This is a genomic window from Paenibacillus agaridevorans, assembly GCF_003112455.1.
In the GTDB taxonomy this organism is placed as follows: domain Bacteria; phylum Bacillota; class Bacilli; order Paenibacillales; family Paenibacillaceae; genus Pristimantibacillus; species Pristimantibacillus agaridevorans.
Genome location: NZ_BDQX01000230.1, coordinates 56,115 through 113,785 on the forward strand (window position 1 = coordinate 56,115; position 57,671 = coordinate 113,785).

43 protein-coding genes and 1 pseudogene (1 of these 44 only partly in view) are annotated in these 57,671 nt (G+C 48.2%); 4 read left to right on the plus strand and 40 right to left on the minus strand.

The features are described 5' to 3' along the window. The 8 genes from PAT3040_RS20285 to PAT3040_RS20320 all read right to left on the minus strand — a co-directional run. A partial coding sequence (locus PAT3040_RS20285) for a deoxyguanosinetriphosphate triphosphohydrolase family protein (protein ID WP_108994155.1) occupies nucleotides 1-1,220 on the minus strand: 1,220 nt, incomplete at its 3' end. 122 nt (nucleotides 1,221-1,342) lie between these two features. Beyond that, nucleotides 1,343-2,359, minus strand: coding sequence for a Gfo/Idh/MocA family protein (locus PAT3040_RS20290; protein ID WP_108994156.1), 1,017 nt, complete (start codon nucleotides 2,357-2,359; stop codon nucleotides 1,343-1,345). Beyond that, nucleotides 2,352-3,386 carry a Gfo/Idh/MocA family protein gene (locus PAT3040_RS20295; protein WP_108994157.1) on the minus strand — a complete coding sequence of 345 codons (1,035 nt, stop codon included), beginning with the start codon at nucleotides 3,384-3,386 and terminating at the stop codon, nucleotides 2,352-2,354. The genes PAT3040_RS20290 and PAT3040_RS20295 overlap by 8 nt, the downstream gene beginning before the upstream one ends. Nucleotides 3,387-3,484: 98 nt before the next feature. Continuing rightward, on the minus strand, nucleotides 3,485-4,852 hold the full coding sequence (locus tag PAT3040_RS20300; protein WP_108994158.1) for an ABC transporter substrate-binding protein: 1,368 nt from the start codon (nucleotides 4,850-4,852) through the stop codon (nucleotides 3,485-3,487). 110 nt (nucleotides 4,853-4,962) lie between these two features. Next, nucleotides 4,963-6,579 carry a response regulator gene (locus PAT3040_RS20305; protein ID WP_181376745.1) on the minus strand — a complete coding sequence of 539 codons (1,617 nt, stop codon included), beginning with the start codon at nucleotides 6,577-6,579 and terminating at the stop codon, nucleotides 4,963-4,965. Beyond that, entirely contained in the window at nucleotides 6,563-8,200 is a 1,638-nt protein-coding gene (locus PAT3040_RS20310; protein ID WP_181376746.1) for a sensor histidine kinase, read from the minus strand. The genes PAT3040_RS20305 and PAT3040_RS20310 overlap by 17 nt, the downstream gene beginning before the upstream one ends. 246 nt (nucleotides 8,201-8,446) lie before the next feature. Next, nucleotides 8,447-9,274, minus strand: coding sequence for a carbohydrate ABC transporter permease (locus PAT3040_RS20315; RefSeq protein ID WP_108994161.1), 828 nt, complete (start codon nucleotides 9,272-9,274; stop codon nucleotides 8,447-8,449). A 33-nt stretch (nucleotides 9,275-9,307) separates the two neighbouring features. Then, nucleotides 9,308-10,210: a carbohydrate ABC transporter permease gene (locus PAT3040_RS20320; protein ID WP_373863960.1), complete on the minus strand. Its 903-nt coding sequence runs from the start codon at nucleotides 10,208-10,210 to the stop codon at nucleotides 9,308-9,310. Between the two features lie 608 nt (nucleotides 10,211-10,818). Between PAT3040_RS20320 and PAT3040_RS40340 the strand changes: the two are divergent. Further along, nucleotides 10,819-10,920: pseudogene (locus PAT3040_RS40340) on the plus strand (transposase); the annotation flags it as partial. Nucleotides 10,921-11,074: 154 nt separating this feature from the next. Here PAT3040_RS40340 and PAT3040_RS37245 read toward each other — a convergent pair. Further along, entirely contained in the window at nucleotides 11,075-11,224 is a 150-nt protein-coding gene (locus tag PAT3040_RS37245; protein ID WP_181376747.1) for a hypothetical protein, read from the minus strand. A 207-nt stretch (nucleotides 11,225-11,431) separates the two neighbouring features. Here PAT3040_RS37245 and PAT3040_RS37250 point away from each other — a divergent pair, with 207 nt between their 5' ends. Further along, the gene (locus PAT3040_RS37250) at nucleotides 11,432-11,686 is read left to right on the plus strand and encodes a hypothetical protein (RefSeq protein ID WP_181376748.1); all 255 of its coding nucleotides are present in this window, start codon (nucleotides 11,432-11,434) and stop codon (nucleotides 11,684-11,686) included. A 490-nt stretch (nucleotides 11,687-12,176) separates the two neighbouring features. Continuing rightward, nucleotides 12,177-12,335: an asparagine synthase gene (locus PAT3040_RS20335; protein ID WP_087572097.1), complete on the plus strand. Its 159-nt coding sequence runs from the start codon at nucleotides 12,177-12,179 to the stop codon at nucleotides 12,333-12,335. A gap of 137 nt (nucleotides 12,336-12,472) precedes the next feature. Here the strand turns inward: PAT3040_RS20335 and PAT3040_RS20340 are convergent, their stop codons facing one another. The 15 genes from PAT3040_RS20340 to tatA all read right to left on the minus strand — a co-directional run bounded on the left by PAT3040_RS20340 (nucleotide 12,473) and on the right by tatA (nucleotide 31,418). Continuing rightward, on the minus strand, nucleotides 12,473-13,339 hold the full coding sequence (locus PAT3040_RS20340) for a Gfo/Idh/MocA family oxidoreductase (RefSeq protein WP_108994162.1): 867 nt from the start codon (nucleotides 13,337-13,339) through the stop codon (nucleotides 12,473-12,475). 20 nt (nucleotides 13,340-13,359) lie between these two features. After that, nucleotides 13,360-14,190 carry a carbohydrate ABC transporter permease gene (locus PAT3040_RS20345; protein ID WP_108994163.1) on the minus strand — a complete coding sequence of 277 codons (831 nt, stop codon included), beginning with the start codon at nucleotides 14,188-14,190 and terminating at the stop codon, nucleotides 13,360-13,362. Nucleotides 14,191-14,203: 13 nt separating this feature from the next. Beyond that, on the minus strand, nucleotides 14,204-15,112 hold the full coding sequence (locus tag PAT3040_RS20350) for a carbohydrate ABC transporter permease (RefSeq protein WP_087572099.1): 909 nt from the start codon (nucleotides 15,110-15,112) through the stop codon (nucleotides 14,204-14,206). 75 nt (nucleotides 15,113-15,187) lie between these two features. Next, the gene (locus PAT3040_RS20355) at nucleotides 15,188-16,657 is read right to left on the minus strand and encodes an extracellular solute-binding protein (protein ID WP_108994164.1); all 1,470 of its coding nucleotides are present in this window, start codon (nucleotides 16,655-16,657) and stop codon (nucleotides 15,188-15,190) included. 93 nt (nucleotides 16,658-16,750) lie between these two features. After that, a complete protein-coding gene (locus PAT3040_RS20360) occupies nucleotides 16,751-19,114 on the minus strand; it encodes an alpha-L-rhamnosidase-related protein (RefSeq protein ID WP_108994165.1) in 2,364 nt (787 codons plus the stop codon). Between the two features lie 67 nt (nucleotides 19,115-19,181). Then, nucleotides 19,182-20,189, minus strand: a complete 1,008-nt coding sequence (locus PAT3040_RS20365) for a zinc-dependent alcohol dehydrogenase (RefSeq protein WP_181376749.1) — start codon at nucleotides 20,187-20,189, stop codon at nucleotides 19,182-19,184. A gap of 320 nt (nucleotides 20,190-20,509) precedes the next feature. After that, the gene (locus tag PAT3040_RS20370; RefSeq protein ID WP_087572103.1) at nucleotides 20,510-21,388 is read right to left on the minus strand and encodes a carbohydrate ABC transporter permease; all 879 of its coding nucleotides are present in this window, start codon (nucleotides 21,386-21,388) and stop codon (nucleotides 20,510-20,512) included. Between the two features lie 16 nt (nucleotides 21,389-21,404). Beyond that, nucleotides 21,405-22,304: an ABC transporter permease gene (locus PAT3040_RS20375; RefSeq protein WP_108994191.1), complete on the minus strand. Its 900-nt coding sequence runs from the start codon at nucleotides 22,302-22,304 to the stop codon at nucleotides 21,405-21,407. A gap of 85 nt (nucleotides 22,305-22,389) precedes the next feature. Further along, complete coding sequence (locus tag PAT3040_RS20380) at nucleotides 22,390-24,093, minus strand: extracellular solute-binding protein (protein ID WP_179215933.1); 1,704 nt, start codon at nucleotides 24,091-24,093, stop codon at nucleotides 22,390-22,392. 180 nt (nucleotides 24,094-24,273) lie between these two features. Beyond that, nucleotides 24,274-25,440: a Gfo/Idh/MocA family protein gene (locus PAT3040_RS20385; RefSeq protein ID WP_258235080.1), complete on the minus strand. Its 1,167-nt coding sequence runs from the start codon at nucleotides 25,438-25,440 to the stop codon at nucleotides 24,274-24,276. Nucleotides 25,441-25,510: 70 nt separating this feature from the next. Then, entirely contained in the window at nucleotides 25,511-26,530 is a 1,020-nt protein-coding gene (locus tag PAT3040_RS20390) for an SGNH/GDSL hydrolase family protein (protein WP_181376750.1), read from the minus strand. 127 nt (nucleotides 26,531-26,657) lie between these two features. Continuing rightward, nucleotides 26,658-28,325: a response regulator transcription factor gene (locus PAT3040_RS20395; RefSeq protein ID WP_108994168.1), complete on the minus strand. Its 1,668-nt coding sequence runs from the start codon at nucleotides 28,323-28,325 to the stop codon at nucleotides 26,658-26,660. Next, the gene (locus tag PAT3040_RS20400; protein ID WP_181376751.1) at nucleotides 28,322-29,986 is read right to left on the minus strand and encodes a sensor histidine kinase; all 1,665 of its coding nucleotides are present in this window, start codon (nucleotides 29,984-29,986) and stop codon (nucleotides 28,322-28,324) included. Before PAT3040_RS20400 ends, PAT3040_RS20395 begins: the two co-directional genes overlap by 4 nt. Further along, complete coding sequence (locus PAT3040_RS20405) at nucleotides 29,973-31,139, minus strand: alpha/beta hydrolase family protein (protein WP_108994170.1); 1,167 nt, start codon at nucleotides 31,137-31,139, stop codon at nucleotides 29,973-29,975. Before PAT3040_RS20405 ends, PAT3040_RS20400 begins: the two co-directional genes overlap by 14 nt. A 54-nt stretch (nucleotides 31,140-31,193) precedes the next feature. Then, on the minus strand, nucleotides 31,194-31,418 hold the full coding sequence (gene tatA / locus PAT3040_RS20410; protein WP_108994171.1) for a twin-arginine translocase TatA/TatE family subunit: 225 nt from the start codon (nucleotides 31,416-31,418) through the stop codon (nucleotides 31,194-31,196). 124 nt (nucleotides 31,419-31,542) lie between these two features. Between tatA and PAT3040_RS20415 the strand changes: the two genes are divergently transcribed. Continuing rightward, on the plus strand, nucleotides 31,543-32,418 hold the full coding sequence (locus PAT3040_RS20415; RefSeq protein WP_108994172.1) for an AraC family transcriptional regulator: 876 nt from the start codon (nucleotides 31,543-31,545) through the stop codon (nucleotides 32,416-32,418). A gap of 74 nt (nucleotides 32,419-32,492) precedes the next feature. Here PAT3040_RS20415 and PAT3040_RS20420 read toward each other — a convergent pair whose 3' ends face one another. The 16 genes from PAT3040_RS20420 to PAT3040_RS20495 form a co-directional block, all read right to left on the minus strand. Beyond that, nucleotides 32,493-33,869, minus strand: coding sequence for an ABC transporter substrate-binding protein (locus PAT3040_RS20420; RefSeq protein ID WP_108994173.1), 1,377 nt, complete (start codon nucleotides 33,867-33,869; stop codon nucleotides 32,493-32,495). A gap of 26 nt (nucleotides 33,870-33,895) precedes the next feature. Further along, nucleotides 33,896-35,830, minus strand: a complete 1,935-nt coding sequence (locus PAT3040_RS20425; protein WP_108994174.1) for a hypothetical protein — start codon at nucleotides 35,828-35,830, stop codon at nucleotides 33,896-33,898. Nucleotides 35,831-36,197: 367 nt separating this feature from the next. Beyond that, nucleotides 36,198-37,181: a carbohydrate ABC transporter permease gene (locus PAT3040_RS20430; protein WP_108994175.1), complete on the minus strand. Its 984-nt coding sequence runs from the start codon at nucleotides 37,179-37,181 to the stop codon at nucleotides 36,198-36,200. Then, nucleotides 37,178-38,062, minus strand: coding sequence for a carbohydrate ABC transporter permease (locus PAT3040_RS20435; RefSeq protein ID WP_087572114.1), 885 nt, complete (start codon nucleotides 38,060-38,062; stop codon nucleotides 37,178-37,180). The genes PAT3040_RS20430 and PAT3040_RS20435 overlap by 4 nt, the downstream gene beginning before the upstream one ends. Continuing rightward, a complete protein-coding gene (locus PAT3040_RS20440; protein ID WP_108994176.1) occupies nucleotides 38,055-40,322 on the minus strand; it encodes a DUF5696 domain-containing protein in 2,268 nt (755 codons plus the stop codon). Before PAT3040_RS20440 ends, PAT3040_RS20435 begins: the two co-directional genes overlap by 8 nt. Further along, nucleotides 40,315-42,369: a YIP1 family protein gene (locus PAT3040_RS20445; protein ID WP_108994177.1), complete on the minus strand. Its 2,055-nt coding sequence runs from the start codon at nucleotides 42,367-42,369 to the stop codon at nucleotides 40,315-40,317. The genes PAT3040_RS20440 and PAT3040_RS20445 overlap by 8 nt, the downstream gene beginning before the upstream one ends. Then, complete coding sequence (locus PAT3040_RS20450; protein WP_108994178.1) at nucleotides 42,370-43,311, minus strand: carbohydrate ABC transporter permease; 942 nt, start codon at nucleotides 43,309-43,311, stop codon at nucleotides 42,370-42,372. It abuts the gene before it with no gap. Nucleotides 43,312-43,314: 3 nt separating this feature from the next. Next, nucleotides 43,315-44,298, minus strand: a complete 984-nt coding sequence (locus PAT3040_RS20455; protein ID WP_087572118.1) for a carbohydrate ABC transporter permease — start codon at nucleotides 44,296-44,298, stop codon at nucleotides 43,315-43,317. Beyond that, the gene (locus tag PAT3040_RS20460) at nucleotides 44,288-47,260 is read right to left on the minus strand and encodes an extracellular solute-binding protein (RefSeq protein WP_181376752.1); all 2,973 of its coding nucleotides are present in this window, start codon (nucleotides 47,258-47,260) and stop codon (nucleotides 44,288-44,290) included. The genes PAT3040_RS20455 and PAT3040_RS20460 overlap by 11 nt, the downstream gene beginning before the upstream one ends. Before the next feature lie 14 nt (nucleotides 47,261-47,274). Then, on the minus strand, nucleotides 47,275-48,423 hold the full coding sequence (locus PAT3040_RS20465) for an ABC transporter ATP-binding protein (protein WP_108994180.1): 1,149 nt from the start codon (nucleotides 48,421-48,423) through the stop codon (nucleotides 47,275-47,277). Between the two features lie 478 nt (nucleotides 48,424-48,901). After that, nucleotides 48,902-50,266 carry a sialate O-acetylesterase gene (locus PAT3040_RS20470; protein ID WP_108994181.1) on the minus strand — a complete coding sequence of 455 codons (1,365 nt, stop codon included), beginning with the start codon at nucleotides 50,264-50,266 and terminating at the stop codon, nucleotides 48,902-48,904. Nucleotides 50,267-50,939: 673 nt separating this feature from the next. Then, nucleotides 50,940-51,251 (minus strand): rhodanese-like domain-containing protein, encoded by a 312-nt coding sequence (locus tag PAT3040_RS20475; protein WP_108994182.1) that lies wholly within the window; start codon nucleotides 51,249-51,251, stop codon nucleotides 50,940-50,942. An 87-nt stretch (nucleotides 51,252-51,338) separates the two neighbouring features. Then, on the minus strand, nucleotides 51,339-54,428 hold the full coding sequence (locus tag PAT3040_RS20480) for a VWA domain-containing protein (RefSeq protein WP_108994183.1): 3,090 nt from the start codon (nucleotides 54,426-54,428) through the stop codon (nucleotides 51,339-51,341). Beyond that, nucleotides 54,412-56,415, minus strand: a complete 2,004-nt coding sequence (locus PAT3040_RS20485) for a vWA domain-containing protein (RefSeq protein WP_108994184.1) — start codon at nucleotides 56,413-56,415, stop codon at nucleotides 54,412-54,414. Before PAT3040_RS20485 ends, PAT3040_RS20480 begins: the two co-directional genes overlap by 17 nt. Nucleotides 56,416-56,461: 46 nt before the next feature. Then, complete coding sequence (locus tag PAT3040_RS20490; RefSeq protein ID WP_108994185.1) at nucleotides 56,462-57,538, minus strand: DUF58 domain-containing protein; 1,077 nt, start codon at nucleotides 57,536-57,538, stop codon at nucleotides 56,462-56,464. Then, on the minus strand, nucleotides 57,535-57,671 hold the 3' end of the coding sequence (locus tag PAT3040_RS20495) for an AAA family ATPase (RefSeq protein WP_108994186.1). It continues 853 nt past the right edge of the window; 137 of the gene's 990 nt are visible here — the last part of the coding sequence; its start codon lies off the right edge, out of view — the gene reads right to left on this strand; the stop codon is at nucleotides 57,535-57,537. Before PAT3040_RS20495 ends, PAT3040_RS20490 begins: the two co-directional genes overlap by 4 nt.

The following is a 57,671-nucleotide window of genomic DNA, read 5'->3' on the forward strand; positions in this document are numbered from 1 at the left end:
AGCCGTTCCCAGGGCCATGCGCCATTTTGCGTGTCGTAGCTCTCCACCCAATCCGGCGGCAGGATGAGACGCCCGGTCTCGTAATCTTCCAGGCTGTCCCATAGACGCTTCAACATATTTTCGCTCCGCTTCTGCAGCCGTTGCACGCGGAAATCCTTGATCAGCGTCACCCATGCGAGCTTCTTCAATATTTCCATCGTCCGCAGCAGCTCCAAATCCTCCGCTCCGTCTCTCACGAATGTAATTCGTTTCCACCCCGTTCTGGGATCGTCGATGATACCGACGCTGTTGGCGAACCTGCTGACCCACCGCGCCTTCATCTCGCGGCGCGTTCGCGAAGCCTCGCGACCGTACTGGACGTACACTTCCTTCCACTGCCGGTAGTAGTCGTCAAGGACCGTCTTCACCATGCCCCTCAGATCCGCCTTTTCCCAATGAACAGCCTCCATCGTTGCGGGATCATCGATGATCTCCTGCACAACCCGCTTCACAAGCCGATCGTCCTCAAAAAAGTCGTCGGACAACAGGATTTTGCCTGCGCGTATGCCGTCTTCGATGTCGTGGGTAGAATAGGCGATATCGTCGCAAAGATCCATAAGCTGGGCTTCCAGCGTGCTGCAGCCCTCCGGCATCCCCCATAATCCGCGCAAATAGTCGATTCCCGCCCACTCCATGGGATAGACTCCCTTCATCCGCCCAGGATCGTCCAGATTAAAGGGGTATTTGTTGGTCGCAAGAAGTACCGCGGCAGATAAGTCTAGACCGCGCTCGCTTCCAGCCCGTTTTTCCAGAAACATGAGAATACGGAAGTTCTGCGCGTTGCCTTCATACGGAATGCCGTATCCGGCCCGCAGAATATGATTCAGCACCTCTTCTCCTTTGTGGCCGAACGGCGGGTGGCCGAGATCGTGCGCGAGCGCCGCGCATTCCACCACTTCGGGAACCAGCAGCAAGCCCGGATGCTCGTTCTTCGCCAGGAACGAATACGTTTTGCCTAGCCGGCGCGCCACTTCTCTGGCGATCTGCGATACTTCCAGCGAGTGGGTCAACCGGGTGCGATAATAATCTCCGGAGCCCGCCCCGAACACCTGCGATTTGCCTTGCAGCCTCCGAAATGCCGGCGACTGGATCAGTCTGGCGTAGTCCTTCTCGTATTCGTCGCGATCCTCGCTCGATAGCGTATTGCCTATGTCATGCAGCCTGAGCTTGCGAATATTCATCTGTCATCACCTTTTCCGCATTGTCTAAGATGATAATGGCATAACTTGCCCCTGTTTGGCAAAAAAACATCGCATAAAAAACAGCCGAGTGCTAAAACACCCGGCCTTTTAACCAGAATCCTTCACCAGTCTGCGGTCATGCTCAAATCAATTTCTTTACCTATTCGAGAAGATTCATACGTACCCAATATCATTTGCAGCGCATGAATGCCGTCCTCGCCCGTTACGATAGGCTCCCGGCCTTCACGCACAGCATACGCCATATCGCGGATTTGAATACGGTGGCCGTCAGGAAGAACGGCAAATGGCTCGAATGCCGGCAGTTCCACAGCTTCGCCGTCTATCAAAAGCTGCTTAATTTGATCATCTTCATAGACGAGAGTCCCTCTTTCTCCATGAAGCTCAATTCGTTGTCCAAGCTCCGGATTAGAGGTTGTCGTCATGACCATGACGCCCAGTCCGCCTCCTTCAAAGGTAAGTGCCGAAACGGCTGTGTCTTCTACTTCAATGCTTCTTTGCAGAGCACAGGCTTTTCCATAGATGGTTCTTACGGGTCCTGCAAACCATTGCAGAAGGTCCACGATATGAATGCCTTGATTCATCATCGCTCCGCCGCCATCAACCGCCCATGTCCCTCTCCAGCCGGCGCTGTCGTAATATTGCTGAGAACGATATATTTTTACGTAAGCATCGCATAAGGTGAGTTTGCCCAGCTTGCCTTCTCCCAGCAGCTGCTTCACATATTGCGCAGCTGGCGCCATTCGTCTAGGAAAAACCGTTGCCAGCTTTACGTTCTCCTCTTTGCATACCCGAATCATATGCAGCAGATCGTCCAACTTGATTGCCAGCGGCTTCTCGCAAATAATATGCTTGCCTGCACGAGCGGCAAGCATCGTGTGCTCAGGATGCATCCCGCTTGGCGTGCATATATTTACAACCTCAATATCCGGATCGGCAAGCATTTCCTCATAGCTCGCATAGTATTTGGCGCCAAACTTGTCCGCGAATGCCCGGCCCTTCTCCTCATCTGCATCACATACGGCGGACAGTACCGTTTCTTCAAGCTGGTTAATGCCTTGCGCATGAATATCGGCGATAACTCCACAGCCCACAATCGCGAATCGAACCTGCTTAAACATGCGGCTCACTCTCCTTGGATGATGGAATTAACTTATAGAGTACGGCAGCATCAGCGTCCAATACAGCTCTGCTTGCTTTGATCAGCTCCTCATGCGTAAGCAGAGAAGCTTCTCCTTTTATAAAACTAAGAAAATCTGCCGTAATGGTGGCATGAGGCTGGATGAGATCCACCTTGCTCCATTCCTCTTCCTCGCTAGCGTACAGCATGATTGGAGTGCTCGACCCCAATAAAGGATCGCCGCTAAGCCGCAGCTCGGCAAAGCCCTTTGTTCCTGTAACGAAGATACGCCCGTCGCCCCAGGTCCAGCTCTTTGACGGCGTATGCCAATCGGCGTAAAGCTGCGTCAGTAAACCATCATCAAGCTCTACTTGAACATTAACCGTATTATAGAAGGTTGGATGCTCTGGAAGAACGCTTTTGCCTACCAGACCTGCAGAGCTCTTGATCTCTTTCCCCGTAAACCAGCGCAGAAGGTCATAGTCATGAATTAATAGGTCGATCAAAATCCCGCCGCACTGCTCCTTGTTAAAAAACCATGCAGGACGCGAAGAAGCGTTAAGCTTATGCGGCTTTCTCATGCCAATATGAACAAGCTCCCCCAGCTTTCCTTGGTTGATATATTGCTTTAGCGTATAAATAGCTGGATGGAACCTTTCGGTTAAAAGCATTCCCACTTTAATCCGGTTTCGCTCAATAATCACTTCCAAACGCGCCAGTCCATCTTGATTTACGACAGCCGGTTTATCGACCATAATCGATTTACCGTATTGCTCGCACAGCTCAATCACATCTATTTTTTCATGATTCATGCTTGCGCAGCCTACGATTTCAATAGTTTCCCCCAGCAAGGAGAGCTTGTTCTCCACGAGTGGGATTTCGTACTTCTCCGCGATCACTGCAGCTAATGTTCGATCATGCTCCTCAAAAATACCGGCACAGCTGTAGCCCAACTGATACATTTGCTCGATGAATATTTCAATATGATTATGCTGACAGCCGATAATTGCAAACTTTTTTTCTCCCATATCTCTTCTCCTCTGTCTCTAGCGTGTGTGAAACACAGAAGGCCGCTTCATCAGCGGTCTTCTGTGCTAATCGATAAGTTCAATTTGCTCTATTTCCTCTATCCGTTGTTTCTAGCAAAAATTTTGTCAGCCTCTACGCGGAATTCCTTAACCGCTTCTTCGATCGTGGCTTTGCCAAATTGATGCTTCTGAATAACTTTCTCGAATAATGCCGTTACTTCGCCAGCTCCCTTTGGACCCGCATCATACCAGGCTGGATTGCTTTGCGATACATGCTCCAGCATCGCAATCATCTTTTTGTCGCGATCCGTAAATTTCGGAGCTAAATACTCACGTACTTTTTTGTTCTCAGGCAGCCCGCGCTCTGTTTCCAATATATCAGCCGCCTCTTCGCTGTTGACTAGAAAATCAATTAACAAAGCGGCTGCTTCTTGCTTCTTGGATTTAGCGGAGGCGCTAAAGAACATCGCTGTTTGCAGTACGCTGCCTGTTTGCTCTGCACGCGGATAAGAAATCATATCCACATTGTCTGTCATGACGGATTGATAAGCTGGGAAAGCGGCAATCCAAGTAGGTCCCATCATCGCTACTGTTCCTTTTAACAACGCATCCTTATTCGGATCCGCATTGCTTAGCGGCAAGGCTGAAGCGGTAATATTAGCGGGAGGAGCTATACCTTCTTTGCGTGCTGTCTCCCACATGCTCATCCATGCTTTAAGATTTTCATCGTTATAGCCTAGTCGATTATCTTCCGAGTACATCTTGTCCCCTTTGGAGAACAAATAGTACATAAAGGCCTCAAGCGAAGACGAGGAGTCGAACATTCCGTATACATTGTCCCCTAACGCCGCCTTCAGCTCACGTGATATGGCAAACAGCTCATCCCAAGTCGAATCCTTTTCAGGCTTGCCGATTTTAGCTTGGTCGAACATTTCGTTATTAACGAGCAAGACGGATGCATTATCGGCAACAGGGATGCCTGTCAGCTTTCCGCCTATTGTACCTTGATTGCTTAACACATCTGCATTTAAATCGTCAATCTTCAGCGCGCTGCCAACAAAAGGATTGAGATCTGCCAATACTTCACGTTCGGAATATTCTTTAATATACAAAATACTCATTTGCATCACGTCAGGCGCGTTGCCTGCCGATACCTGCGTAGAAAGCTTCTCCCAATACCCATCCCAAGAGGAATATTCGGGGATCACTTTAATGTTCTGATATTTCTGTTCAAACTTTGCAATCGCTTGCAAAGTTCTGTCATGTCTGCCTTGCGATCCCCACCAAGCAAAGCGCAATTCAATTTTTTCTTCTTGTGCTCCTTGCTCCTTATTGCCATTTCCCCCTTTTGTTGCGCCTCCGCCATTGCCGTTGTCTTGACCGCATGCCGCTAATAGCGACATTAGTAAAGCAGATATTGATGCGATCAATAAAGGCTTTTTAAACCACTTGTTGCTGCCCCTCATGTCATTCACTCCTCGTATGCGTTTATCCTTGCTGTCTTTAATTATAGGAACCCGTATCGTAAACAAAATAATATAAATCTATAAAAAGTATCGTTAATATATGAATACGGTCAACAATAATCGGACGGATTGCATCCCATATGTTTTTTAAACTGCTGGCTGAAATAGGCATTATTTTTGTAGCCTACCATAGCCGTAATTTCATATAGCTTATACTTTCCGCTCATCATAAGCTCCTTAGCCCGCTCCATTCGAACATGCGTCACGTAGCTGTTGTAATTTTCACCCGTTACATCTTTGAAAATTTGACTTAAATAATTTCGAGTCAAGCTCACTTTATCGGCAATGATGTCTAACGTAACATCCTCATTCAAATGTTCTTTCACATACTTTTTAATATAATCTACCGTTTTCTTATGCTTGTGATTCACTCGATTCGCCATCGCATCGCACACGAGGGCCATCGTTTCCTTCAGCCAGGACTCCAAGTCCTGTGCATGATTGATACGCTCTAGATCCTGATACCAACGTACATTCGAATAAATATCCTCTACATTAATACCTTGCTGGTACAAGCTGATCGCAAGCATACCCATCAAATCAATAACAACGCTTCGCATATAATGCACATTCATTGCTTTATGTTCATTCAAGGTAACAAGCATACGAGAAATTTGGGCGTCAAGCTCATCGAAGCGTCCCTCCAATACGACTTCCATTAGTGACTGATAATGTTCAATCGGCTTAGATGGAAGCGATTCGGACGGCTTGTTCAAGCTTTGCTCATCAGCTACGAGCCAATTCTCCTCTACAGACGCTCTCTCAATCAGGGCATTGATCGCCTGGCGGTAGGATCGCCAAACCATAGAAACCTCATTTTCAATTGTGCCCAGCGAAACCCATACATCCAGCTTTAAATAATTTTTAATTGGCTCAATAAACTGTTTAATGACATATTTCATTCTATTTTTAGACGTCTCTTCTCTTAGATGATGAGGCTGGGCGAAGACGAGAACAAATTTATTTTTCTGAACATCCGCCAAATAAATGTTCGCTTGCTTGGAAATTAATTCTTCCAATATGTTTGTTACCGCATAGGTATACGTTAATAAATCTTTGCTTTCAAAATGAGCTTTGCCGATCGGAACCACGTACTCGAGTACAGCAACAGTAAAAATCTGATTGGTAAAGTTCAGCCCTAACTGCTTCGTTGCCTTTTCAAAAAACTCTTTTTCACAAAAATGAGGCTCAAGCATTCCCTTAAGCAGTCTCTTCTTTGTTTCAGGCAAATGGTATTTTACAAGATCCTTAAGTTCCCGTTCTTCCTCCTCATGCTGATTGCTTTGCTTTATCTTTTGGATGGTTTCCAGCAGTACGGCTTCAATTTCCGGAACGGTCGCCGGTTTGGACAAATAGTCGGAAACCTTCAGCTTTAAAGCAGACTTAGCATAATTAAAATCATCATAACCGCTTAAAATAATGACCTCTGCCTTGGAGCCTGCTTGTCGCGCTGACTGCAGCATAGCGATTCCATCCATTCTGGGCATGTAAATATCCGTCAGTATTAAGTCGGGCTGATGCTCCTCAATCATCGCAAGCCCTTCCATACCGTCAATCGCGAGACCTGCAATCTCTACATTCAACTTTTGCCAATCAATCGTTCTGGTTAACCCCTGCAGAGTCATTTGATCATCATCGATAATGACTGCTTTAATCTTTGCGCTCATGACCATCATGCCCCTCTCTTAACTTTTCCCAATCCAATGGAACAGACGAAAGCTTCGGAACTGAAATTGTAACCGTTGTGCCTTTATCAAGAACGCTTTCTATATTTACGCCATAGGCAGAACCAAAGTAAAGATCCATTCTATCCGAAACATTGCTCACGCCATGATGCTGCTGTTCCCTTACCTTCGCCGTATCTTCCATACCATGACCATTATCTTCAACAATAAAAACGATGGAATCGGTCAACTCCAAAGCACGAATGGCTATAAACCCTTTTCTTCTGGAATGAAAGCCATGAATAATCGAATTTTCGACAAAAGGCTGCAAAGTTAATTTAGGTAAATAATAATCATTTATTGTTTCCGGAATATGAAGAAGGATATGAATTTGATCCTGATATCTAATTTTTTGCAGCTCAACGTAGCAGGTAATATGCTCAACCTCTTTTCTAATCGGTATAAAGGATTCGCCGCTCGAAAGCGCGATCCTGAGCATTTTTCCAAGCAATGAAAGCATACGGCTAATCTCGCCCGCTCCTGCTTCAATGGCATGCCAATTCATCACATCCAGCGTGTTATAAATAAAGTGAGGGTTCATTTGCTCCTGCAGCACCTTTATATCCGCTTCTCTTTTTTGCTGATTTTTTCGATTCAGCTGCTCGATAAGCTCCTCAATATTGATAGCCATATTATTAAAATGATTATTTAAATAGCCGAATTCGTTATCATATTCATTGTCGATTCGCGTATTCAGTCTTCCCGTTTTCAAATGTTTCATCGCATTTACAAGCCCTTTAATCGGATAAACAAATTGTCTCGCCAAAAAATAAGCAAACGTTGTGGCCAAAAGAACACAAATTATCGCTACAATGACAATTGTATTTTTAATTTTTTGACTGCCGGCCGTGATGCTCGTCCATGAAATCAAATCCAGCGACACCCATTGCGTGCGCTGCTGCTTGCTCCAAACCAACAGCTGTTTTTCATCAAAATGGTGAATGGCATATTGCTTTTGAAAGTTCCCCTGATTCATCATGTCAGGAAGCGCTTCGGAAATAGCGGAATAGGGCAAAGCGTCGTTTTTCACTTGACTGGAATCGAGAATTAGCCTTGAATTCGTATCCAGCAAAAATCTTCCGGCATCGGCTGCATGACTTGACATGAGCTTATGCATGTATGCAATATTCACGTTAAAAACGAGCACCCCCAGCTCCTTGCCCTCAGGCGAGAGCACCTTGCGGCTAAAGCTGACTACATCGTCCTTGCGCTGCACAAAGCTGCCATTAATAAGTTTATTGGTACCCAGCCAAATATAATCAGCATGCTGGATCATGTCATACATAGGGGATTGCTCCAAAATCGAGTAGGCAAAAATGCCGTTAACCCCTGAATAATAGTTGTTCGTACTCCCTTTGGCATACAGCTGAACAGAATGAATACCTTCCTTAATATAGCTCTGTCTGCTTAGCAGATCGATCACTTGCTCATTTTTCTCAATTCTGGAGAATGAGTTTTCCTCCTCCTGCAAATACTCTACAATCAAGGGATGACTGGCCGCAACTAAGGAATCGTATTCTACAGCCTGCAGTTGAATATCGATTTGCTTGTTAATTTCATCCAACAATAAAATGCGCGAAGAGATCGTCTTTTCGACGACCTCTTGATTCGTAATCATATAGCTGGTTATTCCGAGCGTTAAGATGAGAATAGCAGAAATAATAATAAAGGAAGTAAAGAGATTGGCCTGAAGGGAAAACACTTTAATCGGATTTTTCATTTCCTTCACCGTCGTCTCATGGTAGTAGTCTCGTGGTTCCAGGTTAATAGATTAATTGATTTTTAGTCAATTGTACACGAGAATAATTTTCTACTTGATCCCCGTTGTAGCAATCCCTTCCACAAAGTATTTTTGCGAGAACATAAATATTATAAAACAAGGTAAAATAGACAGAACACTCATCGCATACATCGGACCCCAAGTAACAGCAGAAGAGTTATCCAAAAATAGGCGAAGCGCAAGCGGTACCGTATATTTCGCCGTATCTGTCAGATAGAGCATCTGTGCTAGAAAATCATCCCATGTCCAAATGAAACAAAACAGTGCAGAAGTAATAATAGCCGGCATACAGAGCGGGAGCACGATTCGAAACGCAATGCCGAGCTGTGAACAGCCGTCGATTTTCGCAGATTCATCCAAATCATTTGGGATGCCGCGCACAAATTGGTTAATAAGAAACACATAGAATGGTCCTACCGCCAAAAAGTGAGGAACAATAATCGGCAGCGCCGTGCCAATCCAGTCGAAATTTTTAAACAAAATATATTGCGGCACCAAAGTAACCTGTGTTGGAAGCATAAGCGTAATCATGAGAATCGCAAACCAGAAATTTCTAAGCGGAAATTTAATTCGCGCAAAACCGTATGCAACGAGCGCGCTTGACAGTACCGTGCCAACAACAGATAGACCGGCAATAAAAAACGAATTCAGAAAAAACTGTCCGAAAGTAAATCCCGGTATAGCGGTCCAGCCGTCCAAAAAGTTATTCCATTCGAAATGTGAGGGAAATAAACTCGTGCTGTTCATTTCCGTATTGGATTTCACTGAGCTGCCGAACAGCCATAGGATTGGGTAAATCATTAAAATACTGCCTGCAATCAGGACGATATATTTCGTCCACAGCTTTGTATGAGCCATCACATAGCTCCTCCTTCTTGCCGCTTATTCGTATTAGTTTTCATAGTGCACCCACTTTTTCGATGTGCCAAAAATAATGACAGTCGAAATACCGATAATGACGAGCAAAATCCATGCAAGCGCGCTGGCATAACCCATATCGAAAAATACAAACGCTTTTTGATACAAATACAAGGCATATACTAAAGTCGAATCAATGGGTCCGCCCTTTGTAATAACAAATGCCTGCGTAAACATTTGAAAGCTATTGATCGTTTGCATAACCGTATTGAACAAAATAATCGGTGTCAGCATCGGCAGCGTCATTTTGAAAAAGATACGAGTCTTAGAGGCACCGTCAACCGCAGCTGCTTCGTATAAATCCTTCGGAATTTGTTTTAAACCCGCTAAAAAAATAACCATGGATGAACCGAATTGCCAGACCGACAAAACAATAAGTGTAGATAAAGAAGTGTTAGGCATATTAATGAAATCCGTGGTAGGTATTCCAAATGTGCCAAGCAGCTTGTTGACCAATCCGTCGTATCCGAACAAATTACGCCAAATCGCTGCTATAGCCACACTGCCGCCTATTAAGGATGGCAAATAATAGACAGCGCGGAATATCGACATCCCTTTGATCGATTTGTATAAAAGCATCGCCACGCCCAACGCAAACGCCAGCTTCAGCGGAACCGATACAAATACATAAAGAAAGGTTACCTTTAATGCTTGTGTAAAAGTTTGGTCATTCATAAAGATTTCTTTGTAGTTCCCAAGGCCGGAGAACTGAGGACTCTCAAGCAAATGATAATTCGTTAACGAAAAATATAGCGATTGTCCCATTGGAATAAGCGTCAACAGAAACAACCCGATTAGCCAAGGCGATATGAATGCGTATCCCCATAGTCCGTCGACCAACTTATTGCGCTTTGATATTTTCATGGCATTCATCATAATTAACTCTCCCTCTTTGTTGCGTCTTTATCTGTGATGCTCTTATTGTATCCAGGGGAGCTTGGGACAAAAATAATACAAATCTATAATATGTAATGCATTTATACAATGAACAGTAGTCCGAAGAATGGGCGCGCCTGCGCACTCGCTGATCGAAAGTTTGCGAAAACGTTATATTAAAAAGTAAAGGGGCTGTCCCAAAAGATATAAAAACAATAGCGAGACAGTAATGCACACAGTTAGACACGGAAATGGTCGATCAGGATACCAATCCTTGACCGACCACTGCAACAAATACATCCCATAGGCGTTATTAGCGACTATGGGGCTCGTAACAGCAACAAATACACCCCATAGGCGTTATTAACGACTATGGAGCTCGTAACAGCGACAAATATATCCCATAGGCGTTATTAGCGACTATGGGGCTTGTATCAGCAATAAATACATCCCATAGGCGTTGTTAACGACTATGAAGCTCGTAACAGCAACAAATACATCCCATAGGCGTTGTTAACGACTATGGAGCTCGTAGCAGCAATAAATACATCCCATAGGCGTTACTAACGACTATGGAGCTCGTAACAGCAACAATAACGACGTTTCGGCTGCCTAAGGTAAGACTTGAGGTCGGGTGGCTTTCGCTCGCCCACAATTTGCTCAAGAATGCGGCAATAGACCAAAAGTCAGAAATGGCGGTGCAGGGATGAACTCCCTAACACCGCCATTTCTTTATTTTTTGCCTATTTTTCATGAAGCGAGCTGTTTCCTCAAGTAAGCGAACTTACTTTTGGTACAGCCCCCTCTGTTCAAAACAGCTCTAGATTATCCAAATTGTTGGACGGATCTCCGTCGGCGTCGCCTTTATTCCTTCATCTTCCTTTGCCAGACATATGGCTCGTCATACGACCATGAATCCCGATTTATAAATGCCGCCACCAGTGCGATTAACGTCCCGGTGATGCTAAACAAACCGATCAGCCAAATGGATAATATCGCGTAACCCGATGCCATCCTATTTCCTCCTCGCGCCTTTTTATTACCATATGCGCTGCAGAGAAGGAATAGTAGAAGCACTTCCGCCCATCACAAAGGTATATTAACAATCTATTCAGATAGGCCAATATGGTATGGGCGAAGCGTCTTCCCATCTTCCTATCATTCACTTACTATATAACTATACGATTGGAATGCAGAATTTTTGTTTGAAGGAGTGGGGACATGGAAATATTATTCGTCGTCATTATCGTATTCCTCATCGTCATCATGATTGCTGGATTGGGATCCAAAAGAAAGTCATATCATCGCGGCTCACCTTCGGATGGCGGCCATTCGGGGTTTGCTTATAACGATGACTCCCATCGTCGCCCCCACGAAGACAACCAGACGGGTGGACATCACCATGATCATGGTGGAGGACATGGAAACGGAGATAGCGGAAGCAGCGACGGCGGAAGTGGTAGTGGAGGCGACTAAAGGACGCCTCCCTCCCACGCTTTTGCTACAACCTTTCCCGCGAACGACTTGATTCCCCGCTATGGGGTCATGAATGCGGCGTTTGTCCTCGCGCAGCCCAACCATAAACAAGTAGAAAGCGATGAAAATGCCTGCAATCGGTTTGACGTGAAAAGCACGGTTCATTCGTCGTCGCCTAAATGGCATATACCGGGGACCGGACGGCGCCGAATTGCTCGGGGTCCATCTGGAAGGCCCGTTTCACATCCGGGTCGCGGCGGAGCCCAGGACAAACGGCATCTCCGTTCCGCGACCAAAGATGCTCCGAAGCGCCATATCGAAGCGTCACCCCCCCATTATTTATATTGTAAAGAGCCGGCCCAGATTCCGCACTATGGCTGTCTTTTCTTTTCTAGGTCGAAACGATACAATACTTGCATTTATTGAATAAGCTTGAAGCGTTAAGGGAAAATAAGGAGGTCTTGCCCATTAAACCAGAGGAGTGTTGGATATGCGAGAAGGAATGATTCCGGCCCTGCTAGGAACTGTCGTAACGGCTTCCGGAGCCGCTCTAGTGAAGAGGAACCATAAGCTGATCGGAACCGGCATTCTGGGATTTGGACTTGCTCATATCGTGCTCGGAGCCATCGATTTGGTCGAACACCGATAGGTGCGGCAAGACGACGGAGGATGCGTATGATCGCATCCTCCGTTTTTCCAGATCTTTGTTTTTGTTGTTTTTTGAATACCGGTCCGCGTAGTAGCCGCTTAAAATAACCTGTCCTCTCTTTCCCGTTCAGCCGAACATTAGTCCGGCCACCTGACCTGGCAGAAGGCGCCAGTCTCGGCGGACTCCTTAGCCTTCAGACACAATAAGGTGCTGTTCAAGCCATCCTCCAGCGTGGACAAGGACGTTTGAGTCTTCCCCTGCATGATCGTGATGAAATTTTCAAGCAACGTAGCGTCTCCCCCTCCATGGCCGACTGCCGTTGCCGCGTGATCGATCTCGTACGATTCGACTCTAGGCGTATGATGCATATATACCTGAATTCGATTCGTGGCCCAATCGAATTCGACCGTCCCTTTGTAACCGAGAAAACGTGCGCCTCTTGCGGCCGCTTTTTTTCTGACGAAAAAATTTTGCGAATAGGATACGTGCATGCTGGATTCATAAGCGATTAATGCACTGCCCGAATCCTCGTTGCCGGTATCCTCAGCGAAGCAACAGTAAGGTCCAAGCGGTTCCTCGAAAGCAAGTCTCCGAAGATTGTCCGGACTTTCCGGACATGTGCTCGTCTCTTCGCAGTCCTTGCATTGCATCCCCGCTCGCTTGTTCCCCTTGAAAATTTGCTTCGACGTCATCGCGCATACGGTTATGGGCTTCAACCCCAGAATATGATTGATATAATCGAAATCGTGCGTCGCTTTCTGTACGAATAATCCTTGCGTTCCGACGAAAATGCCATCGAATTCCCCTCCGTTCAGCATGTCATCCGCATTCTCGAAAAATGAAATCCCTGACATGTCGACCCCGTCGGCTTTCATTCGCTCGCGTATTTCTTGATGGCGAACGTCCGCTATCGCTGAAATTCCGCAATCGCTGTCCATCTCCTGCATCATACCCAGTAGTCTTTTGACTTGATGACCGTACCCGACTCCCCCTACTTTACTCATATTTTTTCCTCCTGATCCATTTAGCCCTTGACTCCGCCCATTGTTGCTCCTTCAATAATTTTTCTTTGAAACAACACGTATACGATAACGGTAGGTATGATCGTGATGACAAGACCCGCGAGCAGCGTTACCCAATCCGCCTTGAATTCCATCATAGCGTTGGCATTATACATGTTCACGCTGATCGGATACTTGTCTGGATCGCTGATGAGAATAAAGGGACCCAGGAAATCATTATATAAGCCCACAAACTTGAAGATGCCGATCGTGACGATGCCCGGCATCGACAGAGGCAAGATGATTTTGCGGAATACCTGAAATAACGTGGCCCCGTCGATAAACGCGCTTTCATCCAGTTCCTTAGGCAAAGAGCGCATAAAGCTGCCGAGCAAGAGCAGTTCGAAGGCCCCGACAGGAAGACCGGCCAATAGCACCAATCCGTTCAGACTGTTGGTCAAATCCAGGGCGCGCATCAACGTATATTGGGATACAAGAATGTTGATGCCCGGCAAGAACAATGAAATCATGATGACGCTCCACAACAAGGATCTCAGCTTCCATTGGATTCGCGTGAAGGCGTAGGCGTTCACTGTGGAAACAAACAGACTAATAAGCAGACTCAGCCCCACATAATAAAGTGTGTTAATCACCGATTTGCCGATGCCGAGCTGCGTCCAAGCCTTCTCGTAATTGCCCCATTTCAGGTGCGATGGGAAGGCCCATATATCGGCAAAAAACTCTTGATTCGTTTTAAGAGATTGATACAAAATCCAGAATAAAGGAAGCAGGACGGTAAGCGCCCAAACGAACAACACCATTCGCCATAGCCATGAAGTGACCCTGATTCTCATAGAACCCCTCCTTTCAGTACTCGACGCTGTCTTTGGCGAAAAATTTGTCCACGACCAGCTTCAGACCGACGAGCAGGACGAAAATCATCATGCCGATCGTGGAAGCGTAGCCGTAAAAATGCTGACCGAGGTTTAAGCCGCCGAAAGCAAGGTTGAACATATATAGGGAGATGACTTCCGTCGAACCGCCGGGACCTCCCTTGGTCATGATGAGCATATATTCGAAGCCTTTGATCACGGACAGAATCAGGAAGATCGTCCCGACCCGAATGACGCCGGACAACAAAGGAAGCGTAATCTTCGTAAACCGTTGCATATGCGTGATTCCGTCCAGAGTGGCGGACTCGTACAGGGATTTAGGAATACCTTGCATGGCATTCATGAATATAACGACGTAAAACCCGACGTAACACCATACGTATAACGGAATCATGGAGAGCAGCGCCGTACTTTTACTGCCTAGCCAGTTATGTTCTCCTCCTAGGCCGAACACCTGAAGCAATCCGTTCAGCAAACCGAAAGTTCCGTCGTAGATGAACGACCAAATGAGCGCGATGACGACTAGAGACAGCACGTTCGGGAAAAAATAGAGGACTTTATAAAACGAATTTTCCCCGAAGGTACGGTTGACGAGAAGATCGGCTAGTACCAACGAAATCGCAAGAGTAATGGGAATGACCGTAACGAGCAAAATCAGATTGTGCTGCAAAGCCCGCGAGATGAACGGGTCCTGGAACAGCCGGATATAATTGTCCCATCCAATGAATGTTTTGACGCCTATGCCGTCCCAATCCAAGAAAGAATAGAAGATGGAGAGGGCATTCGGATAGAGTGTGAATAACACATAGGCTGCAAACGCCGGGGCCACGACAATGAAAAGAAATATCGCTTTTTGAAAACGTGCGCTTTTCAAGAAATGCATAGTGGTCTTCTCTCCTCGCATATCACGGTCGAAAGTCAGTTCGGAAGACTTCCTTTCGACCGCTTATTAATCCGCCTACTCTTTGTTTTGGGCTTCCTTGTCGTTCGTAATGGCGTTCTGCAGCAGCTTCTCCGCGTCTTGTAAGAACGGCTCGGGTTGTTCCTGCCCCGTCAACACAAGAGCCATATTGTCTACGATAACCTTTAGCGATGCCGCATAATCGGGATGCGTGAGCTCGATCTTGCGATTTTTCAGTTCGAGCACGACCTGATTCTCCTTCATATACGTGGCGATCGATTTCTGCAGCGGCTTCATATTGTCCGCCCGCGTCGGAACGTCTAAGTAATCCTTGCGCAGCGGAAGCGCGCCACCCTTCTCGACCAACTCTTGCTGGACTTCGTTCGACATGAGCGAGAGAAGGAACTGCTTCGCCCATTTTTTGTTCAATTCCGGCTTGGCCGCCCAAATTTCGAAAGAGTAACTCAATCCGTTATTCATATAAATCGGCCCGTCCGGATTATTCGTGAACGGTACCGCCATGTATCCCCATTGAAAGTCGTCCGGAGCGGATTCCTTCATCTCATTCTCGATCCAATCGCCCGAAGGTACCATGGCCGCTTTATGTTGAAGAACGAGCATTTGCGACTGCGTGTGATTCATGCCCACGCTTTTTTTGCTGATATACCCCTTCTTGCCCATGTCGTAGAGTCGTTTGTACACTTCGATATTTTCCGGAGAAGTATTCTGCGGACCATTGAAATACTCAAAATCATTGCGGAATTGATTGTTTTCGTTTTCTTCCGCAATTTCGAATATTTTTGTATCGAAAGCAAACTGCGCGTAATTGTACAAGCCGGCATACACGATCGGATCAATGCCTTTGCTCTTGATCGCTTCGCAAAGTTGGATAAACTCGTCATACGTCTTAGGACTCTTGTTCCAGCCATTCTCATCGAACAGCTTCTGGTCGAAGAACATGCCGCCAATGTAGTTCGCAATCGGGAATACCCAGGCATTATCTTTATAATATTTCTCCGGATCGTTGAAGCCCGGAACGATCAGATCGTTCAGCTTCTGCCCTGGCGCGTCGTACGGCGACATCTCGAAAATACCGGTTACCGGCTCCAACTTGTTGGCATTGACGTATTCCGTCCAGGTGTCGCTGTAGAACAAATCGAACATATCTTCGTCGTTGCCGGCGGCTGCCTTAGTCGAGACAAGATCACCGATCTTCGGAGATGCCGTAATATCGAATGTAACGTTTGGATATTTTTCCGTGAAAAGTTGGACGGCATAATCGAACCATTCTCTTCCATACCCCGATTCGAGCAAGCCGACCTTTAACGTCACTTTTTCATTCCTAGGCAGCCCGTTCTCGTAATTGTCAGCTTCTTCTGATGATTGTTCGCCTGTCGCGGGTGTCGTGGATCCGGGATTTGTGTTGCTTGCACTGCCCTTTGTATTTGCAGCATTCGAGCATCCGGCAGCAAACAAGACCATGCAGAGTATGAGCGCTAAAGAACTCCATGTTATTTTTTTATTCATCGTTAGACCCTCCCAGGTTTCTACTTGTATTTTCAATAAATCGAAAGACCGGTCAGCCAAGCGCCGTCATCATCTTTCAACAGCTGATCGGCTTTACATCCTCCTATGAAGCGGAAGTCCAGTTAAATTCTCGACTACCACCTTGTAGTCCGGTGGAGCGTCGATTTGATATTCCACTCGTCCGTCCACCTTTGACCATTCTAAGCAAACCGCATCGTCCCCTAGAGGAAGCACCCCCTCGCAATAGGAAATTTCCAGATCGCAGAACCTTAGTGTAATGGTTTGCGCGATCGGGTCGATTCTGTAGATGCCTAACACGTCGCGAATCAAGCTGTGTACGACATGGGAAGCGAATCCGTGATTGCAGCTGGCATAATCCCCGTCGTTCTCCCAGAGCGTCCCGGTTCGCTCAACCATGTAATGGAGGTAGTCTGCGGATTCGTCAACCGCCTGCCGCACATATCCGTACCTTGCCAGCAATTCGAGACGCAAATAATTCCCGATAAAGGCATTCGCTTCATGAACGTCTGGATATGTGTTCGTCTGATTTCTCGACGGCCCAAACCGGGTTAACAGCGTATTCCAAAGTTCGGGACTGCTGTCGGGGTCGGCCGTTCCGAAATAGAACGCGTAATACTGACAAATTTCGCTCCTATTACGTGTAAGAACGAGGCTGCCGTTCAGCCGCACGGCATTGTCAATGAAAAATTCTCCATCAAAGGACTGCCCTCGGATCACCTCATGCACCTTCTCGGCTTCATTCAACAGATCAGGCAGTTGGTATAATCGACCCGCGGCAGCCAGCGAGGCTGCATAAAGCATATTGGTTGGATAATTGACGTCCTGCACGAAATCGTTCGCCTTTGACCATTCCAGGAATACCCAACTTTCAAGACTCTCCAGCAGCCCGTCTTCGTTCTTGAACCGTTCGAAGTAGTCGAACAATTCAAGGATTCTCGGCTTCATCGCATCGATCAACTGCCTGTCTCCGCTCCGTTCCAGATATTCCTCCAGTTCTATAACGAACCATAGCGACCAATTCGGAATAAAGACGCCGTCGTTATGATCCGCTGGATAGCACATCGGAAGCATGCCGTCGGGCAAATGCGGGAAACGATCGGGCAAGAGGTAATTCTCGAAGAAGGCTCTCTCCACCTTCGTCTCCCCCGTCAAGTTGAACGCAGCTCGTCCCATGAAGAAGCTGTCGCAAAGCCATCCTGCGCGTTCCCTTGAGGGACAATCCATGAACAGATCCACCACGTTCTGTCGAAATGTTTCCCTCCCAGCCTCGAAGATTGCGTTGAGCCGTTCGTCGCCGGATCGAAACCTCGCCTTGCCGGCATCGGCGTTCGCATATTCTCTCATGTAAATGCCCGAAACCTCGCATTCCCCTTCGGCTGCGATCCACTTCATATAGCGAAGTGTATACGGCTCGAACGTTTCCAGCCTGTAGGTTCCGGGTTCAAGCTCATACCGCAGTGCATTGACGCAGCCGAACCGCAAATGATCCACATCGTCTTCACGCAGAACTTCGTCGAATGTCACATACAGCAAGGTCCTACGGCTGCAACGGACGGTGCCGCCAATGAACCCGGTCCGGTTGATTCCCATATCCAGAATTCCGAACTCGTGTGTAGCGAGCAACACAGAATCTTCTTGCTCATGCGGTTGCTGAACGATTTGTTTGCTACGGACCGGCAGATCGGCCAATTCATCCGACAAAATGAAGGTCAGATCTTTCATTTCGAAGCCTCCATACTGAGGGCCTACGCCTGTCAAAGAACGATCGCGCCAATAATCTCCTTGCAATTCCCGGTGAATCACTTCTCCCCTCGCATATACCTTAAGCGGATAACGCTGGGTGAATTCAGCCATGGGGACGCCTCTAGAAATTAACGTCTTTGCGACCGTCTCCATACAGGCAACCCGGTTGAAGGAAATACTCCCATCCACTCTCCAGCGGTCAAAGCCAGGTTGGAGCGAATAAGCTTCTACGAACGTTCTTTGAAAGCTGAATCGCTGCGCCTTCTGTACGCGTTCCTTCAAGATCGTCGCCTCGAATCCATCATCGCCTCCCGTCGCCAGAACGGTTTCCTTGCCTGCTTGAACCTCCGCCTGCAGGAAAGATGGCTGGTCGAGTACGTAATAGCTGTTGATATTATAGCCGGCCACCTCAATGGCAATGAGGTTATCGCCCTCCTTCGCGTATTTGCTCAAGTCCCATACATCGACTCGATAATGCCCATGGGGTCCGCGAGCAGGCCCGTGCCCGACGTAATTGCCGTTTATATAGCATCGATAGAGGGTTGACGCGGCAATATGCAACGTCAAACTTGCATCCTTGCTTGCAGTTGCTACACCTCTGAACCCGGCAGTGATATTTTTTTCCTTTTCCATTTCCTTTGGCCATATGGGTTTTGCCGATCTAAAATGATTGAGATTTGACGTACTAGTCACCTTGTGCCTCCTTCAACCTCTTGATAAGAGACCTTTAGTCTGCCTGTAAAAACGACGCCATTGCCCTTCATTCGCGTGCTGCCTTGCCGGCGGCCGCTATGGATTGCCCTGGATGATCGCCAGTCGATAGAAAGTCGGTCTGTGGGCAGAAGAACGCTTTAATTGCTTCTTGTTGGCTCAACAATTCTATGGCTTGATCATAATCCGCGAATGACGAATGATGAGTCTGAAGGCATTCGGTATTAAGACCCTTATTCATGACAAGATCGATTAACAGATGATGATCCCTTGGACCTACGGGCCTGTATTTGTACGATTCCAGCTTTGTACCCCGTGCCCACAAGTCTTCCGAATAAGTAATATCTCCGCGCAGCACTCCGAAGATGACAACATGCTCATTCACATGCGACAGTACATTCTGAACGGAAGAGGCCGCGCCCACGCAGTCGTAACCGAGCTCGAATCGTTGATTCTGCAATTCGTTCGCATGCATGACCGTTCCAAGTCCTAAATTTCGAACATATTGAATTCTGCTCTCGTTGACGTCGATCCCGACAACCTCTGAAGCCCCCCACAGGTGAGCCACCTGAACGGCAAGAATGCCTGCAGGGCCGAGACCCGATACCAGAAGCGACTTTCCTTTAAAATCGCCTAGCTGCATTAATCCGATGACCACACATTTCAACAGCTCGAACGAAACCGCCTGCTTAATCGTTATGCTGTCAGGAAGCTTAATCAGTTCCTCCTCACGGAAAGCGGCGTACTCCGCATAGGCTCCTTTAGGGACGATATGCTCTAGAGCCGCGACACGATCCCCAACGGCGAAGCGGTATACACCGGATCCTACGGCCTTGACGACGCCTGCCATCTCATGCCCCGGAAAACCAATAGGCAGCGGATACTCCGGTGATTCGGCATAATTAAACATATCTCGACCAGCCATCATGTTGATGTCCCAGCGCGGGCAAGTCGATACCATCTGTATTTCGACCAGTACTTGATGATCCTGAAGATCGGGCAATTCGGCATCCACGATTCGGAATTGTCCGGCTCCGACGATTTGTAACGCTTTCATTGTTGTTCCTCCCAGCATATATTCGGCTAAATGCCTCTAGCTTAATTTTATTGTACTAGGGTAATAAAGCTGCGTCTTTGCAGAGTTTATTGTTATGCTTCGTATGACTTGACCATCATTAGGGCATTCGAACGGCGTTTGCGATAAGACGTTTGCACTATACTGACTTTCGCTTCGACTTTCATCGACTAAACGGCCAACTGTCCCAATTAGAAAACCGTCAGAGATACGTTCGCTCCCTGACGGTTTTCTAAATAAGGGGACTTCATTTTCCCTATGATATTGAGATGCATTCATTCTGCGGAGCTGCCAACTCTTGTCTAGCCTTTCACGCTACCCACGACAATTCCCTTTATAAAGAACCGCTGCAGAAATGGGTACACCAGCAAGATCGGCAACATACCGACGAAGATTTGCGCCGTCTTCACATTTCGTGTCGTCACGTTCATCATTTGCGATACATCATGTAATTTGGACATGTCGGGTTGAGTAATGATCGTCTGCAAGAAGGTCTGCAACGGATAATTCTCCGGACGGTTCAGATAAAGCAGCCCGTCGAACCACGCATTCCAATGTCCTACCATTGCAAACAGGGAAATCGTGGCTATCGAGGGCAGCGAAAGCGGCATATAGATCTTGAATAGGATCGTCCAATGACCTGCACCGTCAACGAATGCCGACTCCTCCAGTTCCCTTGGCAAACCGCGAAAAAAATTGAGCATGAGAACGATAAAATAAACGGATACGGCTCCGGGTAATATGAGCGCCCATAGGCTATCAATCAAACCATATGCTTTGATAGCCATATAATTCGGTACGAGTCCCCCACCTATGAGCATCGTCAGCATAAAATACCAAACGTAGACGCTCCTAGCTGGAAAATGGGTACTTTCTTTGGACAGCGGATAGGCGACAAGAACGCAAAGCAATACATTGATCAAGGTTCCGAGAACGGTTCTTTGCAAGGAAATCCAGAACGCTGAGCCGAATTTGGAATCGCCTAAAATATAAGAATAGGCATCCAAATTGAAATCGACCGGCCACAGCTTAACAAGCCCCCCGTTGACTGCTGCCGAATCGCTGAAGGAGATCGCCCAAATATGAATAAACGGCAGCAAACAAAACAAAGATAACGCGATCATGATGGAATAGTTTGCTGCATGAAATAGTTTGCGCGATAGGGAGTTTGGTTCTACCATAATCCTGGTCCTTTCTTCAGAAGATGCGGTAGTTGGCAATTTTATATACCAATCGATAAGAGATGATGATCAGCACCATGCTGATGACGGATTTGAACAAATTAACAGCCGTCGAGACGCCATATTGAAAATCCTGAAATCCGATTCGATAAACCATCGTGTCGATAATGTCGCCAGAGCGATATACCTGTGGACTGTATAACATAAAAACTTGTTCGAAGCCCGCGTTAAGTACATTGCCAAGGCTAAGCAGCGCAAGAAGCACCACGATCGGACCAATCCCAGGCAAAGTAATATGCAAAGTTTGCTTCCAGCGATTGGCTCCGTCAATATATGCAGCCTCATAGAGCGTTGGATTGATGGAAGTTAGCGCAGCTAAATAAATAATAGTCGAAAAGCCAAATTCCTTCCAAATGTCAGACGCGATCAGGGTAATGGGAAACCAGCTATTACTGCCTAGAAAAAAAATAGGCTCAATGCCAAACACCCCAAGCAACTGATTCACTATTCCGCCATTCGTCGAAAGAACATCTACGAGTATACCGCCCAATATGACCCAGGAAAGAAAGTGAGGCATATAGATGAGCGTTTGCACAGTTCGGACAACTCTTCTGTTGCGCATTTCATTAAGCAGCAACGCGGCCATGATGGCTACAAATTGCCCTAAAACAATTTTCGACATCGCTATGAGTACGGTGTTTCTGACTACATCGTAAATATCCGGCATGTTGATCATGTACACAAAGTTGGCAAATCCCACCCATTCGGATCCAAAAAGCCCCCGGTTCGGGATAAACTTCTGAAAAGCCATCGCAATTCCGCCCATCGGAATATAGGCGAACAAGAAAATAAGGATCACGCCAGGTATAATCATGAGATGAAGAGGCAGATTGCGCTTCCAACGATTGCTTTTCATTTCATCGTTTCCTTCCTGCAAAGTATAAGGGGGATCGAAATCCCCCCTTAACATGACATCCTGCACATCCGTGCATGGATATGGATTAATTCATTTCGTTGACTTCCTTAGTGATTTGCTCTCCGCCCTGCCTGTTCCAATCCTGAACAAATTTATCAAACTCTTCAATGCCTACATCCCCCATGATAATTCTAGTCATCATGGTAATTTCCATCTTGTTCAACGTAGACATCTTCTCGCTCATCGTTGGCGTTGTCGGGACGTTCAACGCATTATTTACATATAATTGATTGTCCAAATACGAAGCTACGACTTCCATGGCGCTATGACCCTCTCCGAATATACGATCCGTCAACCATCCCCCTACATCTTTAGGGTTTTCACGATAGGCTTTGATCGATTCGATTTTAATTTGCGAGTCTTCTGAGATTGTTGACGTGTCACCGCTCTGGAGTGCCTTGACCACTTCATTGTGTTGCGTCAGGTGAATAAGTGGAGGCGAGAAAGACAATATCGCATAAGGGTAATACGCAACGCCGGTCTCGGCATTCTGTCCAAGACTCCGATCAACATCCACATACTGAGTATGAACCCAATAATTTGCCAACTTTACGGCAGCCTCCGGGTTTTTGTAACCTTTCTTGACCACAAAGAACGAGCTCGCTGTCGATCCAAGATAGGCATTCGCCGGTGTCCCGTCGACCGATGGCAATGGATAGGCATTCCAAACCGCACCGTCCACGTTAAGAATCGTATCCTTGTTCGCATAGATAGGAGAGGCGAAGTCTCCGTAGAACATACCCGTTTTGCCAGCGTTCAGCGACTCAAATACCTTGGTCGAATCTTGTACGCCGAACTCTTTGTCTATCAGCCCTTCCTTGTACATCTGATTCAGCATCTGCAGGGCCGGCTTCATCTCCGGAAGGATGCTTCCATATACAACTTTGCCGCTTGAATCTTGAATCCATGAGCCGGGGTAAGCGCCGAACCCTTGGAATAATCCGTCCACGCCAGGCGCGTTCCACATGCTCGTGATATCCTTGTTAACGCTTAAACCATACGTATCCTTTTTGTTGTTTCCATCAGGATCATCATTCGTGAATGCCCGCGCAATCTGTAATACTTCTTCTGTAGTCTGAGGCGGCTGCAATTTCAATTTATCCAGCCAATCCTGGCGAATCCATAACATCTTAAGCGTTCCGATCGCCGGTGTAAGTGCCGGTATGGCATACATCTTGCCATCGAAGCTTGATGCATGGATAGCCTGATTGTTATCCTGACCCATAATTTCCTTGAGGTCTTCGCTTGCATACTTCTCGTAAATCTCCGTTAAATCCTCGATCATACCGGCCTCTACAAGCGTCTTAAGCTGTATTGCGTTGACGCTCAAGAGATCCGGAATATCATTGGAGGAAATCGATACGTTTAATTTGCTTTGAAAGGCCTCGCCGCTTGGCACAGTCCACATATTGCTGACTTTAATACCCAAGTCACGTAAGTAAGCGTCATACCAGATGTTATCGTCGATCGTGTTCTCATCGTCGAAAGTCAACCATTCTGTCGATCGCACTACGGACAGGTCGATGGGCGGATCGTATTTGCCCAACGGGTCGATTGTTTCATCTGCAGCCGAGCTTTCACCATTAACTGGGTTATTCTGCCCAGTCGCTGGAGGAGAAACGGATTCTCCATTGGACGACGTATTACTCGTCGAACATGCGCTTAAGGTCAACGTTACGGCGAGCAAAGCAACCATTCCTGTTAAAACATGTCTTCTACCCTTTGACAATTGAATACCCCCAGGCATGTTATGTTATTTATGCGTCCGGTAAACGCCGGGTTATGATCAGTGGCCACCATCATAAAATCTGTCCCGTCATTCATAATTGTAAGCGTTGTCTCAACTTCCAACAACGCTATTCGATTGTCAAAGTTCTCATTTATTGCTCACTTCCATCGCATTTGCAACTTACCGTTCATCAGGCCATGCAATCTGCTGGAAGGTGCCCGTCTCCGCGGATTCCTTCGCTTTCAGACAGATCAATGCGCTCGATAATCCCGCCTCTAGCGGGGCGACAGATTCCATGGTTTCTCCCCTCATAATGGCTGCAAAGTTGTCCATAAGTACCGAATCCCCGCCGCCATGGCCACCTGCGAATGCAGCCGTATCAATGGTATAGGTCTCGACACGAGGCGTATGATGCATAAACAGCTTCACCTCATTGGAGGTCCAATCAAATTCGACCGTACCTTTGTAGCCCATGAATCGCGCTCCGCGCCTGGCGGCTTGCTTGCGAATAAAGAAGTTCTGCGAATAGCTGACATGCATGCCGGATTCATATTGAACAAGAGCGCTGCCCGAATCCTCATTGCCGGTATCGATCGCGAACCCGCAATATTCCCCATGTCGACCTTCGCCAGAACGCAGCAAGTTTTGCGGACTCTCGGGGCAAGTCACCTGTACTTCGCAATCGACACATTTCAACCCTGCAGGTTTATTACCCTTGAAAATTTGCTTCGATTTCATCGCGCATACTTGGATAGGTTTCAGACCCAACACATCATTGATGTAGTCAAAATCATGTGTCGCTTTCTGGAGAAACAACCCTTGCGTCTCAAGCTCATCCCTGTACCAATGATGGAAATAGATAGATCCATACGAAACGTTGTTGACGGCCTGTACATGTTCGACCGTACCGATCTTCCCCGATGCGATAATTTCCTTGACAAGCTGCGTATGATATGTGACTCGCAGCGGAAAGGAAACGACGACCGGACTATTCATTCTCCGATGCGCATCCCGTAGACGCATCAAATCATCTATCGATGTGGCAACAGGTTTCTCCAGATAAAGAGGAATCCCTCTGTCCATCACCTTTAACGCCATCTTTGCATGCTGCGAACAGCGGGTGCCGATGAATACGCCATCGTATTCTCCTTGCTGCAACATCTCGTCGGCATCGTCGAAGAAACGGATCGCCGAGCAGTCAGTCCCTGCTTCGAGCATCGACTGCCGGATAGCCGAGCTCCGCATATCCGCGATCGCAGCGATGCGGCATTCGGGATGCCTTTCCTGTAAAATTCCGATTAATCTGCTCACCTGATTGCCGTAACCGATTACAGCGATTCTTATCACATGCTCGTCCCCCTCATATTTAGAAAACTGGCGTTGTTGAAGTGCGGATCGTTTATTCTGCCTTTGAATCCTAGCGACTCTTGGAAGGTACAGCTGGAATCAGTGGAACGAAAGCTTCATAATAAATGCGATGCCCATAATCATTTGGATGATTGATATTGTTGAGCAGCAGACTTTCATGCGTCTTACCGGCACGCAGCTCTTCGTTCCATAACCGATGTACATCTGCAACCGCAATGTTGCATTCCTTGCCTATCCGTTTAAGAATATCCGCATAGATCGCCAAATCCCCGCTGGAATGCTTCCACTGCGGATTCGATTCACACGGCGTAACCAATATGATGTCTGCACCCGTTGCTTCCTGGATACGAGTAACCATCTGTCGTATATTTCGTTCGAATTCACCTGGAGGAACTCCATTCCTGATCTGCTCGCTCATCGTGCACTGATCGTTCATCCCATATCCGATACTGACAATATCCGGTCGAAGCGCGATCACGTCATCTTCAAACCTCTTTAATCCGTCCACGCTGGTTTCGCCGCCGATCGCACGATTGACCATCTCAAACTCCATCCCCTCGAACCTCTTTCTTAATTCGCCGGCAAACAATTGATAGAACGCATATTCATCGCGGCTCGCATCGCCGCCAGCGCTTATACTGTCACCGAAAACAACATAACGAATGTTTTCGCCCGCCGCTATTTTTGCTCGAACCCGCCGCAGTTGTTCGCCTTCCGCATCCGCGCAATCCGCGTGCGCTTCCTCAGACTCCTCGATATATTCATAATCCACGTAAACAGTGAACTTTCGGTTGCTGCAATCCGCGTAATCCCGATGGTCAAAACTTTCCTTGCCATACACGACATGACTACGCCAATCTGGAATGGAACTATTCTCCGTTCGGGCAATCGTCCCGGCTTCATAATCAATCACGAAGTCTTCCTGTTCCATATAGGTCACATCTTTCGGATGATCCGACCCTTGACCGGTACCGACGCTTAAACAACGAACCACGTTTCCATGGCGAAGCTTCTGCGGCGTTTGCCCAACGAATACAACACTCTCACCTTTATGCATTTTGTTCAACATCCTTTGACCCTCCTCAAGTAGAAAAATAACAAACATTGGGCATCCAAGCTTGTTATTATTGTAATATGGCAATATGGCCGCAACTACGGCAATCCCTTGCACTCTTTATAATCTATTGCCGAGAATCCTATGACTGATAGCTTTGCTTATACTCCTTGGGTGACATCCCCAGGCTGTTCCTGAAGAAAGTCGTGAAGTAGGGGACATTCTCAAAGCCTAATTCGGCCGCTACATCCTTGATTTTGATGTCGTCCTGCAACAGCAATTCCTTTGCGCGATTCAGCTTTTGCTCTTTGATTTTCTGATAGATTGGATATCCTCTTTGAGAATGATACAGTCTGGATAAGTAGAATTTGCTTAGATGCACATGATCAGCGAGCTGCTGCAAAGTTAGATTCCGACTTAAATTTTGGATAATGTAGTTGTCGACTTTCTCTGCGATTTCCTGCTTTTGCTCCTTGGCGTCATCTCCGACGATTAGAAATAATATTTCAGCAAGCCGCACACAGTAGTCCCCGAAGGACTGCCAATCCGTATGTTTGTTGAAGTTGGTCAAATAGGTTAAGTCCAGTTTCATTCCGACTTCGGTTGTCATTTGCCGGGAGTTCATATAGGAAAGATATAGGCCGGCCAACGTGATGAATATTTCCGATTGCCTTTCGTACGTCAGAAATACGGATTTCCGAATCGTCTCGAAAAAACTGCGCAATTCGTTCATGAAGGCCAGGAACTCACCTGCTTCAAGCAATCCGGTTAACGCAAGCAGCTGCTTCTTTATCTCCTGAGGCTGCAACTGGATATCCTGATAGCGGGACATGGCTTCTCCCGCTTGCTCCACCTGCATAATTTCGCTCTTCAATCCGATGGCTCGATCAAGCAGCTCCCCCATCTTTCGATTCACATCGCCAATTTGCAGCCATTCGACCTCGTGGCCGGAAATTACGAATGAACACGAAAGCCCCATACGCTCTTGAATGATGAACTGCACTCGTTCCAGCTCTTCGCTTAAATACCAGTGGAGCTGCGGCAAATCACAGGTTTCGCTGTCATGATCCATCCTCTTCACTTGGAGCAGCCATACCAGATGTCGAGAACCGTTATAGGGAACAATGCTGCATTGAGGTTGGAGCATGGATACCATCAGTTCCATGATCATCTCCCGCTGCCGCATCTTCTCGATCTCGGTATAAGTTAGCGGCCATTGATCGACTTTTCCATTCAACAGAATGAAGCATTGATCTACGCTCAGCGAAGCCTGTACATACGATTCTTCCTTGTCAGCCAGCTGTTGCGGCGTCAACGGCTTCTCCAGAAGCTCCCTCAGCAATTCGTCGTTCAACATACGCTGAGCTTGTTTCAACCTCATACCATTCTGCTTTTCCTGTTCCTTCAATCGACGTTCCTCTTCAATGATCAAGCATAGCTTGCGCACGGCTTCGATCACCGTCTCGTCGTCCACAGGCTTAAGTAAATAATCAAAGGCTTCCTGGTGCAAGGCGGTCTGCAAGTATGTGTAGTCGGAATATCCGGAGAGAAACAACGTTTTCAGTTCCGGAAAGCGACTTTTGATCAAGGCGGACAAATCCAAGCCGTTCATACCGGGCATCATGACATCCGACATAAGAATGTCGATTCCTTGCGCCTCCGTCTTTTCGATTATGTTGATCAAATCGAGTGCTTCATCGGCCGAGTAAGCTTTCCATACTTTCAGCGGCAAATCCTCCTGCCCTTCTAACAAGCGATGCAAGCTATCCACGATAATCGATTCATCATCAACCAGCATGAATTGAATCATGATATCGCTCCTTCCCAATAGATCGTAATAACATTCGTCAAACCACCGTACTCGTTGCTCTGCAATTGAAGCCCGCTTTCCGGTCCGAATAATATCTCTAGCCGCTTATGCACATTAATTAAGGCATGGCTAGTATCGCACTGTCCCGCATGAATCTTTTTTTGAAGCTCAGCGATATGTTCCGCTCCCCCGCCCATCCCGTTGTCCGCCACATGAAGTTCCATGTAATTCCCATAGTCCTTACAGATAATTCGAACCCATCCCTCTTTGACAGTATGTTTGTGGCCATGCTCAACCGCATTCTCGATCAACGGTTGAATGAACAATCTCGGTACTTTCCGATGAAGAATCGAGTCTGCCTGATCCGCATCATCCGGTAATTCCCATTGGAAAGATATTCGATTTCCGAAGCGCATTTGTTGTATCGATGCATAGCTGCTTGCATGTTTGATTTCCTTGTCCAACGTGATAAGGTCGTCGTGATTATTCTGCGTAATATATTTAAAGTAATCTCCCAGATGTCTCGACAGGTGGGAGACGCCTTGAAAGTCTTTATCCTGCGACATTCGATATAGAATATATAAACTATTGTACAGAAAGTGCGGGTTGATCTGAGACTGCAACTGCCTAAGCTCTGCCAATTGCCTGTAAATCGTTTGTTCATAGACTTCGTGAACGAGCACCTTAAGCTTCCCTACCATGCTATTAAATCTGGTATATAGAAACTCGAACTCATCCTTCTTGCGATACTGGAGATTCAAGTTGAAATTACCATTCTCAACCATCCTGAAAGCTTGAACGAGCTTCCTTAACGGTTGATGAATAAACTTGATCAACAAATAGGAAAACGAAACGATGACGATCAATGCCAAACCCCACAACATGTAATTCCATTCTGTAAACTTGCGAAGCGGCTGTAGCAACTGATCTTGCCGATCATAGACGATCAGCGACCAGTTCGTGAAGGAAAGCGGCTTCTCGATCGAAATTAAAGTCGGATCATTTCCCAATTCTTCGCGAACAAAGGAGTTCCCCTCAATGGAGGGGAACTGATAGCTGCTTACAGTATCCACGATCAAGGATCTTTCCCCTAAACTGGTGCCGATCATCGATGGAGAAAGCTCGACCACGATCAAATATTGCGTTTTTGTTCCAGCCGGATAACCGCTTAATAAGTAATAATGTTGACCGTCCTTCTTCACATTCGAAGTACCTGCGGCGAGATCCTTATATCGTTCATATTCACCAGTGTTCAGATTCGTTAATACAGAAGTAGAGGACAGACGTTTTTGGAAATTCGGCATCAACACGAACACTTCGGATATATAACGGCTGGATGAAGCTAACGCGGATATTTTAGAATACACATCGTTGATCAGCTTGATCTTTTCGTAGTCTCGAAGCGAGTCGGAACGTATGCTTAAATCCTGAAGATCGGAATCATTATTGAACTGCATCTGCAGCTGAACGATACGATTCAACTCCGCATCCAGGGAGCTGGCCAAATAATCGACCTTTTGTTGCATGACTGCTGTTATTTGTTGGCGTATAATATCGACGCCGGATCGATGAATGAAAGCATTGATAATAAAAAAAGGGACAAGGATCAAGATGAATCCCAACAGCGTTTTGAAAAAGATTCCGCGCTTAAAAGTATACATTTCCATCAGTTTCAACGAGATCGGAACTGGTCTTTAATCCATTCGAATCTTCGATAACGAAACAGTATGCAGTAGAATGATCCGGAATAGAACAAAACAATTTTTTTTCGCGAGCTTCAAACTTAGCTGGCATAAGATCCCATTTTCTTGAAGTATACGGTCCGGATTCGGTTGTATAAAGAAGATGTACGCTCTGTACAGTGCGGTTCCCTTCATAATACGCCCAAGCCTCAGTTCCCGATTGGCCGGATGAAATCGCCCGTAAAAGCGGGGGTTCATCCTTCACGAACGAATCCGCGTAGACGAAGAACTCTTGGGTCGACCAAGGCGTGTTATAATCATGCTCCCAATTGGGTAGAAGTCTGAGCGTTCGCGTTCCTTTAGCCTCCCGATACGTCTTCTGCCAGCCATTCAAATAAAAGGCTGGGTCATTCGTGCCGGTTGCCCAAAGCATCGGAAGCTCGGATTGTCCTATGTATTGGCTTACGTCGAAAGCGGCGTTCCATCTTTGCTGATGTTCTATATTCATCCCCCGCAAAATTTCTTGCCAGCAAGACCCTTCCATGTAATATCCCGCAGCGTAGACAGGCATGGCAAAAGCCAACCTAGACTCGATCCCCGCGACGATTTCCGTTACGTAACCTCCCCATGAAATCCCCATCATTCCGATACAGGCAGAATCGACATTACACTGATTAGCCAAAAAACTGACGGCTCGTATGGCCGCCGCTACGGCATGGTAGCTCCACATGTCCGTTAATTTGCTCCCGGATTTGGAAATATCGTGAAACATGGTGTCGTCGGTCATGTCTGGACCGCCTTCCGGCATCCTTGTTTCATCGGCGTCTCTGCCTGTTAGATCCATTGCAATCGCCGCATAACCGCGCTCTGCCCACTGCTCCGCCCACTCGGAGAATGCCTTGCCTCCTCCGCCGTGTACAAGAACGACTCCCGGAACAAGACTATCTCTTGCGCGGTTAGGAACAGCATAATAAGCGAACACTTTTGTCGCTTTCCCTTCATAAATCTCGTTGTTATAACAAAACTGACGCACTATAAAACCGGGATGCTCCTCCGTCACCCCCCATGCGATCTCCGGCGTTTGCATTAACCGATCAACATCCCATGGACCGGTATATCCATCTTTTTTCATCCATAACGCTCCTTGCTTCTTTTTATTTTTCAAATGGGATCATGACAATTTCACTTAATCCGGCAATCGCCGTTCTGCTTTCAACTGCTCCTGTTGTTCCGGGGAAACGTCTACACGGCTTGCCTGCTTCTGATCGTCCAACAATTCGTTGGCGCCTTTCTTGAATTCGCGCATCGTGCGCCCGAACGCTTTGGCCAGTTCAGGAAGTTTATTCGGCCCGAAGAACAACAACAAGATCAACACAAGCAATACAATACCGGAAACACCAATACCAGCCATCTTATAACCTCCACTTCTTGAATAGCGAGTGTTCCTTTGAATCTTAAATTTGGTAGTAGCTACTTGAAGACTCGCATGGTATAATTTCGAACAAATTCAACAACCACTCAAGGGAGATGATTAAGTGCACATCCGTATGTACAATTTCGTCAGCGACCTTAGCATTTCCGCTCATCATGTACAGGCTCCCGAATTTTCTCCGCTACTTATCCACCCGGATCACCATGAGATGCTATATATAATTGAAGGAAAAGTGCAGCTAAACAGTATTGATCATAGGTATGAAGTTACAGGCCCTGCTTTAATTCTAATTCCACTTAATACGTTTCATCAGTTGATACATATATCCAAGCAATACAGCTATGCTTATTGGGAGCTTAAGGATAATGCACATACGTCATTTCCACAGCCGCACCAATGTATGATCTGGAATAATCTTCAGTGCTCATCAGTCCAAAAGCCCCCCCTAATTGATAATCTATTTCAGCGCATGAATGCACTGGTTGCATTGCTGAGTGCCGACTGGGTGCAGCAACATCCGGATATCATTCATGAAATGGCGCATTCTGATCTAGCAACCATATTGTCTTTAACCCGACATGTGCTGAGTTCTTATGATAAACTCGGTGACAATATACCCGCTCCGACTAACAAGCGGATCGCTTCTACCAAAGAAACCGTTGAAATGCTAGTCCGTTGGATGGAAGAAAGCTACTGGGATAACATTACCCTGCAAACACTCGCCGAAAGAGTCCATTTTAATTCTTCCTATTTAGTTCGAATGTTTAGAAGGTATCAAGGGGAAACCCCTTTTCAATTTCTAAACCGATTGCGAATGAAAGCTGCGATAAGCTACCTGGCCAACAGCAATTTGACTGTGGAAGAAATTTCTTATACGATCGGATACCAAAGCATTCATTATTTTAGCCGATTATTTAAACAAACATATGGCAAAAGCCCCTCCCAATGGCGAATAGAGCATAAAATCCCCTCATCATGACAGGAACCGAGCATCAAAAAGCAGCTCTTGCACCGCAGCATATAAAGGCGATGCAAGAGCTGAAATCCATTCGCCTACCAGCCCATTTCTTTTCTCAGCTTCATTGTACTTTCATTAAATTTATCTACCCGGGAAACAAGGGATGTAATATCGAATTCTTTGTACATGCTTTCAAACAATGCCGCATCAATGTTTTGGAATTCATCGAAGTCTGGAATGGTCGGTCCCGGCAAGTAACAACACATTTCTTTGGTCATTTTGATAACTTCGGTGTTCTTTCCTTTCCAAGTCGGGGTCCGGTCAATTTCATCATCAATATCAGGATGAATGACAAATGTATTGGAGCCATTTTTCACATTCCACTTCTGTGCCTCTAGTTCAAATTGGAAGCTGATCCATTTAAACGCAGCGTCCTTATTCTTGGATGCGCTTAGCATCGCGATCGGTCCAAGAAGCTGAACGGTTACCTGTTTCTCTTTGCCTCTTGGCAACGGCAACACATCCCAATCGAAAGTGGCGAGCTCATTGTAGCCTGGAATAACCCAGTCCGCACCCAGAGTAAACAATACTTTTCCGGTCAGGAAGTTATTCGCTTTCTCCCAACCAAGCTTTTCTGCTTCTTCATCGCTAGGCCGAACATGCCACTTAGTCGTTAACTCTTGCAGCCACTTCATATCGGCCAACACATCAGGCGTGTTCAATAAATTTTGAGACAAATCCTCATTGAAGAACCGCAAATTAGGCGCATGACCGTTAGCAACAGGCAAAATCCAATTAAAATGAGAAGCCATCAAGGAGTCATAGGAAATGCCGTATTCATTTGCCGCAGGATCTGTAGCCTTCTTGGCCATTTCCAGCATATCGTCATAAGTCCAGTCATAGGGAGGCATTTCCATGCCATGTTTTTTCAATAAATCTTTATTGACAATAATCCACTCCGATATCGCGGTATACGGAACCGCCCAAAGCTTGTCATCCGGTGTTTTAAATGCCTCCAGAAAGCCATCTATAATCTTTGCATTTTGTATTGTGGGGTCATTCGCAATATATGGGGTCAGATCTTCCAACATGCCGTCCTTCAGCCAAGGGCTCAGCCCTGTTATCCAGACTAAATCCGCGGGTTCACCGGCCGCCTGCATGGCTATAGCTTTATCAATGCCCCACTCCTCCACTTCGATTGTAATCCATGGATACTTTTCATGAAACATATCAAATAATTCTTGATGAGCCCCTACATGCCAAGCCAGCAATTTCAAAGTGACCGGCTCGTGCTCTTCTTCCTCTTTTGGAGGATCAACATCAACTTCTTCTTGATTCGTTTGTCCGGTTTGTTCAGTTTCTTTAGGATTAGCGTTATTTATATTGGAATCTGTTTTCGAACATGCTGTCATAACCATTAGACATACTAACGCTAACGTCAGTAACTGGCAAATCAAAACCTTCCTCTTCATACTTTACACCCCTTTTGAATAATGGATTAATAACTTGCTGCCACCAAATTGCCGCCATTGTCGACCGTCACTTTATAACGGGTGCCATTGGGCGACCTGAGAATAATACCTTCTCCTGCTACATCAAGCGACCTATTTAATTCATTAATCAATGAATTCCGGTAATGATTGTCTACTCTCGTGTACATCTCCATCCCTGTAACAAAGGTGGATCCCGCCTCAGCCGTTATTTTAATCCTCCCATAAGCAGCGTCTGGCGGAATATTTACATGGACCATGAAATCCGACCAGCCCGCAGTCATGTCATCTGTTCCGATCAATCTAGTTTCTAATGTGGAAGAAGCTGTACCATCGGCTTTTGACCAGACGATTCGGATGCCTGCTTGCCCAGAACCATTACTAATTCTCGCTTTTGCCTGAAAGACTGCCTCTGCATTGGCAGCCAAAGTAAAAGGCTTCGAAAGAATATATGCCTCACCGGATGCACAAACCTCGATAGAACTGCTATACCCCTCGGGAAGATCGGAATTCGATTTGCAAAAGTATGTTCCAAAGCCATGCACATTCGTCCAGATCCAGCCCGATTTTTCATCCGTATTATGCGTTGTAGCCATATTCTCTCCAGTTGTGTCTACGGAGGAGAGGAGATTAGCATATTCTCGCTTGTCATGAATCGTATATCGTTTCAATTGATTACCCTGCGTATAAGTAAAGTGGGAATCGGTCACAAAAATCCGGCTTCTTTCCTTAGGTATGGCAATCTTCTGAGGATTCCAATCCCCGAAATCGCACCCACCAATGCTGACGTGGTAATGCGGCGCCCCGTTCAAACCAGAAATCATATAATTGGTAAGATAACCGCCTACGCCAGCGCTTCTGATCATTCTAATATGATTAAGGCGTAAGGAACCTTCTGCATTGGCAGCGATTTCAAACATAGGCAACCCGGAATCGCCCCCCATAAATCCGCCGTGAACGCCATCAATCGATACATCGCCCTCGGCCACTACCCATGTACAAGGCATTTCCATCACACAGTTCGTTATGATAATGTTTTTCCCCTTGATCCCGCAGCCTTCCAAATCTATCACTTTCAGAAGCTCACTATCTTCCACGGAAACCTGACCAATTTTACAATAAATCAAATAAGATTCTGCTTTTTGAAAAGGATTGCCTTCCATCAGCGACCACTCTCGCTCATGGCAATCCAGCGTGCTCCCTGAAATTTTCAAAAATCCGTTGGGTTGGTTGCTGATTAGGCAGTTCTGTGTGCCTCTTGTGACATACCCATACAAATAATTTTCACTTTGCGAAGTATCATATGGGTTGGGATCGTCAAGCCAGGCTCCATACTGAATTCCAACCAAGATGTTTCGAATAAACAAGCCGAATATATTTACATAACCAGAATGCGCATGGCCAGGTCGCGAATACCAATGAATGGCTGCTTTGTAGTTGGTATTAAATTGGCCTTCAATTTTAAGATTATACAAATGCAAATAAATGCCGGTTATTTTCAAGATCGCGTCTTTATCGGACTCCGAATGGCTGCCTTGCGAAATTCCGATCAGAAAATACCCGTTAAAATCAATCGTTTGCACATCCCCCTTCATTTCTACGGATCTAACATAGTAATTCCGAGTAAAAATTACGGTTTTGCCAGAATCAAATGCCGCCTGTACAGCTTCCGTATCATCAGGACCAGTGCCCACCTTGTAAAAATCGGGCGTTACGGCCCGACCGCCAAATTCAGAATCAATACGGTCGAAATTCCCATTGACATCATTAGGTGTCAGCGGATCTGATTGATTCAGCTTTAAATAGGTTGACGTCGATAACGAAGCACCAGATGACAAAGGTATACAACCACCCGCCATAAAAACCAATCCCCCCGCTCCAAGCGCGGTCAGCAACTTTCGTCTGCTGATGGCCTTGCTTGTTTGTCCCTCTTCATTATTCATGCGCGCATCCTCCTTAATGTTTGTTCGGTTTAATAACTTACGCCCCCTCTCCTTTATAACTTTAGTCTACAGAGAGGGCCTGGCAACGTCTTTGCAAATCCTATTGTTTTTATACGCTCACTTCTCTACTGAAAACCCCTTCCGTAAGAAAGCGTTTGCATTTTATTGACTTCCTTTTCCTTTTTACATTCATTTTTCCTCGCTTCAACGTCCTTATCCGCCTCTAAAAAACCGTAAGCAAGGATCCAAGGCTGTAAGTTGCAAACGGCTGCCTAAGGCAAAAAAGCAAGCCCGGCAGCCGTTTCATATGGTTTGGATTGTTTATAATCGATTGTATTCCTCAGGATGCTAGCGTGGTAATCGTTTTTTACTCTACAAGCCCGGTACGCTCAATTCCCTCGGAAAACCAGCGTTGTGTAAATGTATAGATAATAAGGGGAGGTAAAATAATGAGAAAGGCCGCGGCCATCTTCGGTCCTTCCGAAATCGGATCTTTCCCTACGCCTGCATTGAAGTTAATCGCGCTGTTGCCCATAAGCTCCTGCTGCATCAGGTTAAGCCTTAACGACAAAGGTAAAAACTCCTTATTAAGAAACATCGAAGGTTCATAATACATATTCCAGTACCAGATAAATGAAAACAGAAAAACGACAATGATGGCCGGGCGAGCCAGCGGCAGCATAATGCGAAAAAACAGACGATATGCGCTCGCCCCATCCATTTTGGCAGCCTCCTCCAACGCTTTCGGCTGGGTCAGGAAAAACTGGCGAAATATAATGATGAATAACGCTCCTCGCAGCCCCTGGGCAAACATAGCCGGAATAATGAATACCAGCGGGGTGTTCAGCCAGCCGAGCTTACCGAAAATCGTGTACATCGGGATGATCGTAATTTGCGGCGGAACCATAAATGTGATGATAATCAAAATAAAAGCCGCCGCCTTCCCCGGGAAACGCAGCCTCGCCAACGCGTAGCCCGTGATTGCACAAGATATAACTTGCAATAGCGAGCACGACAGAGCGATAACAAGCGTGTTCGTGAACGCCTCAGGGTAGTGAAGTCCTCGCCACGCATCGGCCAGATTTTGGCCATGGAGCTTGCGCGGAATCCATTGGACGACCGGATCAATCAGATCACTCACCGATTTAACCATAGTTGACATCATATAAAATAGAGGCTGTAAATATAAAAAAGCAATGACAGCCAGCAAAAAATAGATGAGTACTTTTGCCAGCCAACCGTCATTCAGATTTTGTCCTAGGAGCACTTTTTTCACTCGCCCCGCCTGCCGGCTTTGCATATACTGCCTGATATTCATTTTAACCTGGTAATAGCCCTCTGTAATTCTCATCGGAAGCCTCCCCGCTTTATTACCGAACGGTATGTTATCCAGAGCACCGCACCCAGCAGGAATAGAATGAGTAGGAAATACATCCAAGCCTGCGCGCTTGCGTAACCGTATCCCGTTTGAGGGCGAAACATATTATCTCTTACCGTATACATCACCGGATTGAAAGGAAAGGTGAATAAATCCACGACTGTGAATATGGCATTAAGCCCAATAAATGGTATCATCCCCGGAAGTGTTATTTTCCAGAAGCTTTCCCACGGCGTTGCGCCGTCAATGCGAATGGCTTCGTATACGGAACGGGAGATGGTTTGATAGCCCGCAATAAAGATTAGAATCTGCACGCCCGAATACCATAAAATAATAACTGCCTTGCTAAGCACATTCAGCAACGGCTCGGCGATTCTCGGCCCCACGAATTCCCGAATCACCCCGTCAAGATTATACTGTGCAATAAACGGCAACTTACCTGCCCCCTGACCGAACAATTCCATCAATACCTGTCCCGTGGCGAAAATAACCGGAAGGAAAAAGATGGCCCGGATCAGCGACCTGCCGGGAAGTCTCTGATTCAGCAGCAGTGATACAAAAAATGAGAATATGAGGATAAGCGGTATGATTAGCAACATTTCTTGAAAATAGGTAAGAAGTTGGATCGGATAGATGTTATCCTCCGTTAGCACACGCCGGAAATTCTCGAGCCCAACCCATTCATATTTAAAGCCGTCATTGGTCAAACGAACGTTATTAAAGCTGTTGAATAATGACCAGCCCACCGGAAAGCCAACAAACGCCGAAAAACCGATCGCCCATGGCAGCATAAACAGGTATCCGGTACCGTAATCTTTCAAGCGGAAGCTCCAATATCCCTTTTGCCTACTCACGGTAAGCCCCTCCTTTCTCCACCTTGAATGTGCCGCTGTTATAATCGACAGTCACCCGAGTCCCATCATCATAGGTCATTGTATAGACGCCTTCTGCCCGCTTGACATGTTTCACCATCTGAAGATGGAGCAGTGGCGCCAACTGATCGAACTTCTTATACTCCTCGATGACCCGCTCCTTCCAAACCCCGTACTCACTACTGTACACATGTTCATAATGCGTTCCTTTAAGCTCGCGGCTGCGAGTATACGTTAACCGGAAGAATGGAATCGCTCCATATTCGATCGCTTTAAGCATCTCTTTGTCGTACTCGTTGCGGAGATTGCCTTCTTTACCGGAATACAGGACATAACCGTGTACCGCCATCGGATAAAAAGGAACTGTCTCATCCACGAAATAATCGTAGCTCGATTCCAGTGGGAAATTGGTGAGCAAATCGCTCGCAACCAAACTATAATCGTTGCCGCGCCCAGTGGAGGAAAAACCGAGCCGCTCTTGCGTATATGCCAACAGCGACTTGTACAGATGAGCAGTGTCCTCCCGTTGGACTCCACCATCGGCATAGTCGCGGAAAACAGCACTGCCCGCTCCATCAAATAGAAGTCCGTTCACCCCCAGCTTCTCCAGCTTATCAATCGTATCCTTGGCTGTTCGGACAGCTGTTTCAGGTTTCAGCAGGAAAGTGCCTCCGCGCGTCTGAAATACCGTGGTATCGATGCTGCGGATGCCTTCCGTTTTCATGGAAAGCTGTGTCGCGTCGATTTTCATTGAAGCGAGAGAATCTTTCAGCAGAACTGGAAATCCCCGCTGCTGCATGCCAGCCGTAAATTGCCGCAAGCCCTTTGCTCCTCCCAGCTTTTGCTGTACAGGAAAGCGCCGATCCGTTTCCCCGGTGCCGCCCGCCTGCCAACCTTCATAGACAATAGTCATTTTGGCGACTCCCTCGGATACTAGCTCATCTATCATCTGCTCGGCCTGCACGAAGGTTGTCGTCGGTACATAGCTTCTGCCGCCGAACACATCCTTTGTACCTCCGCCCACAAGACCTAATTGAAGCGGAATATGCTCAAAGGTTGTCACTTCTTTAGGCAGCTGATGCGTCTGAAGCAAATAATCACGATAGGCAGCCGCCATCCCGCTATAATCGGCCTTCTCCCCGGATAGCAGCCGGTATTCAATAACCCGATCTTGGCGGATACGCTCCTTCTGCACGGAATTGACCGGCTGGGCCATCATGCTGACCTTGCGCCAATACTCCTCTCGATAAGCAAACTTCGCCCCGATGGAGTGGTAGCTGGTCTGAACGCCGGCAGGCATTGCAGTAATACGCGTCGTATATTTGCCGTCTTTGACAATAGCCGCATAAGCCTGTTCCCCGCGCTTGATGCCGAATACGGGGTAAGCAATCGCCTCCTGCGGAACCTTCTTCTCCTGTAGATTGGCCGGGTCATCGTCATAAATCATATAATCATAGCGGTTGCCGGAAGGAGGTCGAATGCCGTTGTAGTAGACAAGTCCGCCCGGACCGTCCGGAACAAACAGGTACCCTTCCTCTTCTGTGCCCGAGACCGCCCCGAAATAAGGCAGCAGCTGCAAGGAGAACAAATAATTGTCGCCATTTTCTTGAATTCCCTGCGTCGGAACGGTCACCTCCAGTCCATGTTCCGTTAGCTCATAACGTATGGCAAGCGTTAAAAAGAGCTTGGGATAGTGATAGGTAATCTCAACCCCCTGCTCCGTCAGAATCGCTGTTTTGTCCACATTCTCCTCCAAGGCGTTCGTCATATTTCGTTGCGCCTTGCCCGCGCTCACATATTCCAGTACAAAGGGCGATTCCAGATTCGAAAGAATCATGCCCTTAACCGTTTCTGCGGCTAGTTGATCCTTGGAGGGATTGCTGCGCCACAGAAAACCGCTGGTTTTATCCAACACAGCAATCTGGGTTGTGTCAGGCGCAAAGAATAGCGTAAAACTAGAATTTTCAGTAACGGTCGCAAAGCCATTCTCATTAAGCTGCTTCGGCAGCCAGGCTTCGCCCTGCGCCAGCGGAATAAAGTGTTCCATACGCTCAGAGATGCCCATCTCCCGCAGCCTTGGCAAAGTATCCCGATTCCCCCAGGCGATTACGCCCGCCAAAGTAGCGGCCAGTAGAAGCAGTACGACAAATAATCGCTGCCTAGGCTTTCGTGGCCATAGCTGCAACCATTTCTGTGGACGATGCACGTTTTCAACATACCGATTAACATTCGGATCAGCCATAGAACGTCACCTCCCGGTAAATTTGCTTCAAAAAGTCAAACAGGTTAAAACTCAGGCCCGATAAAATAACAGTGAATATCCAGATGATTGCAATAGTAAGCAAAGTAATAACTGCAATTTTCAGCGATTCGAGGAAATCAAAGTTATGAATGACCTGATTCATAATAAAAAATTGGATCGCGATCCATATCCACATGACCTGAGTGATCGCATCGACCAGAATTCGCTCTTCCAGTACTACGATGTTCGATAGAATGATAGCTGGCAGCATTAGTACGATATAAGGCACCAGGGCGTAGACGCTTGCCTGTAGCACCTCTCGAAACCGTCCTTCGCCGCCTTTCACGGCACTGACGAGATAATTGGCTATAATCCAAGTTGTCCATGGCACGAGCAGCAGACAAACCTCCAGCAGCAAGTTCACCTTGCTCAAATCATAGGGATGAAAGATAAACCCCATTTTGAAGATAGAAAGCAAGCGGACGGCTATTGCAAGAAGCACGATCGTCAAAATCATAGCCCATGATATGGTGCGCTCTTTCAGACGGTAGAAGCCCTCATACGGATGAAGCAGCATGTACCATGCATCCCTGGCTTCCCTTCCATACTGAATGGCAAAGGCCGGCCGCGCCCGCCCCTTGACAAACCTCCTGATACGCTTGAAAAAATAACGTAAAAGTAGAGCGAATATAGCTAGTAGTACTACAGCAAAAAATAAGTTGTTTTGTATCCAGTTATTGCGGATGTTCCAGAAAGCTTCGGAGTAGCCTGCAGCGTCGAATGAATCCCGAAAGTGGTCCATTGCTTCCTTATACCGCTTCTCATGCAAGGCAATTTCCCCAAAACCTTTGTAGGGCAGATTCATCATGCCATTCTGCTCCACCACTTCCTCCCAATAGGGTTTGCTTTGCTCGTAGCTGCCTTCCGTATACAGCTTCACCGCTGTCAGAAAGCTATCTCCGAAAGCAGTCCGCTTAAAAACTTGCAAGACATTCAAACTGCTGTCGACAACCCAAAGCTCCTTCTTGCTGTTCACCCCCAGACTTGTCGGATAATTGACAATGCCATGCTGATGTGCCAATTTATCCGAAGCCCCGAAGTACAGAAGCACTTGGCCATAAGGATCATAGACTGATATTTCTCCCGACTCGCTGTTCATGCTATACAAAAAACGATCCGAATCAATTGCGGTATCCACCAGCTTGCTTTCGTAAAAGGATTTATTTAAAAAAGCATCCACACCGCCGGCATTCAGCTTTTTAATTTGGCCTTTGTCAACGCCGAAGCTGGTCGTTAGTAGAAAGCGATCGGTAGAATACGTCACATTAGAAATCGCCCCGGGACGTTTGGCCACTTCTTGATCGAGCTGATGCTGATTAAGAATCGACCGCTTCAACCGTGTCAGCCAATCAATTTGGGTCTTATTAACGCCAAAGAAGCCTGTGAACTGTCCTTCCCCGTTCATCCTCAGCAGCCCCTGATAGGAATCTTTATTCACGATGTACATGACGCCCCTATGATCCACAACCAGCTTGGTTGGCACATAGAAGTATCCCTCAGGCAGCAGAGACGATTGCGGCTTATTGAAGGCGCGAACAAATTGCCCCTCCGCTTCGTATACGACCACCCGTTTATTGCCCGTATCGGCCACGTAGATCATACCATCTCCGGTAACAAATACACCTTCCGGCGCATTCAGGCTGCCCTCGCTTTCACTTCCCTCCTCACCAATCGAACGGAGGTAGCGCCCCTGCTGATCGAACACCACTATACGGTTGTTCCCGGTATCTGCGACATAAACCAGATCATCGGCGGTGATATATAAATCGCTTGGCTCCGATAAGGGCACATCGATATCCGTGTAACCGATTACTTGTCCGGGTACATAAATCGGTTGAATCCTGATCGCCCGATTTGTCTCCTGATCCATAAACCAGGTTGAATAAGGCAGGCTGGCCGAAGCCTTCGGCGGAATTAATGTCGCCATAGCAAGCTGCAGCCCTGCAAAGCAAGCAACTAGCAGCTTCAATGGAATTCGTCCTTTCATTTATTTCACCCCCGAATGCAGCATCGTCTGAATCATTTTGCGCTGAAACAGGAGAAACATGATGAGGTTTGGAATAAACATCAACAGCGCCGCCGCTGCCGCCATACTTTGACCGGCCACGCTGTTCTGAAGATTGATCGTCAGGCTCGACACATAAAAGCCGATTGTCTTCATCGTTTCCTTCGTCGTGTACAGTGTTGAGCCTTCTATATCCAGGTAAACCGCTTGGAACGTTATAATCGATATTGTTGCTACCGCAGGGGCCGCAAGCGGAATCATAATACGCGTAAAAATATACAAATCATTCGCTCCATCGAGTTTTGCTGCTTCTATTAGCGCATCCGGAATCTGATCAATAAATTGCTTCATCAGAAAAACCGCTACCGGCGAAGCAATAAACGGCAATATATGAGCCAGGTACGTATTTGTAATACCGAGGCTGCTTACGATCAGATATCGGGGGATCGCTACCGTCTCGGGCGCAAACATAAGCGACAGCATAATCATCGATAAGATGAGGCCTTTGAAGTGAAATCGGTGCTTGGAGAGTACATATCCCGCCATCGTGCTGACCAGAATGACAACAACAAGCGAAAGAAAAACGACAAAGACGCTGTTGAATAAATAACGGGTAAATGGCACGACAGCTGCTCCCGCATGCAAAAATAGCTGCTCGAAATTACGCATCGTCGGCTCCTTCACCCAAATCGTAGGCGGGAACAAGAATAGCTCATTCATCGGTTTAAAGGCATTGTTGAACAAAAAAATAATGGGCAGCAGCATAAAGAATGCCAGGCCGATAAAGCAAACAATAAGCAGGGATTTAGATATGGAAACCCGTTTGAGCTTGGAGAGCCTTAAGAATAAAGGTTTCTGGAAGCTCCTGAAGAGCTCCAAAGTCCTAGACAACTGTGAAAGCTTTGGAGGCGGCAATTGGGTCATCGACTATTCCCCCTCCTTTGCAGCAAATAATCGATAGCAAAACCGCATAACCAGATACGAGATAACTAATAGAACTACCGAAACTGCCGAGGCATAACCCCATTCATAACGTAAAAATGCGTAATCATCGATATGATTCGTCATCAAATGGCCAGAATAGCTCGGCGTAATGGCTAGGCCTGTCAACTGGGTCGAGATAGCGCCTGCCTTAAGAGTTCCTACTATGGCCATCACCGCACTAAACAGCATCTGAGGTTTCATTGACGGTATTGTAATGTAGTACGCTTCTTGCAGCACATTCTTGATTCCGTCAATTCGCCCAGCCTCGTACAGCTCCGTATTTACGGTCTGCAACCCGCCCAGCATAGCGAGAAAACCTACGCCCATACTTGTCCATAACGTCACGATAATCATAATGTTCATCAAATATTTCGGATCCTGCAGCCACAGCTGCGATGTCTCTATCAGCCCAAGTTTAAGCAGGATATTGTTCAAATAGCCTACACGATCTCCGCTGAAGGTAGCGATCCAAATAACGGACAGCGCTACTCCCCCTGCCATCGAAGGCGCATACAGAGCTAGTGTAAAGTAGTCGCGAATATTCCGGGGCAACTGATGAATGAGCCAGGCAAAAACAAAGGACAGCGCGTAGCCCCCTGGCCCTACGATTAGTGCAAATTTGAACGTATTGGGCAGCGTGTGCTTCATAAATACAATGTCTTGCGTCAGAAGGGCGATAAAATTATGGACGCCGATAAATGTCGGAAACGAAAAACCATTAAACGAGGTAACGCTGAGCAACAGGGCCATGAGCACTGGAATTAAAATAAAACCGCAAAAAGCGATAAGAAACGGCGCCAAAAACAAATAGGACAGCCGGCTATCCCAGCATTCCCTTAAGAATCGGCGGAACCGCCGAACGAAGCGGGCTCCCCCAGGCGAGGAATGCGATCCCTTAGCTGGAAGAGTCAGACTTTTATTGTTCATTCGCAGCGCCTCCTTCTTTCAAGCTTTTGCTAAATTTTTCTTCACTGCGCGTTATATTCAGATTCGTATCCGGTCCAAAGCCAAACTCCTTCTGCTTGCGCGTCATTTCCCGCTGCAGCGATATCGCTGCCTTGCGAAGCGCTTCATTGGGCGGCATGCCGCTCAGCACTGTGTTATTCCAGGCAAAATCCATTTCCCTTCCCAGAAAGTAATAACCCGGCACGTATGGCATATTTCGCCCCCAGCTTGCCTGCTCGGTAAGCACCCGCATATCCTCCTCGGGCCATGGCACATCCTGCAAAGCCTCCAGATTGGCCGAATTCCAACGGTATTCAATCCCCGCGAACGATTCTATATCATTAGCATAGCTGGCTTGGGTGTCCCGCGAGGTCCACCATTCAAGGAACTTCCACGCCTCATCCTTTCGCTCGCTTTTCTCCATCACCATTGCGGCTGTCGTGCTCTGAGCTGACCAGCGAACAACCGTTCCATCCTCCTTTAACCGCCCCGGCAGCGGCGCCATTTTCCACTTGCCGCTAATTTCCGGTGCCGCTACACTAAGCTGGATATACGTATTGTAATCGGCAATGCCGATGGGCATATCACCGAAACGGAAATGGTTAAAAAAGGCCGGAACCTCCTTCGGCACGTTGTAGATGCTGAACAAGTCCGTCCATCTCCGAAATGCAGTCTGTGCCGCCTCGCTATCGATATTCGTCCGCATCCCATCTTCGGTATAAAACTCAACCCCCTCCTGATAGAAGGGCATAATAAATTCTTTCGCAGGGTAATAAAGCTCCATGCCGTTCTCCTGCAGCGTTGGCATTAGGTCCAGCATCTCATCCCAAGTATCCGGCGGATGAAGGCCAAGCCGTTCAAAGACATCAGTCCGATAAAACATCACGGCAAAAGATTGAGTTTCCGGCAAGCCATAAATGCCCCCGTCATACGAGTAGGAACGCATCACACCTGGACTAAACCGCTGCACAATTTGCTCGAAACCCGGCTGCACGGATAAGTCCGCTGCTGCTCCGCGCATCGCATAGTCAACCGGTGTTTCCATTCCTATGCCCAACGCAATATCCGGTTGATCTCCGGCAGCATTACCCAGCATAAGCACATTGGTGCTTGGCATCAGATTCACGTTGACCTGTATGCCAGTACGAGGAGTGAAATCAGCCTCAATCATTTTTTGCAGCAAATCGACATAATCCCGCCCCCGTTGCACCCAAATGGTAAGCGCTTCGTCCTCATTCAAATCCTTTAAATCATATTGTTGAAAAAAGGTGCGCACAAAATTATGCGTACCGTAGCTGATTCTGTCCCAGAGACCCGGCAGCTCCAGCTCCGGCTCAGCTTCTCGCTCGCGTACGACCAGAAAGTCCAGCAGAAGCGCCTGGCTTTCCATCGGCTTAAGCCATGTATTGATGCTCGTTTGAATATCCGCAAATACCTTGATTTGATTCGGAATATCATTGACATTCTCAAGCAGCTCTTCGAGGCTGTTCATGGCCGCAGAAATGGCCGTAGTCGGATCGGTCACATGCTGATTCAGGCCATTGGCATAATCCCGAACCGTCCGAAGTCGTTCGATAACGTCGGATAGCTTGGTCTCGATGTGCGGATCATACGTCTTTAACTGCCAGTTCCTTCCTGTATCCAGATTTGAGCCGCTCCCGCTGCCGTAATTGCCGGAAATCAGACGAATATCCCGCTCCACAACGCTTAGATCCGTCAATGCGTCCCGCAAGGACTGCACAGCAGGGGCAATCAAAGCGCTATCGGCGATAAGCCTGAGCTGATGATCTCCTTCTTCCAGCCAGAAGAGGTAAGGTTGTCCCAAGTCATCCATGAATGGCTTGATCGTCATATCCGTTTGAGCCGGCAAGGCATAATGCAGCAGCTCGCGGAATGGCACCTTCCCGTCCAGCAGCACAGTGCGATATACAGCTGCCTTGCCGTTATAGGCCTGCAAATACTTCATGTCAATTACATACCAACCGCTTGAAGGTACGGTAAATGCCCACTCAATCCAGTCCCCGGCCTGCTGCCAGCGTTCTCCGCCAATCGTATTATAAACAAGCCTTCCTTTGGGATCGGGTGAAATATAAGGCTCCGCCAGGCTTTGTGTCTGAATCCCTATCGCAGATTTGGCAGCATACTGCTCAGCCTCGATAACCGTATACCAGCTGCTGCCTGGTAATTCGGCTGGGGTAGAGTTAGCTGCTACATAGTCGGCATACGACGGAATCCGTTGGGGAGCGGCAAAAATTAAAGAAGCCAGCGCTACTGGCTCACGTCCCCCTGTCATCCGAATCGTGTTTTTTCCCTTCTTGAGCGGCCACAAAAGCGGCTCGGACGACACCGCATAATCTACTACCTGCAACGTGCTCCATTTGGTTATTTCGGTCTGCACCGGACGAATTTCGTTGCCGAGCCCGTTGCGCTCATACGGATATTGGCCGTCCTTCCAAAGCCTCTCGAGTATGATTCGCTCCGCTTCCTGATACGGATAACGCTCGTTAATCTGGATGCCGCGTGCGATACTCGCATAGCTGCCCTTTAGTGGAAAATATTCAACCGTAAGCGCATACAATCCCTCCTGCGGAGCCTCCACCGTCCACTCAATCCAGCCTTCAGAACTCGTCCAGTCGATCACGTTTCCCTTTTGCTCATCGTTGCGTGCTTGGAACTGGCTGTCATGCGAGATTGCTGAATAGTCCACCGCTTGGATCATAATTTTCCCAGGCTTCATCTCCTCAGCCTGATTGCCGCGCAGCCAATGCGCATACACCGGTAACGGTTGCGCTTTAGGATCGGATGGCTCCGCAAGAACAGATCCCAAATAGATCGAGCTGGCTTGATACTCGGGAAACAACTGTTCTTCCTTAAAATGACCTTTTGATATCCACAGCATAAGGATTAGAAACAGGATAAAGCTCCAGCTGATTATTTTCCGCATCGAGTATTCCCTCCTCATACGGAAGCCCCCCGGAGCAAAAGCGATTCCCCGCTCTCCCGCTCAAATAGATGCACTTTATCCATTCGCAGCACCAACTTGATCGTATCCCCTATGCGCACGGGTATATGGGCATCCGCCCTCGATACGATGGCAGTCCCCCCCAGATCGGTATGTATATAAGTATCAGAACCCATGGGCTCTTTCATTGCAACGGTTACTTGAACCTGCCACTCGCCATACGGCTCGGCTTGCAAGGCATCAGCGTCACATAGCACATGCTCCGGGCGCAGCCCGAGCACAACCTGCCGCCTGCTGTTCGGCAGCCCTTGACTCATTCCTTGCAAGTGCCGTGCATATGCCTTCGGCAAAGGCAGCCTCAAACGTCTATTTTCAAAATAAAAACCATCCTCATGTGAGGCAATTATCCCGTCAATGAAATTCATTTGAGGTGATCCAATAAAACTCGCTACAAATTTATTTGACGGTTCATCATAGAGAATCTGCGGAGCGGCCACCTGCTGAATTCTGCCATCGCGCATGACCACGATCCGTGTGCCCATTGTCATCGCTTCTGTCTGATCATGCGTCACATAGACGAAAGTGGTCTGTAATTGACTGTGAATTTTAATAATTTCCGCACGCGTCTGCGCCCGAAGCTTGGCATCGAGGTTCGAGAGTGGCTCATCCATCAGGAATGCTTTTGGCTCGCGCACTAATGCGCGTCCCAATGCTACCCGCTGCTTCTGCCCTCCGGACAGTTGGGCGGGCCGCTTCGTTAATAGGTGTGAAATTTCAAGCATTTTGGCCGCGCGGCTGACGCGCAGCTCCACCTCATGCTTAGCCACCTTTCGCAGTTGCAGGCCAAGTGCCATATTTTCATAGACCGACAAGTTCGGATATAGCGCATAATTTTGAAACACCATCGCAATATCCCGATCCTTTGGCGAAACATAGTTCGTAAATTTGCCGTCGATGTAAATATTCCCTTTAGACACATCCTCGAGTCCGGCAAGCATTCGCAGTGTTGTAGACTTGCCGCAGCCAGACGGGCCAACCATAACGAGAAACTCCCCATCCGCCACTTCGAGATGAAAATCGTTTACCGCGGGATTGGGCTCACCCTTGTAATGTTTGTATACATGTTGAAACACCACGTTTCCCATAGTTCTAAAAGCGCCTCCCCTCAGCTTGTCCGCAAAGCTTGCAAAGCTTTCTTTTAATATCTAATTTTTCGCCCGTCCCCTCTTCCCGCCTTTGTTACTCTAAGTTTACCGGGGGAGTATGGCAGCGTCTTTGCAAATCTTATTGTTTCTTGTTCGCTCGTATTACTTATGATAGTCCCATCTTTTAGAGAGCGTTTGCATTTTATTGACTTGTTCCATGTATTCATATTCATGTTTATTTTGATTTTTACAACCGTATAGAACGATCAGCATTCAAAATTAACGTCCTCCAGCTTAATAACAGGGCCATATCATGGGTACAACTCTTATAGTCAGTCAGTACGAACTAAAACTTTCTGGCTGGATTCATAAGTCCTTAGTGATGACTTCTAATAAAAACTTTCACACGGGTGTTGAGGACAATGCCACTAAAAAAGGTGCAGATGCATGAGTCTGCATCGCACCTTTGGATTCTCCGTTATATTAAGACAGGACCAAAAACAGGCAACGGAATTCCAAGACTATCGCGTACATTAACTAGTGGATTTCTGCCTAGCCCATGGAATAACTTGGCATTTTCCGGTACCGGCCGTTCGAACGATAGAATAACGCATTGTCGATCAGGAGTTACTTTGCCTAAAAACGATTGATACTCACCGGCAGCTTCCACCTTAAATCCAAAAATTTGTCTTGCAGGATTGAGTTTTTCATTGACTCCAGTGAAAAAGATTCGCAATTCCGTCCGATCTTCGTTCCACTTATAACAATGCGGCCTCGGTCCACTTTCTACAACCGTCCGGTTATATACATACCTTAAAGCTTCCCATGCCATCCTGCGTCCAACATTTTGCAAAGACTTCGAATCCAGGTGAATCCCATCCGACATAGAGGCGTCAATGGTCGGTACCATATATACGTGAGCAACCTCGCTATCAAGCTGCCATTGCTCTTGTTGAATATGATTCCACCAACGAGGCTCCTCTCCGCTATAATGAACTGCAAGCTGGGCATAAATAATAGGCAATCGATGATTTCCCGTATCTCCCCTCAGAGCTTTTATGAAGGCTATAGTCCGTTCTTTGTAGAACGGGCCATCCCCTTCATTAGCATCACTTTCTCCCTGATACCAAAGCAAACCCTTGATTCGCCCACCTAATTTGCGAACCTTACGGATCATAGCCCCATATAAAGAATGGCCACCTTCGTCCAACCGCGCAGGATCCCATCTCAACATATTGGTACCCCCATGTGCAGCCATAATGAGGCCAATCGGAACTCCAGTCTCTTTGAGGAGTTGTTTTCCAAAAGTCAGACCGAGCCCTGCTCCTTGAAACCTCTCCCGTCGCATTCGTTCGGCTTCGGCCGTAACCTCAACCGCTGGAACTCCCCAATGCACAGGATCTACCGCTTCCTGCAACCAACACAACGGTTCTTCGGCAATTCCCCAATAATCCCCCATATAGAAGCAACTAACCCCCTCCTCGGGTTCTTCTACATCAATCTCCTTGCCGCAACCCTCCATATTCGATTGTCCCGCGAGCAGCCACAGGTCCCCCACAAATACGGGAGAGATGGATGTCTCTGCAACGCGAGAGTTTTCTAGAACTCTGAATTCAATTCCATATGATCCAACGGGAATTCTATTTAATACCCCCTGAAAGCTCGTTCCCTTCATATCACCCATCCGTTCCCAAACTGAAGAATGAGAAGAAGAAAATAATCGAGCCTCTACCCTGCCATTCATAACATCTGATATTTCTAGCGAAAAAGATATATCGCTTTGATTATTGTCATCACGCTGATACACCTGATAAGCTTCTACTCCCAGTAACCGTAGCTCCACCTAAGTTTCACTCCTCAGTTAGATGATTGCATGTATTAGTTTGTATACATGTTGAAACACCACGTTCCCCTTAGTTCTAAAAACGCCTCCCCTCAGCTTGCCCGCCGAGCTTTCAATGCCATAGCTCGCAAGCCTATTCATCCTGTGATAAGCTAACCCTACTAATTCGGTTATTGCTACTCCAAAATTGTGCGATCTGGAATATTGGCAACGTTTTCAATTCCTTTATTATTATCTACTTTATCGCCCCATCCCCGCTTCCCGCCTTTGTTACTCAAAGTTTACAGGGGGAGTATAGCACCGTCTTTGCAAATCTTATTGTTTCTTATTCGCTCGAATTACTTATGATAGTCACATACTTTAGAGAGCGTTTGCATTTTATTGACTTGTTTGATGCATGCACATTTACATTCACGTTCATACACATCGTTTCAATGCTTTAAAAATTCAGCTGAATAGTAAATTCAAATTCTAAGCAGGGTTGGGAAGGATTACAGACACCCGTCAATGTATTTTCTTCAAACATCATCCTTCCCTACGTTTCGGAATGCTCAGCGCTCCTGGTCGCATCGCCACAAAGCCACATCAATAAAAAAAGGTATCTCAAGGACAAAGTTCAAGTCCCAAAGATACCGTTTTTTATACCAGATGTTGCCCATCATTAAAACAGCTGCTACTTCCCTTCGACAATTTCGCCTTGCCACGCCAGCATGCCGCCAGCGACATTAACGACGTCAAAGCCCTGGAGTGTCAAAAATTCGCATACGCGTCCGCTGCGTCCGCCGCTGCGGCAAATAAAGACAACTTCGCCCTCCACGTCATGCACTTCGTGTGCGCGTGCTTGGAATTGAGAAAGCGGAATGCTTCGCGCCGAGCCGATATGTCCCTCTTCCCATTCGTCCGGCTCGCGGACATCGATCAGATTTAAAGTTACGCCTTGGTTCAACTGCTCCTGCAGTTCGTCGGTCGTCATTTCGCGGTACATCGTTCCATCACCTTTCACCGTGGAAATTAAGCTTTCCTAGCATTGTAACGCGGCTAAGCCGTCTCTGTCCAATCCAGCTCGACAGGGCTACTTTCCGCCTCGATTATTGGATCTATTTTTGGCGGCGAGCAGCCGGTTCATCGTTCCGGTACTATCTTGCTGCCTGGAAGAATTCGGATTCGCCGACTGAGATGCGGGAGGCTGCGGCTTGTTCGGCGAAACTCCATGCTGTGAATGTTCTTGTTGCGAACGTTCTTGCTTCGCATCTGGCTTAGGCGCGGAGCCACGAAAGCTCGGAGGTTGAGCGGGAGGCGCCGTCGACCGAGTGCCGGAACGATCCAGAACCGATGCGCTTTGCGAAGAAGACTTCGCCTCGGTCGATTGCCCAATTCCAGTTGGGACTTTGGCTTGCTCTTCCAACTGTTTCCTCGTAAGTTCCACGCCAGCAGCCTTCCCATTATCATCCGCTCCATAAAATCGGGAGCTGGCTGCCGCTTTTCGTTTCAACTGCTGAAGGGCGTTTGTTGTTGCCGGAGCGACTCCACCGTCCGCTCGCCCCACGACCTTGCTTCGCAATTGAAGCCGAGTTATCGCCTGGCCAACCAGCAACCTCCATGGAATCGATAATCGGCGCACCGCGATGTCCAAAAGCCATAATAATAAAATCGTAATCAGCATCTCTCGCGTCCAATCATACGCTTCCCTTCGAACCGTCTTATCGCCGCGAAAGGCTAATAGCGCATCCTCAAGTCCCAGCTCTCGCCCGCCTGTAAGGGATGCTATCCGCGCAAGCGTCTCTCCGCCTTTGTCATCCTGTATGCGATACTCCGGCGAATAAGGGATGACGAGACCCGCCGTCTGTCCGCCTTCCGATACGTATTCGCCTTCCTTCGACACTTCTCCCACTTTTGCGAGATAGGCGCCAGGCTGCAAACTACCGATGGACGCCTCGTATTGCCCTGGCGCAACGGGCATCAGCTCCGTCGGTTCGGCGGAACCGCCCTTAGCCAATCCTTCGATTGTCGCACCAAGCTTCGTGCTGCCGCCTGCGCCAGCATCGCTGCTGCTTTCTACCTTTAACAACCCGGCTCCGCCCGTCATTTCGGCCGATACCCGGTAAGGCGTGCTGTCGAATTGCGGAAATGTCCACTTCACCCATTCTGCGAACAGTTTCGGAAACGACTCCCACTGCATCCATTGCGGTGACCACTTGCCTGTGACGTCGCTTGTCCATGCAACGGTCCGCCCGGAGCCGTATTGCCATCTTGCCAGCACGGGATCTCCCTCCGGCGACCATAGCGCCACCTCGGCAAGCTCCTTGGAGGTTGTCGCGATATACGCCTGTAGGGGCGGTACGCCTTCCTTCCATAACGACGCCCATTCTCCGCTGCTGCCGATTGCCGGGACGAACTCGCCGTCTACCACATACGTTCTGGTCATCAGGACCGTCTCGCGGCTGAAAATGGCAGGTAGCGTACTTTGATCCCGCGTAAAATAATACCGGCCCTTCGCATCATTCGCCAGACGCTGGAGGAGCGCCTGATCCGCGCCGTCTCCAACCGCCACAGTCGACAGCGTCATCAGATGATCGTTCATGGCATCCGTGATGACGGAGTAATTCCCCGCGCTTCCGGACTGTCCGTCCGTCAGAAGAATCATATGCTTCCGTTCCGCTTCCAACTCAAGCAACCCTTGATAACCCGATTCCAGGGCCGTATAGATTTCCGTGCCGCCTTCAGGCTGAATGCCCTGAATGTTCTCGATGACGTCTTCCCGGTTCGACATCTTAGTCGGCTCGACGACCCACCAAGGCGCGGAGTCGAAGGCGACGACGCCTACCGTATCCTCGTCCCTCATCAGCTCCACGGTGCGAATGGCAGCTTCCTTGGCAAGCTCCAGCTTGCCGTCCGACATGCTTCCCGAACGGTCGATCACAAGGACAAGACCAAGCGAAGGAATCTTTTTCCTCCCCTCAAGATCCATACGGACGGGAAGCGCATCCTCGATAGCGGTTTTGAAGTAACCGCCAAGCCCGTAGGACTGCTCGCCGCCAAGCATCATGAGGCCGACTCCGTAATCGGAAACCGCGGAGCCCAGCCACTCCATAGGTTTCTCCGCAATGCGGGTTGCAGGGACATTATTTAAAATAATGCTGTCATATGCCGCGTATTCCGCCAGCTCCTGGGACAACTGCTCAGGCTCAATCGTGTCAAAGCCGATCAAAGAAGAAGCAAGCGCTCCCTCCAGATTGACGGATGATCCCGGATCTCCTTCGACGATGAGCACTTTGGGAGGACCATTGACGCGGCTAAAAGCATAACCGCTGTTGTTTGCCGCCTGCTCGTCTCCATCGACGTGGATTTCGGCGCGGAATCTGTGGAAGCCGGGTTCAAGCGCCGTACTTTGCAAAATAAAGCTGTTATCGCCAACCTCCAGTTGTAAGTCGCTGATGCTTAGCTGTTGATCGTTCTGGTAAATCCGTAGCTCGGCTTCCCCGGAGAAGGTGCTCTTGATTGTAATCTCGAAACCGAAGGTTTCGCCTTGCTTCAATGAGGACGGCACCTTGAGCTGTTCCAATGCGGCATCGCGCTTCAGCGATGAAACGATCGGCACCACGTCTACGGCGATACCGGCGTCCTTCAGCATTCTGGCTGCGCGAATGGCATCGCCGCTGTTCTCCGAGCCGTCCGACAGAACGACAAGCCGTCCTCCCCCTTGTTCGCGAAGCATCGCGGCGGCAAGCTGAAGACCTTTGGCCAGGTCTGTATAACCGTCCGACAGCCCCGTCCGGAAACGATAGTTATCCTCTTCGGCCAACGCTTCCGAGGTTAACCCGCGATCCACGACAGCGGACAGTCCGAACGATACGATGCCTCCTGCATCGCTATTGTCCTTGTCGCGCCAAGCCTCCGCGATCCATTGGCCAATACGCGGATCTTCATTCATGCTGGCCGAACGATCCGCTACGAACACCACGTTGCGTTGCTCTTGCGTGCGATAGGGCTGCACTTGCGCAAGCAGAAGTACGATAAGCAGCAGGATGATGGAACGAATCGATATCGCCGCGACTTTACGCGCGCCTGAAAGTCGGCTTGCCGTCCGGAACATCCAAATGACATAAGCTGCCCATGCCACAAGCAGCCATAGAGCTAACGCATGCTCAACCGATATGCCCACGGCGGTACACCTCCCACTCCAGCATAATCAAGCCAAGCAGCAAGACGGCTGCCCAATGGATCAAGGATTGCTGCATGCCGTTGTTTTGCTTTTGTCCGGCATTAACGGTTTGATTGTCTTCATCATCTTGTTGCACGGAGTGAAACGCAAGCTGTTCGCCAGAAGAAGAAGTAGAACGAACGGCCTTCAGCTCCTCCATATCCGGCGAAACGGCCAGTAAGCGGGAGGCGATCAGTTGGCCTGTCGCATCGCGTTCTTCCAGACGATAGAGACCCGGCACATCGGGAACTCGTATTTGACTATCGTTCCGTTCCACCTCCAAGGCAGAGCTGCCGGTCTCTTGTTCGCGCGAAATGAGCTCAGGACCGTCCAGCTTCGCCCACCGGGCGGTCTCCGTCTCCGCTTGCAGCGCGACAGACATAGAAGACCCGGCAAGACCGGATCCCAGCTGGGGCAGCGAGCTGCCGTTCATCCACTCCGCGGCTTGCACGATAAGAATGGGAAACTCCGGCCTAAGCGGCAGATCCGTGTCCTGCAGGTTAAAGGTAAATCGAAGGCGAGGACGTCCCTGCTCCGTTCCGGCAATAATTGCGGGATATCCCCCGTACGTAAGAACAGGATCTCCCCATGCCGCGTCTTGATTGCCAACCTCGTACAAACGCCCGATATGCGTGTCCTGCAAGGTAATATATGCCGTAACGGGATGCTCCAAGGCCTTCGCTTCCGTACTTGTCGGTACAACCGTGCCAGTACCATCCGTTACCGGATGATCCATATTCCATACCGGCATGCCGCCAAGCCAATCCGCCCAACCTGCCGATTCCTTCAGCTGTTCTAGCTGCCCATCTACGAGAACCCAGTCCAGGTCGCGGGCGATCTCCCCTGTCGGCGGAGGTTGATCGGGACTGCTTTTTACAATCTGAACGCCAGCCAGAGCAAGTGCTTTTTCCAGGAACATGTTGCCGCTAGTAACAAGCAACGCTTTGCCTGTCTGAGTACCTTGCGGAAATTGGAATGCCATGTTATCCGCCGCAATGAAGTCCGGTTCGCCGCGAAGCTCCGCGGTATAGTAATCGGCCGGAGGCAAGACGTCCGTCTCCTCGCTTTGCCAGCTCAGAGCATCCGTCTCCATATCCACTTCCGTACGGTAAACTTCGCCCTCATCCAGCACGAATGCCCTTATTGTCAAGTTATAGATTCGAGAATGCTCGCTATCATTGCGCACCGTAACGGTCGCAATTTGATGCCCCGGAGAGCTTCCGGATTCGCGCAGGCCAAAGCTCAGAATTGAGCCATTCTCAAACGGCGAGTCTGCCGCCTCTGAGGGTCCAGCATGCCATCGCTCCGTTTGCGCGTTCAGCAGCAGCTCCGAAGCTTCCTCCGCGTCGATCCATTCCCCGTCCGTCAGTACGATCGTCTGTCCATCCTCCCCGCCATGAAGGGAATCTGCAAAGGATAACGCAGCCGAGTTGTCTGATCTGCCGTAGAACGGAACGATGCCGTCCAGAATCTCGGCCAACCGTCGATGATCGCTCTCGCGAGACGCCAGAACCTCAGGCTCCGCGCCAGAGACGACAAGCGAGATCGGTCTCCCGGACGGCTGCTCCGCCAGCCAAGCCCCAGCTTGCCGGAGTCCGTGCTCCAGTCTAGTCAAACCCTCGGGTCCTTCGTCGCCCCTACTTGCGCTCATGCTGCCCGAACGGTCGATAAACAACACGGCATGTCCATCCGGGGAGGCCGCCCCCCATCTCACGGGCTGCATTAGCGCAAGCACTGCAATAAGCGCGGCAAGCAGCTGCAGGAGCAGCAGCCACCTGCTCCGCAGCTTCTGCCAAGGCCGGTTGGCTTCCTGCTCTCGAAGCAGGCGGTTCCATAACATATGGCTGGGTACGACGGTATCGGTATATTTTTTTTTGAGGATGTACATAAGCGCGATAATAGGCAAAGCAACTGCGAACCAAGCGGATGCTGCCGATAGGAACTGCATGCCGATATTGTCCCCCTTTCTTCATGATGCGAATGAGAACCAGCCGCTAAAGACGCAGCGTATTCGGTATCGTGGCAAGACTGGCTATTATATCGGAGATGGATCTGGATGTGTCGATAAAAACAAACGGGATGCCGCGATCCGCGCATAACCGTCTCAGCTCGTCCTGAAATTCTGCCAGCGTTTGACGGTATTGTCGCAGCAAGCCGCCTGACAACGCCACTTCCTTGCCAGTGCCGAGCTCCGCGTCGATCAACCTTAATTCCCCATCCAGGCGCGGATCGAGCTCCTGCGGAGACAACAATTGGACGAACACGACATGCTGACCGGCAGCTGCAAGAGCGAGCAGCGTCTCCGCGATCCCCGATTCATACCAGCCATCCGTAAACACCCAGCTCACCCCCGCTCTTCTGGGCAATCTCCCCGGTTGCCGAAAGGGCTTAGACAAATCGGAGATACTGGCATCTGCTTCCCGCGTCTCTGACGGGTTAGGCGGAAGGGCTGCGGCTGAGCTCGTTGGTTTCTGATCTGAGATGCCGATACCTGCTCCCGTCGTCTCTGACGGGTTAGGCGGAAGGAATGCTGCCGGGTTCGCTGGTTTCTGATCGGCCAGATACCGAAACAGATGCAACGATGACGCGCGGCCGCCTGCCAGCCGCACACCTTCGTCCATCCATTGTCCGGCGAACGTTCGGACGGTGAGACGATCGCCGCCGCACAAGGCGGCGTATCCGACGGCTGCCGCCAGACGGAGGGCGCATGTCAGCTTATTGGCCTCTTGCCCGCCGAAATTTGACATGGAAACGGAAGTATCAATATACAACGTAGCATGCAGTTCCTGTTCATCCCAATATTGGCGAATGAACGGTTTGCCCGTTCGTCCGTACACGTTCCAGTCGATCCGTCTAATATCGTCGCCAGGCGTATACGGTCTGTAATCCGCGAATTCCTGGGAGCCGCCGAGCGAGGTCGAGCGTCGTTTGCCTGCCAACGTCCCTTGTACGCGGCTTCCTCCGGCCAGACTCACTCGCTCCAGCTTTGCGAGCAGTCCGGACTCCGGGAACAAATAAGAGAAAGCCTCGTCTCCGCCCTTTATCTGCTGGAGCTCCTTCGTCGAAGTCATCGCTTGGCCTCGATCTCGCGAATAATTGACATCGTCATGGCATCCGTATCCATCCCGAGCGCCTGCGCTTCGTAGCTGAGCACGATGCGATGCCGCAGAACAGGCAGCGCGACATCGCGGATATCTCCCCATG

Excerpts from the sequence above, each read along its gene's own strand:
- PAT3040_RS20290 (WP_108994156.1), bottom strand. The coding sequence starts at position 2,359 with ATGTTTAAGCAGGTTCGATTCGCGATTGTGGGCTGTGGAGTTATCGCC.
- PAT3040_RS20335 (WP_087572097.1), top strand. The coding sequence starts at position 12,177 with ATGCGAGAAGGAATGATTCCGGCCCTGCTAGGAACTGTCGTAACGGCT.
- PAT3040_RS20460 (WP_181376752.1), bottom strand. The coding sequence starts at position 47,260 with ATGCGGAAAATAATCAGCTGGAGCTTTATCCTGTTTCTAATCCTTATG.
- PAT3040_RS20405 (WP_108994170.1), bottom strand. The coding sequence starts at position 31,139 with ATGAAAAAAGATGGATATACCGGTCCATGGGATGTTGATCGGTTAATG.
- PAT3040_RS20295 (WP_108994157.1), bottom strand. The coding sequence starts at position 3,386 with ATGGGAGAAAAAAAGTTTGCAATTATCGGCTGTCAGCATAATCATATT.
- PAT3040_RS20465 (WP_108994180.1), bottom strand. The coding sequence starts at position 48,423 with ATGGGAAACGTGGTGTTTCAACATGTATACAAACATTACAAGGGTGAG.
- tatA (WP_108994171.1), bottom strand. The coding sequence starts at position 31,418 with ATGGCTGGTATTGGTGTTTCCGGTATTGTATTGCTTGTGTTGATCTTG.
- PAT3040_RS20420 (WP_108994173.1), bottom strand. The coding sequence starts at position 33,869 with ATGAAGAGGAAGGTTTTGATTTGCCAGTTACTGACGTTAGCGTTAGTA.
- PAT3040_RS20340 (WP_108994162.1), bottom strand. The coding sequence starts at position 13,339 with ATGAGTAAAGTAGGGGGAGTCGGGTACGGTCATCAAGTCAAAAGACTA.
- PAT3040_RS20485 (WP_108994184.1), bottom strand. The coding sequence starts at position 56,415 with ATGCAGTTCCTATCGGCAGCATCCGCTTGGTTCGCAGTTGCTTTGCCT.
- PAT3040_RS20455 (WP_087572118.1), bottom strand. The coding sequence starts at position 44,298 with ATGAACAATAAAAGTCTGACTCTTCCAGCTAAGGGATCGCATTCCTCG.
- PAT3040_RS20305 (WP_181376745.1), bottom strand. The coding sequence starts at position 6,579 with ATGAGCGCAAAGATTAAAGCAGTCATTATCGATGATGATCAAATGACT.
- PAT3040_RS20370 (WP_087572103.1), bottom strand. The coding sequence starts at position 21,388 with ATGGTAGAACCAAACTCCCTATCGCGCAAACTATTTCATGCAGCAAAC.
- PAT3040_RS20450 (WP_108994178.1), bottom strand. The coding sequence starts at position 43,311 with ATGACCCAATTGCCGCCTCCAAAGCTTTCACAGTTGTCTAGGACTTTG.
- PAT3040_RS20375 (WP_108994191.1), bottom strand. The coding sequence starts at position 22,304 with ATGAAAAGCAATCGTTGGAAGCGCAATCTGCCTCTTCATCTCATGATT.
- PAT3040_RS20475 (WP_108994182.1), bottom strand. The coding sequence starts at position 51,251 with ATGTACCGCGAAATGACGACCGACGAACTGCAGGAGCAGTTGAACCAA.
- PAT3040_RS20425 (WP_108994174.1), bottom strand. The coding sequence starts at position 35,830 with ATGAATAATGAAGAGGGACAAACAAGCAAGGCCATCAGCAGACGAAAG.
- PAT3040_RS20350 (WP_087572099.1), bottom strand. The coding sequence starts at position 15,112 with ATGCATTTCTTGAAAAGCGCACGTTTTCAAAAAGCGATATTTCTTTTC.
- PAT3040_RS37250 (WP_181376748.1), top strand. The coding sequence starts at position 11,432 with ATGGAAATATTATTCGTCGTCATTATCGTATTCCTCATCGTCATCATG.
- PAT3040_RS20395 (WP_108994168.1), bottom strand. The coding sequence starts at position 28,325 with ATGATTCAATTCATGCTGGTTGATGATGAATCGATTATCGTGGATAGC.
- PAT3040_RS20300 (WP_108994158.1), bottom strand. The coding sequence starts at position 4,852 with ATGAGGGGCAGCAACAAGTGGTTTAAAAAGCCTTTATTGATCGCATCA.
- PAT3040_RS20440 (WP_108994176.1), bottom strand. The coding sequence starts at position 40,322 with ATGGCTGATCCGAATGTTAATCGGTATGTTGAAAACGTGCATCGTCCA.
- PAT3040_RS20365 (WP_181376749.1), bottom strand. The coding sequence starts at position 20,189 with ATGAAAGCGTTACAAATCGTCGGAGCCGGACAATTCCGAATCGTGGAT.
- PAT3040_RS20345 (WP_108994163.1), bottom strand. The coding sequence starts at position 14,190 with ATGAGAATCAGGGTCACTTCATGGCTATGGCGAATGGTGTTGTTCGTT.
- PAT3040_RS37245 (WP_181376747.1), bottom strand. The coding sequence starts at position 11,224 with ATGGCATCGGGTTACGCGATATTATCCATTTGGCTGATCGGTTTGTTT.
- PAT3040_RS20490 (WP_108994185.1), bottom strand. The coding sequence starts at position 57,538 with ATGACTTCGACGAAGGAGCTCCAGCAGATAAAGGGCGGAGACGAGGCT.
- PAT3040_RS20315 (WP_108994161.1), bottom strand. The coding sequence starts at position 9,274 with ATGGCTCATACAAAGCTGTGGACGAAATATATCGTCCTGATTGCAGGC.
- PAT3040_RS20445 (WP_108994177.1), bottom strand. The coding sequence starts at position 42,369 with ATGAAAGGACGAATTCCATTGAAGCTGCTAGTTGCTTGCTTTGCAGGG.
- PAT3040_RS20355 (WP_108994164.1), bottom strand. The coding sequence starts at position 16,657 with ATGAATAAAAAAATAACATGGAGTTCTTTAGCGCTCATACTCTGCATG.
- PAT3040_RS20320 (WP_373863960.1), bottom strand. The coding sequence starts at position 10,210 with ATGATGAATGCCATGAAAATATCAAAGCGCAATAAGTTGGTCGACGGA.
- PAT3040_RS20400 (WP_181376751.1), bottom strand. The coding sequence starts at position 29,986 with ATGTATACTTTTAAGCGCGGAATCTTTTTCAAAACGCTGTTGGGATTC.
- PAT3040_RS20430 (WP_108994175.1), bottom strand. The coding sequence starts at position 37,181 with ATGAGAATTACAGAGGGCTATTACCAGGTTAAAATGAATATCAGGCAG.
- PAT3040_RS20390 (WP_181376750.1), bottom strand. The coding sequence starts at position 26,530 with ATGTTGAACAAAATGCATAAAGGTGAGAGTGTTGTATTCGTTGGGCAA.